Consider the following 46,471-nt stretch of genomic DNA (forward strand, 5'->3'; position numbering starts at 1 on the left):
TCGCCAAGAGAGCCGCATGAGTGCTAGCTTGAAAGGGCTCGCCTTACGGCCCACGGCTCACCATTTCGATTTGCGTTTGGATTAAAGCAACAAGCCGTCAACGGCTTTCGTCGTATTTGCCGAATGATTCGAAACACTTGACGAGTTTCGCTACAGGATACTTTCGGCGACCAGACGTTTCATGTGGGGGCGGCATTGATCGACTCGCCATTGCCCCACGCCCTGAGCATCGATGTCGTATTTCATCAACATGTAGATCTTCTTGGGCTCTTGGTTGCTGTTCGGATTCAGAAACAGCAGTTCGGCTTGTTGCATCCCGTAGTACTGGAAAACACGCACTGGTTCGCCAAGTTCCCACGCGACGCCTGGGCCGACGTCGGTCAATTGTTGGTTGATTCCGTCCGACTCAAATTCCGTGAGCGTCTTCATGTTCTCTTCGCTTGACTGATAGTGGTCCATCAGCGGCATGTGCAGCGGCAGACGATTCACGGCCTCCTTTTTCAGTTCCATCGCGATGGCGAATTCCCCTTTCGCGACCACATCGAGGTATTGGCGGGCAAAATACTCGGCTTGATTGGCGAGCGTGCGGGATTTCATGCTGTGAACAAAGTATCCACATGACCCAAAGGCCACTGCGAGCACCAACCCGATGCGGGCCGGAGTCACGCCAACCGGTTTTTGTTTGTCCCAAGGCCGTAGCGCGACCAAACCGAGGGCAATCGCAATCACTGCGGTCACCAGCATCGGATAGCCAATGATGCCCAATGCACTCAACAGGCCGAAAAACAGGCATAGGAAACCCGAGATTCGCAACGGGGGAACCGACTCGTCCTCCTCAAAGCCTCCTTCGGCGCCCATCATGGGAACGATCGGTTTTATCTCAGCATCAGTCGGCATCTTGCAAAAGAGCTCATACAGGGGGGGAAGTGGGATCGATTCAGACGAGAACTGCGTTCGCTGTGGAAACACGACGTTTTCGCGTTTGGCGAAACTTTCGTCGTGACAAAGCGGTAGTGTGTCTACGCCCTTGGTGGGTGGACGGTTTTGCAAGCTTACGCAAAAAGTCCAATTTTTTTAGCTTGCCCGTCGGCGGGGCCCGAATCCCGCGCCGCGTCAAACACGCAGCGAGAATGGGCGGGAAATTGCGTCGCTTTTGCATGAGGGCGACGGCCGGCGAGAGCGGCGGATCGATGATGTCGGGTCTGTGCTAGCAATGAATTCGTCTAGCCCAGGCGACCGCATCTGGTTTACAAGACAGGCTTCAACTTGCTGATTTTCGCAGACAATAGACGGATCTACTCGTCAGGGACGACGAACAACGATGAAAAATTTTGGTCGCGCACTTCGCATCGCACTGCGTCGTAAATGGTCGATCACCGGGATCGTGATGACATCGATGTTGATTGCCGTCCTATGGGGGGCCAATATCGGCACGCTGTACCCGTTGGTCGAAGTCGTTTTTAAGGGCGACAGTTTGCCGGGGTACGCTGAAAAGCAAATCAACCAGACCGATGCTCGGATCGACGAACTTGATGCTGAAATCAACCAATTGTCGGCAAAATTAGCGGAGGCCGACGAAAAGACGGCCAAAAACCTGCGGCTTCAGATCGAAACTGCCACCGCGACCCAGACGGCGATCGCGGAATCAAGCAGCTATCTGCGGTGGATGAAACCGACGATCGATGCCTACGCTCCTCGCGGTTCCTATGCGACGTTGATGTTGATCGTGGCCCTGTTGGTCGGCGGAACGGCGGTCAAGTTAGTTGCTCTATTAATTAATCTAATGCTGGTCCAGTATGTCGCTGAATCAGCGGCGGTGGACCTTCGCGCTCTGTTCTTTCGCAAAGCGTTGCGGTTGGACCTCGATTCATTTGGTGAGAACGGTTCGGCGGATTTGACGTCGCGGCTGACCAACGATATCGCTCACGTCTCGGCGGGGATCACCGCGTTATTGGGGCGGCTTGTTCGTGAGCCGCTGAAGATGGCGGTCTGTTTGGGCGGCGCGATGTTTGTGTGTTGGCGGTTGCTGTTGTTCGTGATGATTGTCACGCCGTTGGTCGGATTGGTGATGCATCATCTGAGCCGCGCGATTCGTCGAGCAAGTCGGCGGGCGATGGAAGAGATGAGCCAGTTGTACGGGATGCTGAACGATTCGTTCGCAGGGATCCGAGTCGTCAAGGCCTTTAACACGCAAGGGTTTGAACGTGCCAAGTTTGATCGTGGCATCCGTGCATACTATGGCAAATCGATGAAGATGGCGTTCTACAACACACTGGCCCGCAGCAGCAGCGAAATGCTGGGGATGACCGTGGTGGGACTGGCGATCTTGGCAGGTGGCTATTTGGTGGTCAATCAACAAACCAGCTTGTTTGGGATTCCGATGAGCACGGTGCCACTGGAGGTCGGCGAGATTTTGATGTTCTTTGGTTTCTTGATCGGTGCTTCGGATCCGGCCAAAAAGTTATCCGATGTATGGAGCGGTTTGCAGCGAGGTATTGCAGCGACGGAGCGTGTTTATGAGATCATTGATAAACCCATCCGTGTCGCAGAACCCAAGAATGATCGCACGACGGCGCGACCGCATCGCGAGATTCGGCTCGAAAATGTGGTCTACCAATACACCTCAGGCCCGACCGTGTTGCGTGGAGTGGACTTGACGATCCGTCATGGCGAGACGATTGCCGTGGTCGGCCCGAACGGCAGCGGCAAGAGCACGATTGTCAATCTGTTATGCCGGTTTGACGATCCGCAAAGCGGGCAAGTGTTGTTGGATGACACACCGATTCACGAGATGAAGACTCGCGATTTGCGACGCCGAATTGCCTTGGTGACTCAGCGAACGATCTTGTTTGACGACACGATTGAAAACAATATTCGCTACGGTTCGCCTGGCGCCGATTCGCATGCGGTGGTACGAGCGGCGAAGATGGCGTTTGCCGATGAGTTCATTTTGCGAAAAACGCCCGATGGTTATCAAACGCGGCTCGGCAGCAACGGGACGCAACTCTCCGGAGGCCAGATGCAACGGCTCGCCTTAGCGCGTGCCTTCTTGCGGAATCCCGATATCTTGATTCTTGACGAAGCGACGAGCCAGATCGATCTGGAAAGCGAGCAATTGATTCATCAAGCGCTAGCGAAGTTCTTGGTCGACCGCACCGGAGTGATGATCACGCATCGCCACAGCAGTTTGTCGATGGCTGACCGGATCGTGGTGATCGAAGCGGGACAGATCTCTGACTCAGGACGCCACGACGAATTGATCACTCGCAATCGGTTCTACCAAAGTCTGTGTGGCAGCGAGCAGCGAAAGGCTGCTTAAAGAGAGTTCCCCGAGAAGACGCTCGTGGAGCAAGCCGCGTTGCGGAAGCCGTCAACGACTTGTTGATTTATTGAGCCGCTCGCGCGTCAGCGGCCGGGTCCCACGCGGTACCCGGTGCCTTACGGCCCACGGCTCACCATTGCAATTCGCATTTGGACTAAATCAACAAGCCGTCAACGGATTTCGGTGGCGGCGGTCAAAGGGGAACGAAACTCTCGCATGAGTTCCGCTACCCCGTTTCTTTGCCTTTGGCTTCTCTGTCTTTTGACAAGGCACGTGAGGTGCTAGAAGTTGGGGCGTGCTAGAAGCCTGCACCGGAGAACGGATCTTCCATCGGTGCTCCTCCGCCAAACGGATCGCTGGCACCAGCGTCCCCTCCGGCATCAAAAATGTTGCCGCCGTCATCACCGGGGGCAGCCGCGTCCATGGCTGCAGGGGCGGCAGCGTCACCTTTGTCGGCGCCAGCGAAGGCGTCGTTGGATTCCAGTTTTGCTTCGCCGGTGGCAAATTCCACATCGTCGGCGAAAGGATTTTCGGCGGTGGGCGGAATGGGTGGCGGCGTGACTGCGTTTCGCGGAGCGGATGCTTTTGCCGCCGGAGCTGCTGCCGCTGCGGCGCTGTCAATTTCGCCATAACGCTGCTGTGAACGGCTTGCGGCAGTCGCCATCAATTCCAAACGTGCCGTCTGGCGAATCTGTTCTAGCTTCAGCCGTTCGGCGCCTTGAAAACGGGCCAACGAGCGACCGATCGAGGGATTGCTGCCGGCGCGGGCTTCGAGTTCCGCACCCTGACGCCAATCCTCTTCCGCTTCGTAGGGATTTCCCAACGAGTTAGCGACCAAGCCACGAAAGTAGTAGGCGCGAGGGTCTTTGATGCCATTGTCGATGGCCATCGAGAGAAATTTGTTGGCGTCGTCGTAACGGCCGGCATAGAAGGAGTGCACTCCTCGACCGTACATCTCGGACAAAATCGGGTTTTGGGCGTTGGCGGAAGGAGAATCCGTCAGCAGGCAAAAGGAGCCTGCGGCAACCAGAACCGCGCTGAGTAACGTCTTTTTCATCGGGCGTGCTCCCCGTATGGAGGGGTGGTGTTTTGTGCTAATCGTGAGGTGTTTACCGAACATTCTGCTCGCAAAGGATTTTGCGTTCTACAAACTCTAGTTATCGCATCACGCTCCGGCAAACGTTTTCTTTCGTGTCATGCGGCGTCACACGATTAACGTTTTAAGAAAAGGCCGACCTGTGACCCATGTATGGCCAAACAGCGGCATCACCGATTGTAACCAATTTGTCGCTCAGGTAAGCAAATTACTGAAAATTAGGCGGCTGCGGGGACTGTATCGATGCTCGCTTCGTCGTCGATCGCTCGATCTGCGTCGATTGCCTCGACCGCCCGACGTAATACCGGATCTAGACTCAAGCCGCCCTCCGGCATCCCTTCCGCTTCGACGCCTTCCTTTTCAGAGGTGGGGTCATCGCTCGTTTCGTCGCTGTGTAGTTGCAGTTCCGACGCGGCAGCCAAACTCGGGTAAGACGCCTCACGCCACCGTTTACTCAATTTTTCCAGCGTGCTTTCATCCAGACTGACTTCCATCTCGGGATTAGGAGTGACCCCCCACTCGTCTTCGGGTTTGGCATCGATGACGCGATGGATATTTTTGCCGCTGGGGCGATAGTACCTCGCGACCGTTAATCGCAGTGCACTGCGTCCGTATTGCAGCGGCAGGATATTTTGGACGGTTCCTTTGCCGTAGCTGCGTGTGCCCACCACGACTGCCCGCTGATGATCTTGCAAACATGCCGCAACAATCTCGCTGGCACTCGCCGAATTGCCATCGATCAGCACGGCGACAGGTTTGTCGCTTTTGACCAACGTGCCGGTCTGGGCGTCGAATTCGTCATAAACCTTGCCGCCTCGGATCCGCGTCGAGACAATACGTCCGCGATCGAGAAACATGTCACAGATGTCGACTGCGGCGTACAACAACCCGCCGCTGTTGCCACGTAAATCGAGCACCAAGCCACGGAAATCATTGTTCAACCGTTCCAGCACGGTGCGAAGTTCGCCGTCGGTCTTTTCGCCAAAACTGGTCAGCCGGACGTAGGCGATCGAGGGATCATCTTGTAATCGATAGACCCAATGGTTGTTTTCATCTCGATAGTCCCCGATCACCGATTCGAGTTCAATCGTCGATCGGTCAATCGACAACGACAGCTCTTGGGCGTCCCCATCTTGACCATCCTCGTCTGGACCATCCCCGTCTTGACCATCCCGGCGTACAACGACGTACACGATGGTGCCGATCGGGCCTTTTAATCTTGCACTGACCTCTTTTAGGTTCAGTTTGGAAACATCCTCGCCGTCGATTTTGACAATCTCATCCCCCGGCATCATCCCTGCCCTCAGTGCCGGCGAACCGACGAGGGGGGTGACAACACGGACGGGTTTGGTGATGTCGGGTTGCTCGACGTAAATACCGATACCCGCAAACTCCTGACTCATGCTGTCTTGAAACGACGCATAGGCATCCAGCGGGATGAATTCGCAATTTTGATCCAGGATCGATGTCATGCCGTTCATCGCGGCGATCAGCAAGCGGTCTTCATCAATCGGGTCGACATAGTGATGGTGGATCAAATCGAGTGCGTCGCCCACCAACATCGCAGGCTTCGCTCGGCGATGCGTCAAAAAACACAATAGCGAGAAACAAAGCGTTAGCAGAATGATATTCAGATTGCGTGATGGCATGCAAACGAAGCCCAATGAAGAGGCGAGCGAACGAGAATCGACAAGTTTGGCAGAGCGCTGCGAATCGAGGGCGTGCAAAATGACGCCGCCCCCCTACTACGCCCCTTCAATTGTACCCGACAGATTGTACCCGACAGTCGCGTGAGGCAGACAGCACTAGAATTGTAGGTCGCGTTCAGCTTAGAAAACTTCGTTCCTCCGCGGTTTGCTGGTTAAACGCCCCCCATGAACGGGATCGGCAACAAGATCGCATGTTGTTGGATCCACGTCATCAAGCCATCCCAGCTGGTGTACTGGGACAGCTGCAAAAACGCCAAATAGATTCCCACGACCGGTAACATCAGCAGCCGTACGCTCCAGCGAGAAACGGCGGCCCACGTGCCGCGGGGCTCTTCAGGTTTGCTTCGCGCCCGTCGCAGTGCCAAGCCCTCGGCGATACGAGCGGGCAAGATAAACGCGACGAACACCAGACACGGTAACCAGACCACTTCACGCGGGGTGGCTTCGATCTTTAGCAGGTACAGCGGAATCGGCATCAGCACCAAGCCGATCACCATCGCAAGCAGCCACGCCCAGGGAGCACGGCGAAAATCGCGACGAATCGTGCGAACGGCAAATAGCCCCCGCAGTCGGTTGACCGAAGCAAAGTGAGCCTGCAGCATCGGCAGATAGAGCAGCGAGATGCCCATAAACAAAATACACACGGCACCGATCACTCCCGCAGCCCCTGGTTTTCCATTTCGGTTCGCGGCGATCAGCAGCATCGCCGGAGCGAGCCAGATCAATGTGCCGACAAAACCACGCAGCCCCAACCAAAAAAGACGCGGCAATTCAAACGCTGTCGTGAAATCCCACAACGAGTCGACTGCCGCATGATAGGTGCGCGGACGCCATGACTCGCGCAAAAAACGTTTAGGCTGCGGCCACAAATAATGCTTCAGGGATCCGCCGCGAACCCAGGCCCAAAGCAGATAACCGATCGCAAGGAAGCAAACCATGATCGCCATCGTTCGCATCGAAGCGGCTTGGGCCGAACCCGGATCAATCAACTGGGCAACCGATTCCCAGTGAATCAATAATTGAGTTGGCAGCGAGGCCAGGAAGATTGCGAGCGCGGCCAGCCCCACTTTGCCAGCACGACGCAAATTAGGCAGCGAGTCTGAAAATTTGGCTCCATTGGTTAACCGCCCCGCGACGTCCAACAAGTATCCAAACGCAATCAGTTGCAGCAAAGGGATCGCGGTCAACACCGCCAGGATCACGATCAGCGAAGCCAGCGAAAACGTGCCCGAGATCGACCACGTCAAAAAGCCCAACCCTCGTCGCAGCCGACTTTGCGGCGGCTTCGATTCAGGGGCCGCGATCGAAGTGGTGGCTGCGAAATCGTCGCCTTCGACTTTGGAATCCAGATCGCTGCTTTCACGGGCAAGCGTTGCCAGCAGCGGCATTTCGGACACGCCCCGCTGGACAAGCGACGCCACAACCACTTCGGGCTGCGTCTCGTTTGAAGTGTCGTTCAAATCGGTGTGGGGTGGGGACGGTCGAGCCACGATGGACGATCTCGAAGAGCGTTTGAGCAAGAAACGTTTGAGTCAGATACGGAGGTCGGGATTCCGTTCCGACTTCTATCCTATTCGCATCGGCTGCGGGGATCTTGGTAGCGTCAGTCTGATTTGATGCCAATTTTTGCGAAAACCATGGATTCGACGCTTTTCGTCCCAGGCCCATCGCGGTGGCCCGAGAACGCATCGCGGTGGCCCGAGAACGCATCGCGGTGGCCCGAGAACGCATCGCGGCAGATAGAGTGCGACTTAAGCGTTGCGTGTGATATGAATGTTGGAAGAGTGTGACGGTTCTAGCGGTCGTGCCCGAGTCGCTTAGGCTCGGACAAGTCATTGGGGTGGTGTGGCCGATAGTTTCTAGCAAGGCGGTATGGATTCCGTCTCGAGCAGGTCGATGTGAATGTCGACCCTGAGCTTTGGATGCCCATCGCGCATGCTGCTCTTGATTTGTGAACGCACCCGGCGGAAGGAACTGCCTGATATGAAACATTTAGTTCGACGCGGCCGCATTGCCATCGCAGCTTTGATGCTCAGCGTTTCAGTGGGAACCGTATCCGCTGATTGGCACCAATTTTGGCATCAAGCGAGCATTGATTACCAACGCAACAATGCATGGCCTGAACCATTCGAAGAAATGGACGCACGCCAAGTTACCGCCCCATTCGAGGTGATGAAAAGCAACGGATGGCGTCTCCATAACACGATTGGGCACGAATTGTTCCGATCCGGCGACGGTGCTTTGCTGGCGTCCGGGCACAATCGTGTTCACTGGATCGCGACCCAGTCACCTGAGTCGCGTCGCAATATCTACGTCTTGCGTGGCAAGAGCGACGAAGAGACCGATGCCCGCGTAGCTTCGGTACGGCAAACCCTCGCAGGTTTCCAAACCGCAGGTGTCGCCACCAATGTCTTTGTGACCGATCGCGAGCCCTCTACCGCACCCGGTGCTTGGGCGACCAAGATCAATCGCAATTGGATGGAAGTATTGCCTGAGCCCAAGCTTCCCTCGGTTACCGCATCCGGTGGTGCCACTGCAACCCAGTAAAGCTTGCAAGCAAACTGGCTAACCAAGCAGGCAAAGCGAAGAGGCCCAGCCGCCATTCGCTCGAATATTGCTAGCGTTTAAACAAAGACGGACTTTCTTCACAGGAAGTCCGTCTTTTTTATTGTCTTTTCAACAAATTGGTAAACGCAGTCAAGTTACCGGGGCAATCGGGTCGATCCCTAAAAACGGAACCATTCGATTTAACCGCAAATCTGCTTGCCCAGACTATTTTGAAGTCTCCACTCCTATTCGAGGACTTCATCGGCATGCCTTCGGGAGAATTTCTCGTGAAACGATCAGCAAAAATTCAACGCGCACTGCTCTTCTCGCTTATTGCTGGTTCAGCCGTGAGCTTCTCGACGGGGTGCTCGAACCAACGTCCGACATTCGCGTCGATGAACCCGTTTTCGCGATCGACGATCGATGCGCCTAAAGCGGACAAACCCTCGATGACCGAATCGATCGCTTCGACGGCGACCGGTGCCAAAGATCAAGTCAGTGCCGTCGGTGTCTCTGCCAAAAATGCGATCGGTAAAACCACCAACGCCATTGCGGGCGTCTTCCGCCGTGACTCGGACTCGGATTCCGCAGAGACTTCCGAAACCGATCCGCTGCGATTGACCGAAGAACCTGCGACCGTGGGGCCTGAGGTGCTTGTCGCCAACGGGCAACTTTGGGAATCGACTGGCAACTTCCAAAAAGCGATGGAAAGCTACAACAAGGCGTTGGAAAAAACGCCCAGTGATAGCGCCGCGCTGACCAGTATCGCGAGACTCCATTTCCGCCAGGGCAATCATGTCAAGGCAACGGAGTTCTTCCAGCTTGCGATCAAGCAGAGTCCTAGTGATGCCGCCCTGTACAACGATTTGGGGCTAACCCTCAGCAAGACAGGGAATCACGACGAAGCAGCAAAAATGATTGCCAAGTCGCTCGAATTAGCACCCGGGACCTCGCGTTATGCCAACAATCTGGCGAGCGTGTTGTTCGAGTCAGGCAAGAATCAAGACGCACTGCAGGTGCTGATGCAGAACAACAAGCCTGCGGTTGCCAACTTCAACATGGCCTACTTGCACTACAGCAAGGGGCAAATGAACGAAGCCCGCGGCTTCTTGTCGGAAACCCTCAAATTTGACGCTCAAGGTGCGAGCGACGCGGCGGTCAAGAAAGCGGTTGAACGTTCACGCGAAATGCTGGCACAGATCGATGCGTCACGCGGCGTGAGCCCAGCTCAATCGGCAGTTGAAAAAATTGCAGCCCAGCCGCCAAAAACACAAACTCCAACCGCACAAACGGCGGCCACTCCGGCAACCGGGGCTGCTGAGGCTGCTGCCAGCGTCGCGGCTCGTGCGAATACGGATGTGTCCGCAGCCCCAGTGAGCTATCGACCTGCTGCGACCACTTGGGGACCGGCCACATCGGCAATCGCTGCACCTTCGGCCACCGGCACGGCTGCGGCCGCGGCGCCAGCGATGCCAAGTTACTCGACACCAAGTTTTCAGCCGGCAACGTTGAGCGTCAATCCCAAGGCGACGCCAGAGACAACACCCGGCACGTGGCCAACCACTCCGGGGGCAGCAACCAAGCCTGCTGCGAAACCGGTTCAACCCGCCGCAGCTAAGCCTGCTGAAAGTGAAGCCAGCTCGTCACAAGGCTCGGGTTTCCAACTGCCACACGGATTCGAGTTCCCCGAATCGCACTGATCCTCAGCGAGCGAACCTCGCCAACAGGTTCGTCGATCCCCAGCCATCCCAAGTTGTGATGACACGTCAATCGTGCATTTCTTCTTGCGGATAGGGAACGGAAAGGTCGTGTAGCTCTGCCAGTGCATTGGATGCCGCTCGTTGTTCGGCATCCTTTTTGTTATTGCCCCAAGCGGCTGGAAAGCTGCGGTCTTCGATCACGGCCGAGATCAAGAACGCTTTGCGGTGATCTGGGCCCGTTTCGCGGATCATGCGGTAAACGGGAGTGCTGGAAAGTTCTCGCTGTGCATATTGTTGCAGCGTGCTCTTGAAATTGCTTGCGCCCTGGCTTTCGACTGCGACGCGGACTTCGTCGGCAAGCCATCTCTTCAAGCGTTCGCGAATCACCTCGGGGCCGCCGTCCAGATAGACCGCCGCCACGATGGCTTCAAAAACGTCGCTGACAAGTGACTTGGGAAAGCTGCGATTGCGAGTCACGCCGCGTCCGACGATCAAACAGCGATCCAGTCCAAGGGCGCAGGCGATCTTTCCGCATGACCGACGGCTGACGACATACGATTTGATCTTCGTCAAATCGCCTTCGTTGTATTCCGGGTATTCCTCGTACAACCAGTGGCAGACGGTCAATCCGAGCACCGAATCGCCAAGGAATTCGAGTCGCTCGTTGCTCTCGAGCCGATGAGAGGCGCCCGAGGCGTGTGTCAAAGCGGATAACAATAACGATTCGTCTTGAAAACGATAATCGATGATTTCCTGACAAAGCCGTAGTTTCGATGCCTGATCCCCCCCGTCGACACCCTCAAGGTCGTCGACAAGGTTGATTTCCGCGGCATCCGAAACGGAATCAAATTCCGATGAATTCACGAGTACACCCCGTTTGCTGTGTGACGTTGGTTCCAATCACCGCAGCAGGCAACGACCGAGTGGGATCTCCATCCTAAAAAAGGACATCCCGAGCCCGGTTTCTGCACGAGATAGGATCAATCCGATTAGGTTGGTCGGGCCAATGCTACTTGGCCTTCGCTCGGTCGATCACCTTGGACTTGCAGGAACCCAACGGGTTGGGAACCTGGACCAAAGGTCTCGTTCTACGCTGATTGGAAGAAGGACAACTTTCTGTCACACGCCGGTGATTGAATTCGAGCATTTTCGATTTCGGTCGCGTTGCGACACCGTCGATCATGGACTCAAGCACCGGTGTGTGACGAACTGGCCCAGTCTACCGAGTGGCATTCGGCTTGACCAGCGGAAAAAGTCCAGCGGCTCGATGGGGCGTCGCGAAACTCGCCAAACGTCCCCGGTTTTTTGGGGGGGACGGCCGGCGCTTTGGCGACGTGGGTGCGGAGAGGTTCTCTCGAAAAATTACGGTGCCGAGACGGTTTGGCGATCCGCGCGTCCCGCATTCGCAATCACTTCAGCATCGTCGATCACCAAAAAATGACCATGGTCCGAGGTCACGATCAACGCGGTATCGTCCCAGGCATCGTTGCGGTCGACCCAATTGACGATCGTGTCAAAGGCCGCATCGCCGCTGAGTACGGCGCCAATGCTGCTGTCCAAATTGTTGGCATGGTTGGCCCAATCGACGTCTCCCGCTTCGACCATCAACCAGAATCCTTTTTCGGATGTTTCCAGGATTCCTAAGGCGGCTTCGGTCATGTCCGCAAGCGTCGGATTCTCGTCGATATCGGCTTGCGAGTACGTTTCGGTTCCCTTGGCATCAAACGTGGGATTGAAGTTTCCATCCGCGGTTTGGAATGGTAAATGCCCGCCGGTGGCTCCGTAGAACCCGAGGAAACGAGTCCCTTCACGAATCGCTTGCTCGGCGCCTTTCATCAATCCCTCGCGTCCCGAAACGCCCTCGGTCCGCTGTGCGACGTGATACTTGCCTCCGTTTTTACGATCCACGGCGCTAAGATCGGCTTGGTGAAAGTAGGGGTTGCCTTGGGCGAAATTTTCGCCTTGCGCGCCGTCTTTGTCCTTGCCTTCACCCCATCCACCGCTGATCACCACATCGACACCTTCGAGTGGTTTGTCGCGATGGGATGACGACCGCAATCCGACCATGTCACGCGCGATGTCTTGATAGTCATAGCGAGCAACGTTGTTGGCATAGGCCGCCCCCGGAGTCGCGTGGCTGAGCGGAACACTCGTCACGACACCGATCTTAAAGCCTTGCGGTTGCAATTCGCGAGCGATGGGCACGATGTGTTCACCATCGACGGTGTAGTTGATTGATCCGTTATAGGTTTTGACGCCCGCAGTCATGCTGACGGCGGATGCAGCCGAGTCGGTAACGCTATGCGGCTGAGTCCGATCCAAGCCGATCAAGTAGTCGCTGTTGCTTTGTTCGAGCCACGGGTACGCCCCACCTCGCTTGACATCGAAGCCACCGGACGCGTCCTTGCCGCCGCCGAGCACTACTTGCGAATTGACATCGAACTTAGTGCCGCCCAGTCGTGGACTGGTGCAAAAAAATCCGAAGTCGGTTTTTGTGCCGCGGTAATTTTGAAACGACAAGACATCGCCTCGGCCGGTGTCGTAGCCGACTTTTCCCGACTTGTAGATGGCTGCCGCTCGCGTGGTCTGCCAATCCATTCCATCAAACACGAACAAGATGATGTTCTTGCGACCTTGTTCAACTGCTTTCTTTTGCAACCGATAGACGTCGGTTTGGTCAAAGTAGGATGCCGTGGGATTTACCGTGTCGCTGGGGACGTTTCCATACAGTTTCTCTAGACGTTTAGGGTCGCTGTAAACACTGCCTTCTTCGCGAAGTGAATCAAGAGTGATGCCAAAGGTATAGATCGGAATCAAGCGATTGCTATGGTTCAGCCACGTGCTGTAGCGGTTTGGGATATGCCCCCAATGACCCCAGGGGGCCGATTGTTTTTTGATGGCGTCCGATTGCAGTTCACGCATCGAGTCTACGGGCGGCGATGTCGGAGCGGTCGCGTTAGGTCGGGAGGACGATTTTGGCGAAGCTTCCGCAGTAACGGCGACCGTCACCGCTGCGTCCTCGCCATGACACGCGTCGATCCAACCCATGCTGGATGTTGCAATCAAGGTAAAGCAAAGTGGCAATGAGAAAAATCGCATGATTCAGGTGGGGTCAGAGGAACGTCGTGACGACAGCAAACGGATTCAACAGACTCGCTTGCTGGCCGTTTTGCCCACAATACCTGCTCGCCGATCGTTTGTCAGATCCCTAACTTCGATTCTCGATCCTTGATTAACCGAATCGTCATTTTTTCAACATGCAAACGCCACAAAAGTAAGGCCGAGAAGCCCACGCCGATCCCCAAACTGCTCCACTGATAGAAGGTCAACCCGCCCGCCAGTGGTGGTTCCGGTCGCCATGATTCGCTGACGAAGCGGAACGTGGCGTAAGCGATCAGGTACAGCAGCATCCAGTGCGGAGTCCCTTTGCCATTGCGGATCCCATAGCCTGCCACACATGCAAACAAGACATGGAACGCGAACTCGTACAATTGGGCTGGATGCCGCAGTAGCAGTCCGCCATCCTCAGCCGCCGAAAAACGCAGCCCCCAACTTTGGTTCGTCGCCACGCCGTAGCAACAACCATACAGCAAACATCCGATACGGCCGATCGCGATTGCAATGGCAACAGGAATGACGAAAGTATCCCCCGTGGAAACACGCACATAGAATGTCCACTTGGCAAACTCGACTCCCAAGTATCCGCCCGCTAATCCCCATAACACCGTCTTACCGTCGCTGAACCACAGGTCCAACGGGTTGCCACCGGCATAGGTGCCCGCCAGCAGGAATGGCAGCTTCGCTGCGACGGTGGCGCCCACCAAACCGCCGACCAGGATCCCGAGACGCTGCGCGGTATCGAGTTCCATGGACCGCTGCCGACGACGGATCCAGTAAGCTGCGATCGCCGCAGCGAATCCCATGCAAACGGCGTAAGCGATTCGAGACTGGAACATCAATGCTTACGACTTCAGCGGTGGAAGCGACAAATGGCCGGGGCGGTACAACGTGTTGTACGCACAAAACGGCACCATGTGACCACTTGGCAATACGTGATGCGTACAACACTTCATCAGTTGACGAATGTCAAAATTATAGGCATCAAGAAAGCTCGTGATCGTGACCCGCATCAAGTCTTTGGCGGTGGCTTGTTGAGCCAACACGCGGGCGAAGAAGCGATCGAGCACCGGATCCATGCTTTCGAATGAATTGACAAAATTTGTTTGGGTCGGCAATTTCGTAGGATCAAGCGAGACAACGTCCGCGCAACCGCAATCGCTTCCACAGTGCGACATGCGTTCCAGAAACAGACGGACGAGTTGCTGAGATCGCTCGGGAGTAAAGCTGATGCCACCGGCGATCAAGTCAAGATTTTCAGCAACAGGAGCGATTTGATTCAGTGCTGCTAAGCGGTTTCCATTCCGCGCCGCCAACATGATTTGATGACAGTTCGGATGAGCGCAGGGCAGCGGCGTGAAATCGTGCTCGCGAATCATCCCTCCACTGGCCTTGGCCAAGCCTTGGATGACGTCAGGAAACGTCACACGGTCCTCTAAGTCAGCGGGCAACCAATGCCGACCGCTAAACGTCGCCGGTTGCAGGCTAAGCCCCGTTACATTGGTTCGCCCCAACGCCTCGGACCATAAATCGCGGTAGAAATTTTCGTCCAGTGGCGCTGTAAGCGTCGACACCAACGTCACATTCAAATCGGCTTCGCCCAAGCGATCCAGGGCACGGCGTTTGACATCGATTACGTCTTCGCCACGCACCCGGCGAACCAACTCGCGGTCCATCCCGTCCCATTGGAAATAGATTTCGATGCGATCTCGATTCTTTGCCAAACGCTCGACGAGCGCCGCGTCTTTAGCTAGTCGCAGTCCATTGGTATTGATCATGACATAATCAATCGGCCGAGCGAGTGCCTCGTCCACGATACGTTCAAATTGCGGATGCAGCGTCGGTTCGCCGCCCGACAATTGACACACCTCGGCGCGCCCTTCACACTCGATTAACCGATCAAGTGAGGCGATGATGTCGTCCAGCGAATGGTCTTTCCCCGACGGTCCGCTCGATGCGAAACACATCGGACAACTCAGGTTACAACGGTCGGTCAGTTCAACCAATCCGATACATGTGTGTTGTTCATGTTCTTCGCACAGCCCACAGTCGTGTGGGCATCCTTTGTCGGACTCCGTTGATCGCACCAAGGGAAAAACTGATGCGGTGTGCCCTTCGCCGCGATCCCACCATCGAGCATCGCTGCAAACAAAATCCTCGCGGACACCATGCTGTGGGCATTTTTTGCGGAAGTAAACGCGTTGCCCGCGCGTAATGATTTTCGCGGGTACCACGGTCATGCATTCAGGACACAGCGAATCGGTGGTGCCGATCATGACGTGATCGGCTCGCGGACGAGGGTCGATCGCTGCGATCGCGGATTTGGCAAGCGGGACCTGAGGACGATTGATCATTCGCTTGCACTTTCATGTCGAGCCATCGCGGCGTCTTGACGAGCACTCGCGGCATAGCGAGAACGTATCACGGTTGCGATACAAGCGATCGCCAATGTGAAGCTGCCGATCACCGCAATGCTAAGCCCAACGATCGAAGGGGCATAACCAGCATTGCCGATGGTCATCATCGCGACAAAACCACTAGCGGCGCAGACCGGGACAAACAAGACGAAGACGATCGGCGTTAACAGCAGCGGCAATACCCATTTCCAAGGCATCGTCACGGTCACGCCTCGCAGCAACGAAACAACGATCCACAGCGATGCGAACCCCAGCACGCTCAACAGCAGGATCATCATGCCTAAGGAATTGCCGACCGCAACGCCGCCGAAAGCGATGACCATCAACAGAATTCCCCCAATCACCCCCACCGCCACTACCGAGCTCATGCCGCCGACAAACCGCACCGGGCCCTCCGCCGGCAACGTCAACGGTTCGGCCGCTTCGTCGGTTTCGCCAGGCGGTTGATAAGGGTTTTCCATGATGGAATCGCTTTGCCGTTTTATTTTTTTCCGATCGCGATCAGATACTCTTTGCGGTCTTCGCCAACCCCGATCCCGGTTCGTATTAACAAGCGGTCATCGATCGCGACGGGGGTGGCAAAGATCGAATCGCCCGACGGGTTCTCCGATAGCAAGTCGAATCGGTTGGGCGTTGCCGCGACGACATAGATCATTCCCGCTTCGCTGGCGATATAGATCCGATCCCCTACCAACATCGGCGAGGCGCTAATTCCGCCACCGAACAATCGCTTTTTCCACATCTCCGTTCCGTCTTGCGTCCGCCAACAATACAGCACGCCATTGTCAGCGGCGCCAACGACATGGCCTGGGATCGTTAGTAGGGATTGTTCATAACATTGTACCGGATTCTCCCACAGCACGTTGTGTTTCCCTTCGCCGCTAACGCACCACGTTCCCGATTTGGGATTGCCGCCGCTGACCATGATCCGCTGTTGGTCATCCCAAACGATGGTGCCGCAAATGGCCTCGGTCGCGGTGTCGACGCTCCATAGTTCTTTGCCATTGCGCGGGTCGTAGGCACAAATCTTGTCCGCCCCGGCAAGCAGAATCTGGCGTCGACCGGAAAGAGTGGTCACGATCGGCGAGGCAAAGTTCAGGTTTTTAGGACGCGTGGTCTTCCAGACTTGTTTGCCGGTTTGCGAGTCCAGCGCATACAACCCGCTGTCTTCGCCATCGTATTCGGCCGCGACGATCACAAGATCGTCTTCGATAATCGGGCTTGCCCCATATCCGAACTGAAACGCCTCGGGTGCAAAGTTGCTGACTTTCCTCTGCCACACTTTGCGACCTTCGGGGGTCAAGGCGGTGACCCAAATCGCATCGTCGGTGTGAAAGGCAACGTAAACACGGGTGCCGTCAAATGCCGGGCTCGGTGACGCGTTGGAATTGTGCGGATGAATGCGTGCTGGCAACGTGCCGCGGTGGATCACCCATTGGTCCAGCAATCGTCCATCGGATCGATTGAGCTTCAGGACACTTTGCGTTTGTTTGTCGGATTCCGCAGTGGTTAGAAAAATCGAATCTTGAACCACAATCGGAGTCGAGTGCCCTCGTCCTGGGATTTTGGTTCGCCAAGCAACATCGCTTGCGGTGGAAACGTCCCAGCGAAGCGGCAGTTTGATTTCCGCTGTGGCATGGTTGTTGGCATCGGGGCCTCGCCATTGTGGCCAGTCCTGGGCCGCCCCATTCTGGGCGATCAGTGAAACGAGTCCCAGCATCGAGAGCAGAAGCAGAATGGGTTTCATTTTTTTCCTCAGAAAAGGCACCGCGATTCGAAAAGCCGCGAATCGATCATGAAGGAGCGGACGGGCGGGGTGATCAGAGTCGATCAGTTTAATGCATCGACACCGTCAACTGAACGTGGGACCTGCGGAAGCGAGTTTTGCGTTACAATCACGCCACAAATGAATTGAATCAGAATCATTCTTTGTCGTCATTCATCAAGATTTCTCGGAGAATTCAATGCGAGCTGGAATTGTGGGAGTCGGATTCATGGGCTGGATCCATTACTTGGCCTATCAACGATCAACCCGAGCCGAGTTGGTCGCGTTTGCCAGTCGCGACCCCAAGAAACGCAGTGGTGATTGGCGAGAAATCAAAGGGAACTTCGGGCCTCCGGGAGAACAGATCGACGTCAGTTCGATCAACGTGGTCGAGTCGTTGGATGCGATGTTAGAGGACGATTCGATTGATCTGATCGATATCTGCCTGCCGCCTCATCTGCACGCGGACGCCATCCGTCGCTGTTTTCAAAGTGGTAAGCGAGTGCTCTGTGAAAAACCGCTCGCGCTCGATGCGGCGACTGCCCAAGCACTGGCGGCCGAAGCGAAACCGGGCCAATTGATGGTCGCTCACATTTTGCCGTTCATGCCCGAGTTCAAAATCTTGGTCGATGCCGCGGGCGATGGCCGCTGGGGCAAACCGATCGCCGGACGCTTTAAACGCACGATCAGCCCGCCGGATTGGATCCCCGATTTTTATGATCGCAGCAAAGTCGGGGGGCCGCTTGTGGATCTGCAAGTCCACGACGCGCATCTAATCCGCTTGCTGTTTGGAATGCCCAGTGCCGCGTCGTGTGCCAAGCAAAGCAAAGATGGCACGCCCAAGTTCTACGAAACCGTGTTCCAGTTCGATGATCCGTCGTTGGTCGTATCGGCAGGTGGAGGTGTGATCGATTCACCCGCGCGCGGATTCACTCACGGCTACGAAGTCAGCTTCGAAAAGGCAACGCTGCAGTTCGAGTTCGCGGCCTATGCCGACGGCAGCACCGCGTCGATTCCGCTGACGATCATGAATGCGGACGGTTCGGTCGAGCGGCCCACACTCGGCGATGGTGACCCGATTGCCGGATTCATCGAAGAGATCGATGCGGCAGCCGATGCGGTCGCTGGCTCGGAAGTTTCGCCGATCCTTGACGCGAAAACCGCAGCCGATGCCCTCTCGATTGTCGAAATGCAGCTCTAAGTGGCCGTCCCCATCGGACGTGATGGCTCATTTGCTAGCACCGCAAATTGACTGCTAAATTCAAATCGCCCGCCCATTTTGCTGCTTGGGCGATTGCAGTGATTGCGGCATAATGATTTCGCGACTCGCGATTTTTCTGGCAATCCATTTTCCATCCCAAGGACGGCAGACAGCATGGAGGCAATTTGGCCCGACCAGCCAGCGTTTGGTTTTGGCATCGATTCACTCAATCCGCACGCGCCGCGTGGGATCGAAGCGGTCGGAGGCCAGAGCAAGCCAGAGATTCGAGACCAAATCGTGCAGACCTGTCCGCAGGTTCCCGGTGTGTATGGAATGCTCAGCCGCAAAGGGGATTTGATCTATGTCGGCAAAAGCAAGTCGCTCCGCTCGCGATTGCTCAGCTACTTTGCCGACTCGAACAAGGACGAAAAAGGCGGCCGCATCATCGAGAACACGCGAGCGATTCAGTGGGAAACCCAGCCAAGTGATTTTGCCGCGCTGGTTCGTGAACAGCAATTGATTCGCCGATTTTCGCCTCGCTGGAATGTGCAAGGAGTGCCAAAGCGTCAACGCCCCGTCTATCTGTGTCTGGGCCGCGTACCAGCCCCCTATTTCTTTTTAGCGGCCAAGCCACCGCAAGATTGTGTGGGCGTCGAAGGGCCTTTTTACGGTGCCAAGCGGATGCAACGAGCGATCGATGCACTCAACAAAGTGTTCCGATTGCGAGATTGCAGCCAACAACAGGTGTTCCATTTTGCCGAGCAATTGCAGCTGTTTGATCTCGATCATCGACCCGGCTGCTTGCGACTCGAACTAAACACCTGCTTGGGCCCCTGTGCTGCGGCCTGTACCGGCGACGCCTATCAGTTGCAAGTCAACGCAGCACAGAGTTTTTTAGAGGGGTTCAATGATGAGCCGATTGTCGCACTACAAGACCAAATGGAAAACGCGGCGGCGAATCAGCAATATGAATTGGCGGGGCGAGCTTACGAGACGCTGGCATCGGTCAAGTACGTGCACCGCAAATTAGCGATGCTTGCCAAGGCACGCCGTGACTATACCTTTATCTATCCGGTGCCCGGTTACGATGGCTGCCACACGTGGTATTTGATTCACGGGGGCGAATTGGCGGCGGTAGCTGCGGCACCTAAAAATGCAGAGCAGTACGCGCGGATGAAACCGACGCTGGAGCATTGGAAAGCGATCACCGCAAACTCAATCGATCGCGGTCACGGCGCGTATCCTCACACGCTAAACCTTGTTGCAACCTGGTTCCGCAAGAACCGCGCCGAGCGGCAACGGACGTTCCTACCCGAACAAGCCGGTCGAAAGTACCGAGCCGTCCTCAAAAAAGTAGGGTAGGCTTCCAGCCTGTCAATCGGTCCACGCTCCCTTTTCTTGCGATTTCGTCTCGTCTACAGAATCGCCAGCGGATTGCGTTTCGACTCGAGAGTGCCTCGCGTCACGCCTAGCCGATTGGTTGCTTGCAGTCGCTTCCAAACCTCGCTGCCCGAGATCTCGCCGCGCAGTAACGCTTGATAGGTCTGGATTGTTTCTCGCGTCTCTTTTTCGTTTTCGTCCAACAATTCGATCCGGAACCACTGAACGCCGCGACCGATCAAATCGGCCACAATCTCGGATCCGCTTTGGGCCGTGGCATTGTAAAGCGTATTGCGACATGCGACGTCGGCTTGCAGCGGATGCTCGGCTCCGACACGGTCTCGCAATTTAACAACGTGGCGGTCACAGGGGCGGCCACAATTTGTCTTGTTGGTTCCCGGGGACATCACGCTGCAGAACACACAATGCTCCATGTGGAACATCGGCATGTGCTGATGCACGACGATCTCGAGCTGATTGGGGACCACTGATTGGACCAAGTCCATCAACTGATCACGATTCAAATCATAGGAACTGGTCACTCGTTTGACGCCCAGTCCGAGCAACCATTCGGCCGAACGATGGTTGGCAACATTCAGCGAGAAATCGGCAACGACGGGTTTGCCGGTGTCTGTCAAAAAGCGAACCGCAGCAAGATTTCGAGCCAAGTAAAAATCGGGTTCATGGCGTCCCAATACACGCAAAAGGCTCATTTCGCCCGGTTTTTGCATGCGTACGCACGCCAATCCGATCGTCGCGTTGTTTTGATGTGCTGTCGCAATCGCGTCCTTGTACTCGCGGACGTCATGAAAATCAGCGTAGATCGTACAGTCGGCGAAATGGCTGGCGACGGCAACCTGTTTCAAGTTGCGGCACAGCACGGCGAGTCGAGGCGAATCGTTGGTTTGCGGGGTTGCGTCACGATTCAGCGGCGCCAGCATGCTGCGTCCCGCGGCGACGTTGACGGTTCGCTCAGGACGCGATTCAAGCCGCTCGATCAACGCGTCGACTAATTCGCGGCGAAGCTGATTGATCAGCCCAACGGGGACCATCGGTCCGTCACTGATGTGTGCTGTAAAGTTTCTCAGGTGAAACGGAGTGCCGCCGAGTCGGGCGATTTTTTCTTGCAGCATGCTCTGGTCGGCGGGATGCTTGTTGGCTTTTTCAAGCACTTGCTGCCCCACCACATCGACGGTCAAACCACCGGCGGTCTTTGCTGACATCTTTAATACCGCGCCCACCGCTGCGTGCACCTCGATGTCAATCTCTTGGCGAACAGCGGCATCGGCGCGAGCGAAACTCTGTCGCAATCGACGGTTCAATTTAGGGTCGTCGTTTTTGAACACGATGTCGTCGATATCGACATCACGCCAATCGATCTCGCCACGACCAAATCCGATCCACACTTCGCTGCCCGCTTTGGCCGATTCCATGCGATCGTACTGCAAGCTTTCGATCGAATAGATGCGGCCGCCCTGCATCGTTTCTCCGGCAACGGCGATCGCCAAACCGTCACCGAGTGCGACCGGCGACGCTAACCGGACACGGATGCGGTTCTGGTCAAAATCCAAGACCTTACCGATCTCGATGCCGCGTTTGGATGACTGTTTACCCGGGACCAGTCGTTTGTGGTCGTTGCCTTCGAGCCATCCCGGCGAGAAACCACGTGAAAACGACAGCTCCATTTCTTGACGATCGGTGTCGTTGACGTGCACTTTGCCGGTGCGGATTGCATCATCAATCGCGCGTCGATAATGCCCCGTGATGTTGGCGACATATTCCGGCGTTTTTAGTCGGCCTTCGATCTTTAGCGACGCCACGCCGGCGTCGATCATATCCGGGATGGCGGCGTAGCCGGCTAAGTCTTGCGGGCTCAGCAAATAGCGGACTTCGCCAAGATCGCGGTCTTCGCCGTCGCAAATCAGCTCGTACGGCAACCGACATGCTTGCGCACATTGGCCTCGATTCGCACTTCGTCCGCCCAATGATTCGCTGGTCAAACATTGGCCGGAATAGGCGACGCACAACGCGCCATGGATAAAGACTTCGATCGGCATGTCGGTGGCCGAGGTGATTTTGCGAATTTCGGCAACCGACAACTCCCGCGCCAACACGACGCGAGACAGCCCCAAGTCGGCAGCGACCGCGATCGTTTCAGCGCTGGTCAAACTCATCTGCGTCGACGCGTGGATTTCCAACTGCTGGCAGATGGACCGCACCATTCGGGCGACGCCGAAATCTTGGACCAAAACGGCGTCCACCCCCGCTTCGGCAACACGCTCGATGACCTTGATCAGATCGGGCAATTCCGATGGGAACGCCAGCGTGTTCATCGTCACATAGCCACGGACGCCGCGGGTTCGCAGCCAGCTCATCAATCCCGGCAGATCGTCCAGCCCAAAGTTGTGGGCACGAAAGCGGGCGTTGAAACCACAGTCCAACCCAAAATAGATCGCATTGGCCCCATTTTCGACCGCCGCGCGAGCGCATTCCCAATCGCCGGCGGGCGAGAGAAGTTCGATTTCCGAGCTGACTTTACTTGACTTTGTGTTCATGCAGCCAAGTATGACCACCAATCGCGATTTTGGGAAATGGATCGATCGGGAAATCGATTTTGGATCCCGGCGCTGCCTTGGAAGCCAACGCCGCCGGGAGCGATCCGCGGACCCTACTGGGGATGATCCGAGCAGCGAACCTGGCCATTTCGGCCTAGCTGAAACGCTCGGTCGGTCACCGGACATGTTGGCAGCGTTCGGCCCGCGTAAACATCCGTCGCAATTTCTCGCATATTTGACGAGGGGGCGCTGCCCGTGTCATCGATATAGGTTTCGACATGATGTTGCAGCAATTCCCGCGAAAGTTGGCAGCTGCGATCGTGTACCAAATCGCCAGGCTGTTGCAGATGCCGGATCCCGATGATGGCCACTGTCGCCGAGATAATCAAAACCGCCATCACCTCGATCAAGGTGAAGCCTTTGGCAGTCGAGCGGAAACCGTTGCCAGCCAACGCGGAGCCTTTTTGGGGGGACGCCATCACTCGAGTACCTCAAACATGTGGAACATCGGGGTATAGATCGAAAGCACAATGCCGCCAATCGCGACCGCCAACAGGATGGTGAGAGTCGGTTCAAGTAGTCCGACCGAAGCATCGATCCGTGTCTCGAGTCGTTCACGTAGATGCTCGCAAGCCCCACGCAGTGCTTTGGGGAAATCGCCCGACTGTTCGCCCACCGCGACTAACTGACAAAGTGTGGCCGAGAAGAAATGGTCATGGTTACCGAGTTGTTTACTGAGTCGTTCGCCTCGCAGCACGCTGCGCCGGACCTGGTCGACCGAGGCTCGCACCTCGCGATTGCGAACACACTCCACGGCCACTCCGACCGCATCGGCAGGCGTGTAGCCACATTCGACCATTGACGACATGCCTTCGACAAACTGCAGCACCGCAACATCGCGAAGCCAAGGACCGACCAGCGGTAATTTTAGTAAAAACGCGTCGGCCATCCGTGATAGTTTGGGACGCGAACGAATGATCGAAATCATGGCGACCAGCGTGATGCAAAACGGAACGACAAGCCATCCGTTGTGGATCACTTGCCGGCTCATTCCCGTGACCACTTGCGTGACCACGGGCAAATCGACACCGCTACTCGAATAAACCGTTTCAAATTCGGGCACCACGACGACGCACATGAAGATCATCAAACCGGCACCCGCCACGGTGATCAGCACCGGATAGCTGACTTTCTTGATAATCCGTTTCTTCAGAGCCACGCTTCGCTCGAGTTGTTCGCAGACACGACGCATCGCTTTTTCGAGCGAACCACTTTTTTCGCCGATGCGAATTTGCTGGACTTGCATCGGAGTAAAGGTGCGTGGGTAACGCTGCATCGCATCACTGAGAAGTCCGCCCGCTTCGATTGTCATGCGAAGCCGGACCAGCACGCTACGGTATCGAGCCGACGATCGGTCCGCAGCCAGCGAGGCAAGGGCTTTGGGGAGCGATAATCCGTTTTCAAGCAGCATCAGAAGCAAACGCAACAGATCGGCAAGTGGAACCGGAGGAATTCGAGTTGAATCCCCTCCCCTCTTTTTTCCACCAACCTCGATCGAGTGCAGCTTGCGCAAGAAGCCCATCACACCACCGCCCGCAGAGGCGGCGGAATGGGATCGAGGGTTCTGCTGGGCATAAGAGGTTGCCATGATTCAGTGATCTCAGGGAATTGTTTTTAATCGCGGTTGGGCGTCAGGGCCCACTCGGGTGTGTTAGGTTCAAACGACAATGACGTCGACTTCTCGTGATCCGCCAACGACCGGTTTGGATTCCGTTCTGCGGCGATCACCACTGGTTTTGAAGTAGACCTCTTCGAGCGACGTGCGTCCGGCGACGGCTTGTTCAAGTCCTGCGTTGGCAAGTCCCACCATTCCGGCTGCGATCGACATCTCGTACAGCTTTGAATGAGGCACGCCGGCTTCGATCGCCATCGTGATCTCGGGGGTGATCGGCATGATTTCGAAAATTGGCAAGCGGCCCGAAAATCCGGTTCCTAAACACTTCTTACAACCTTCGCCGCGGAAGAAATCGGCTGACCGCGAGATCGTTTCATCGGGATCCAACGCGTCCAGCAGATTACGATTCGGAGTGACCGGCATTTTGCAGTTTTCACAGACGCGGCGCAGCAGTCGCTGGGCCACACTGCCAAGTAACGAGCCAGCGATTTTGAAGTTGTCGACCCCCAGATCGCTCAATCGCTGAACCGCGCCGACAGCATCGTTGGTATGCAGGGTGCTGATCATCAAGTGGCCGGTCAGAGCGGCTTGAACCGCCGTGGTCGCGGTTTCACTGTCACGAATTTCACCGACCATGATGACGTCGGGGTCCTGACGCATGATGTATTTCAAAGCGTTGGCGAATCCCATTCCGAACTCGCTATCGCTTTGCACTTGATTGATCCCCGGCAATCGATATTCGACCGGATCTTCGACCGTGACAATGTTGCGATCATCGCCGTTTAAATGTTGCAGCACCGCGTACAGCGTCGTACTTTTTCCGCTTCCGGTGGGTCCCGTGACCACAAACATGCCGTGCGGTTTGTCGATCATTTCGCGAAGCGATTCGAGGTTGCGGGGCATCATCCCCAATCCATCAAGCGAGAAGGTTTTGCCTCCTTCATCGAGCAGCCGCAGGACCAATTTTTGTCCATCGACCGTGGGAATTCCGCTCACGCGAAATCCAACGCGTTTGCCATTTTCGTAAACATTTAAATGGCCGTCTTGAGGACGACGATTCTCCGTCGTGTCCATGTCGGCCATGACTTTGATCCGGCTGATCACCGATTCTTCGATGTGATTGGGGATCGTCATGACTTGTTGCAGTTCGCCATCGACACGATAGCGAACCCGCATCTCGGGTTTGAACGGTTCCAAGTGAACATCGCTGGCCCCGGCGGTGGCTGCACCCGACAAAATGGCTTGTACCAAGCGGACGACCGGGGCATCCTCTTGATCGACTGAGACCACCGATGGGTTGACGTCGTCACCGGAGTCCTGCAATTCACGAAGCTCGGCAAATTTCATGTCGACGATCGTTTGACGAGCGACGCTGCGGTCATCGTAAACGCGACTGTTCAACGCTTCGATGTCTTCGGCTAACGCCACCGCCGGTTTGATCTGGTAGCCGGTCATCAGTTCGGCTTCGGCGATCGTTTCGATATCGTCCGGTGCGACCATGGCCAAGATCAATTGCCGGTCCTCGACCTTGATCGCGCCCGATTGACGAGTGCGGGCAAAATCCTCGGGTAACAGACGAGCGATTTGCGCATCGATCGCCGTGGCGTCAATGTCGATATAGGGAACCGCGAACTGTTCCGCCAGCGCACGGCCGAGCTGGAGGGTCGACAGCAACTTTTGGCTGACCAGCCAATCGCCCAACAACACACCACGGGGTTTTGATGCAAACGCCGCGTCAAGCGACTCGGCGCTCATCACGTGTTGTTCGATTAAGACATCGCCTAGTCGTCGCATTATATTTTCTCGGCCTGTGTTTGTCGTTTGCGTTTGATGCTTTACCGGCTACCGACGCCATTGGCAGCATGAGAGACGAGGGCAACGATTTTTTGTTCGAGCACAACGGGATCAAACGGCGTGATCAAGTAATCTTGAGCTCCCGCATAAAACGCTCGTTCGACGGTTTCCAGACTGGGGTCCAACGAGACCACCAAAACCGAAAACTGATCCGTTTTGAACTCGCCTCGCAGACGTGACAGCCACTCCAGCCCATCGCTGTCACGCAGTGCCGTATCGACGATCACCAAATGAGGCGGTTCGATTCGAATCCGATCAATCGCCTCACCCCCGGTGCCTACCGCTTCGATTTGATATCCAAGCAACTGCAGCCGAAACGACATCAATTCCGAAAGCACCGGTTCAGATTGAACCAGCAAAATTCGTACACCGGATGAATCAAACATCGTGATGCCTTGTCGGGATCAAAGGGAGGAAAGCTCAGCAATAACGGCGCGATTCAAGTAAGAACTCGCGTTGAAATGTAGGTTGCAAACTGCAACAGGTGAAAGAATATGGGGGTATTCACTCTCTCATTTGTGGGGAAGCGGACGATTTATCTGCACCGCTGCTTCTGGGGGCCGTTCAGTCCGCCCTTGCATCCTTGTAATCGGCGCCATCGCTACAATCCGAATCCTTTGACCATCGCGATGATTGCTTACGTTCATTTATGCGTTTACATGCCCACCCCCTCTGTAGCGTATCCCAGATTTAAGTGAGGTCAGTCGGCGTGGTGTTGGGGCTGTCATGTTTTGAAACAGAGCAGCGTATCCAACGCACACGGAAGACCTTGAACGCGCGGGGCATGGCGCTGGCACTTTCGTTGACGAGATTCACTTCGAAATTCACTTCGAGGAAATTCGTGGACGCACGGTCGATGCGTAGACGAATGGAAACTAGGGGGGCCTACAACTTGGGAACAAGAGCGTGTTGAGGATCTATTTTGCTTCGCTAAAAGTCGCGATTGCGATTGTTTGCGTCGGAATCAGCCTGATACTTGGCAGCAAGTTTCTCGGTTTGATTCCCGAATCGCTGCATGACAACGGTCGCGCGATCATGCGTTTGATCGCCTTTTTTATCGTCGGAGGCATTGCCGCCTACACGCTGCTGGTGGTCCGTTTGTTTGGATCCTTCGAGGTCACTCAAGTGGTGACAGACCGGGTTCGCAAATCGTTGGATGCGTTGGCCGAAGGTTTGGTGATCATGGATGACGCCAGCCGAATTGTGCTGGCCAATCGCTCGTTCTGTGACACCATCGGCTTGAGCAGCGAAGAGTTGGTGGGCCGGCGACTCGATTCACTTGGATGGGTGTGCAGTCGTTCAGCCACGTCCGAGGATTTTCCGTGGGCGCGAGCGATGAGCGAGAACAAACGCTATATCGACCAATTGATGCGGTATCAACATCCCGACGGCTCTTATCGTTTTTTGGCGATAAACGCTTCGCCCGTGGACAATAGTACGTCCGATACCGGAGGTGTCTTGGCGACGTTTCGTGACGTGACCGCCGTCGAAGAGCATCGTGCTGAAGTTGAGCGGTTGCTGCAGATGTTAAGAAATAGTCGCGAGGAAATCTCAAACAAAAATCGCGAGTTGCAAGTCCTCGCGACTCAAGATGCGTTGACTGGGTGTTTGAATCGCCGTGCCCTGTTTGAACAGTTTGATTCGATTTGGAAAACACTGAACCGAGCCCAGCCGATGCTGGCCTGTTTAATGGTCGACAATGATCATTTCAAACAGGTCAATGATACGTATGGACATCACGTCGGCGACGAAGTGTTAAAAGCGGTCGCCAAGATTCTGCGTGAATCGTTTCAGCGTCCTGCCGTGGTCTGTCGCTATGGCGGCGAAGAGTTTTGCATTCTGATGCCGGGGGCCAGCGTTCAAGAGGCGATTGAGGCAGCCGAGGTGGCTCGCCGAGCGGTTGCTGAACAATCATTTGACGACCAACCCGATCTGAAAATCAGCGCTAGCATCGGAGTGTCTCATCTGCAGTTTGACGCTGATGACCCGCAATCGCTGATCAATCAGGCCGATTGTGCGCTGTATGTTGCCAAACACCAAGGACGTAATCGCGTGGTGGTGTATGGCGAACCTGAAGCTAAATCGGCAGCGCGTGCCGATGAGAATTGTGTTTGCATCTGATCGGTGCGGATTTTTGGTGAAATCGGCCGCTCGCGTTTTTGCCGATTAAAACATCCCACCGCCTCCCATCCCACCGCCGCCCATGCCGCCGCCCATGCCGCCCATTCCCTGCATCGACATCGGCATCGGGACTTCGACCGATTCCAAAACCGGATCGGGACCAAAGTGCGATTCACGCAGTGTTTGCAGCAGCGTTTCGATTTGCTGATGCACGTCATAAGTGGTTGAAATCAGCAGCGCCGGACGAGTCGATTGAAACGGTGCCATCGTTGATGGCCCCCCCAACGCCTCCCACGTATCGGGATTGATCGTAGTTTGGATCAGAGTGGTGATGGCGCTGAAATTGCCTGGGACCACGCCGGTCCCTTCAAGCCAGTAGATGCGAGTGAGAAGTCGTCCCTCCGCAGCTTCGGCGGTCGTGATGGTCAACGTTTCGCCTTGGATTGTGTAGATCAGGTCGAGATCACGAAGGATGATGTCGAGGAGGCTCTGCAGTTGAACAGCAGCGGTTTTCACTGTGACCGGGACATCCTCCGTCAGCCCGATTTCTTCCAATGCCCGGCGGTCGATTCGCATGGATAGATCGGATTCTGTCGAGAGTGAATCGAGGACTTCATTGAGTGGAGTGTCAGTAAACTCGACCTGTTGCGAACGCGTCAGCGCTTCGGCGACTCTTTTTTCCGCGGCTTCGTCGACATTGATCCAGCGTGAGACCCCGATGCCTTTGTGAACCAGTGACGCGGTGTCGGCGGTGATGACCACGCCATCGTTTTCCACAGTCGCTCGCAGTCCATGCGGCCGCAACATCTTTCGCAGCGCGGTCCTGAGCGGAAGTTCGCTCGCGTTTAGCTTGATTTGAGTTTCGCTTTCTTTGAGTTCTGCAAACGCGACGCCGCGATCATCGAGGATGACCGGGACCCCCGTGATTGATTCGAGTTGTGAAGGAAGCTCATCAAGCGTGGTCGTAAGATCAAAATCAAAGGATTGGTCCATGGCCCCAATCGCATCTTCGGCGATCTCACCGACCGGATCGGGAACCACTGTTTGTTCGGCCCACATCGTGCGTGTTCCTGCCGAGAACCCCTTGCTGTCCTCTTTCTCGTCCGCCGCTTTTTTGCTTAGCGGTTTTCGTTTGGGTTGGTCTTGGGGTTCGGTAGTGACCGCCGCTCCGAAGCCCATGCCGCCGCCCATGCCACCCATTCCCCCTCCACCTCCACCTCCACCTCCACCGCCAAACTGAGCCACATGGCCGGGGATGGTGATCGTTTCGGGTTGGTCGCTGGGTTGGCCCGCCAAGCCCGAGACCATCATCAAACCGAGGATGGCAGAGCCGGCGATCAAGCCTACGAGCGTAGTAAACAGAGATGGCATCAGTCGGGTTCCTTGCGAGAGTAGGGAGTCGAGAAGATGAGGATCGACGGGGGAATCGGGAAGATCGCCGCGCTGCAGCGAATCGATCAGCGGTTCACTTGCCTGGGCCGCCGTCGCGGTGGAAACGGTCAACGCACTGGCTGAGGCAAAGGCCAATACGGGAACCACGCCGCGACGACGCAGCCGATCAGCAAGCAGTTTTTTTCCGCGTTGCAATCGGCCTCGCACCGAGCCGACGGTGGTCCCCAGCGATGCGGCGAGCGATTCAAGCGTGCTGCCCTCGTACAAGTGCATCACGATCGCGGCGCGATAATGTTCGGGCAGTTCGGACAATTCTTCGTCCAGCACGATCGCTTCGTGTCGTTGGGTTAAACGGTCCAGCGGATCGTCGGTGTTGGCAATCGGTTCAGCCATGGTTTCGGTTTCACGTTTGCACGATTGAGTGACCGCCACCGCGGCGCGTTGGGCGACACGGTGCAGCCATCCCGCAAGCCGTTCGGGGTGGCGGATTTTGTTGCTGTTACGTGCCAAATACAGAAACGTCGTTTGATAGGCGTCCTCCGCATCGGCGTGGGATCGGCAGCGTCGCCGACAAACGCTCAGCACCATCACGCTAAAGCGGTCCACCAGCGCCGCCATCGCTGCAGGCTCGTGGTCTTGCTGCCACGCATCAAGTAGATCGGCGTTGGAAACACCGCTCAGGTCGTGTGCGGCAAGGGGTGCGTCAGAGCCCAATTCGGTCGTTTCTTCAGTAATATTCATGGCATCTATTACTGTAGTGCGACCAGCCAGACGAGGTGCGCGCGGAAAATCAAAAAATTCTTCTCGTGGTCACGAAAACGTCTCTTCTGCCAGCCCATTGCGATCTTTTTGGCGGCAGACGGTTGGCGTTTATAGCGGTGCGGCGCGAGCCGCCCGATCTAAAATCGCATGTTTTTCTCGCGGCAAACGGACTGCCCCGCGCCGCGGCCGCTAACACAGGAAATGAAGCTCGTGTGTTACCGTGATTTTTCGCGGTCGACCACGGCGATACAGGCAGGCAATAGCGTCAAGTTGACTAGCGTTCCGAGTAATAGCGTGGCGGCGACCAGCGTGCCAAAGGTGGCGGTTGGAATGAATTCGCTGGTCGACAAGATGCTGAACCCGAATACCAGTGCACATGTCGCTAATAAAATCGGCACTCCGACGCTTCCGGCTGCGTGAGTGACTGCCACGGTGATCGGATGTCCATGTTTGCGATAACGCCGATAAATGGCCAACAAGTGGACCGATCCATCAATCGTCAATCCGATCGAGACGGCGGCAATCATCGCCGCGCCCATGTTGATTTTGCCGCCGATCCATCCCACCGTCGCCAACACCACAAACGCAGGCAGCAGGTTCGGCAACAGCGCAGCGGTCGCCAAACGAATCGATCGCGTCGCCATCCACAACAACAACCACACCAACACCCCGGCAAATCCTAGACATCGCCATTGGTCTCCGACTAACTGCGACACCAATCGCGACATCATCACGTAATAACCCGTGACGATTGGGCCCGAATCGGGAGCCGTCTCAAACGCACTGGTCCAGGCGTCGGCTTGCGTATGTTCATCGACGATTCGCTGGACCTCGGCAATCAGTCGCGTTTTTGCTTCCGCAGGCAACTGTTCTTCGCTGCGGAGCATGATTCGCAAGCGACGCGGTCGAGTGTCGGCGGAATTCAGTAATGCATCGACAAACTCAGGCATCGTGGCTCGCATTCCCGTCATCCGCAGCGACGGAGGAGCGTACTTTAAAATCGGGGTCTTGCCGACAACATATTCTGCGTCGGCCATGCTCAAGACCTTCGTCAATTTGGTGCCATCGAGATCGATGCCACGCAGGTCTCGCTCGATCATCAGGACTTGTCTCAGGTAGTCACGAGTCAATGATTGCGGCGCGGGCAACAGGATGTCCCACACTCCCGCACCCCCAAACTGCTGCTCGACTTGATCATACGCCAGCACGATCTCGCTGTCGCTGCGGAAATTGTTCAGGAAGCTGGTTTCGGGTTCGGCTTGCCATGTCCCAATCACCGAAACGCCCAATAAAACAATCGCCGCCGCGATTGCCGATTTTCGCCGTGACACAAACGCGGCCGCAACCAAGGTGCAGCGTCGGCTAATTGCCCGTGTCGTCCTACGCTGCATGCGGTGTAGTGATTTGCCGAAACTCAATTCCGGCAACATCATCGTCACCCCCGCGAACAAAATGATCGCAACAAACACTGCGATCGAGGCGATGGCGATCATCGCACCAAATTGACGCACTGGCAAAATTCGTGATGATCCCAGCGCCGCGAACCCCGCGGCATCTGTCAAACAAGTCCACAGGATCGGAACGATCAACAGCGAAAACGATCGCCACGTGGCGTCATATCGACTGAGTCCCTTGGCTCTGGCGTCTTGGAATTTGGTTCCCAAATGCAATACCGCTGCGACCGCAATCACCGTAATAATCGCGGGCATGATCGTCGAAACCAGCGATTGATTTAGCCCCAGCAGCACGAGCGACGCTTCAGTCACGACGATCGACCACACCACAACCAATCCCGTCAGAGCAACAAAACGCAGGTCCATCAATGTCACCAGCACGACGATGCTCAATAGGATCAACGTCACGGTGGTCAGTTTTCGTCCATCACGCTCAATCAAATTAAAACCATCATGGATCAGCACCGGTTCGCCCACGACGACGCCGGGTTCGGTAATTGCTTCGTATTGATCATGTAGCTTGCTGGCAATCGTTTGCAGCGATTCAATCGCCTCCGGAGGATGTTGCGGTGACAACATCACCACGACGGCAGCGAGGCGGTGGTCGTCGGAATGCGTATAACCCGCGAACAAATGCTCGATCCCGCGAGCGACGATGTCGTCGCGGCGAGCCAACCCAGGAACGTCCGTTTCGCTGCGAAAGAAGCTGCCGGGACGAATCTTTTCGACCGCTGCGTTCAGCGTCGATGGCGATAAGATGCCATCGACCCCTGCGATTTGACGGACTTCCGAAGCGATCGCGTCACTTCGTCGCAAGCCCTCGTTGGACATCAAATCGGCGTCGGGATAGACCATGATCGCGACCGCATTGCCGCCGAACGAATTCTGCAGCGTTTGATAATCGACCAGCGTGGAATCGGTGGGCGAGAACATCGCCGTGATGCTGCGGTCAAGCTTTAGCTGCTGCGAAAATGGCCACGCCGCAGCGAAGACGATCAAGCCGAGCAGCGATAAAACCACGCGGAATTGAATCAAACGCGAAGCCATGCTCGCTGATTTTCGGTTCGTGCGGGTCGGTTTGTTCATCGTGCTCGCTCGCAGTCCATGCTAGGCTTCGCTAATATTGCTCGTATCAAACTGGCTCTCTCGTTATCGATTTCTGCATTGCCCATGCCCCATTGGACTCTATCTGCCTCGTCGAATCGAATGAAGTTTGTTGGCATCATCGTGTTGGCGTTGGTCGTCCGAGGCGGAGTGGTGCTGAGCAACCTTGACCAATTTGATCAAGATCCCGACGCTTACCGGGTGATCGCCGAAACGCTTTCCGAAACCGGGGTGTTCGGGCTACCCGCCGGCAGTGACACCGCGGCGGGCACGGAACCATCCGCCAAACCAACCGCCTTTCGTCCGCCGCTGTATCCCTATCTGCTGTCGTGGTTGACGGTCGATCATCACGTCAGCGATTTGCTTGTAGGCTTGCTGCATCTGGGGTTAGGGGTGCTAACCGCAGCGTGCACTTTATCGATCGCGTCGCGATTGATCGACGGGGGACGCGTCGGGATCGCAAGTATTTTGGCTGCGGTGCTGGTGATTATCGATCCGATTTTGGTCCAGCAATCAACGTTGGTGATGACCGAAACCATCGCGGCGGCCCTAGCGACGCTAGTCGTTTGGTTTTGGGTGAGCCGCTGGATGCCGTCGCCGACGCTGGCAAATGCGTTGATGTTCGCGGTTTTGCTTGCGTTGGCTTATCTTTGTCGGCCCACCTTTTTGGTTTGGGCGGTGCTGATGTTGCCCGCCATTTTTTTCAGCACCCAATCCTGCTGGACTCGCCGAGTCGCGTGCACGTTTTCCGCTGCAATGATCGTGGTGTTGGCGGTCGGGTTATGGACGGTTCGAAATTGGAACGCGGTGGGGCATCCAGTGTGGGCGACCAGTCACGGAGGCTACACGCTGCTGCTGGCCAACAACCCCTCGTTCTACGACTACCTTCGCGACGGCAAGTTTGCCGAAGCTTGGGATGCCGAACCGTTTCTTGAAGCCTATGCACATCGTTTTCAGAGCGATCCAACGAGCGAGACGTTTTGGCAAACCGATTGGTCCAATCCTGACGAAGCGACGGCGGCACCTCGACCGCTCAATGAACACGAAGACGACCAGTGGTCGTACCAGGCCGCTAAGGCAACGATTGCTCGCGAGCCGTCCATGTTCGTTTGGTCCTGCGTCGTCCGGTTGGGGCGATTGTGGAGTCCGATGCCGCATCATGTCGCCGGTCGATCCTGGCCTCCGATTGTGATCGTGACGCTTTATTATTTAGCTTTCTGGATCGCCGCCCTCGTCGGACTCTATCGCATCGGCCGCGGCATCTTGACCCCCGCGTGGTGGGCGATGATCACGCTAGCCATCACGTTGTCGGCGGTGCACACCATTTACTGGAGCAATCTGCGAATGCGGTCGCCGATGATCCCGTCACTTGCCGTCTTCGCCGCTGCCGGTCTGGTTCGGCCCCGGTTCATCAAGCCGCTTCTCGTCGACCAAGATGCGGACTGAGGCAGAATCGAGGTCATCAAATTGGCCGTGGCGGATCGACCAAATGCAGGCCACTAGCGCCGAGCCACCCAACAGCAATGCGATCGGCAGCGCGATCGTCAAAACACTCATGCGACGGGTTCCTTAACGAGAGATCGGCGGTTGCGAGGCGATGGATTCGATGGCTTGGCATCGCCTGCAGATGCATCGACGACCGGCGTGGCAAGCGTCATCGTCAATACCGTCAACGAACTGATCGGCATCAAGATCGCCGCGATCAACGGGCTGATGATGCCAGTCATCGCCAACACCGCGGCAATCCCATTGTAGCCAATCGAAACCGCAAAATTTTGACGGATGGAACGAGCGGTCCGTTTGGCGGTCCTCGTCAGCGTGACGATGCCTTCGAGCCGGCTATTGCCAATTAAAATCGGTGCCGCCGCAAGACTCGCGTTCGCTCCGCCTCGAAGTGCCACCCCGACATCGGCTGCCGCCAGCGCCGCGGCGTCGTTGACTCCATCACCGACCATCGCGACCACGTGGCCGTCGCGTTTCGCTTGCTGGATCGCTGCTAGCTTTTGTTCGGGGGATTGGTCGCCTAGGGCGAACTCGGCATCGATTCCCAGCCGACTGGCTACCTCGCGGACAATCGAAGCATGATCGCCCGACAATATCGCGACCTTCCATCCGCTATCACGCAATTGACGGATGACTTGTTTGGCCTCATTGCGAAGCGGATCGCTAACACCAAAGACGGCCTCGATCCGTTCCTCGACAACGACCAAGATCGGAGTGGACCCGGATGCCAAGATCGTTTCGATTTGTTCTTGCTCGAGCGGGCAAACGGCGAGCTTCATCTGATCGACTAGCTTCAGGCTGCCGATTGCGAAGCGACGTCCTTGCACGGTCCCTTCGATGCCGACGCCGACACGGTTTTGAACGTCGGTCGCCGTGATTGAGTCGACGTCGTGTTTTCGTTGGTACTCGGTGATGGCACGGGCGATTGGATGCCCGATAGTTGACTCGATCGCTTGCACGCGTTGCAAGATCTCCGCTTCGCCGAACCAATGGGTGACTTGCATTCGACCTTGGGTGAGCGTTCCCGTTTTGTCAAAGAAGATCGTTCCCGGTTTGGAGAACTGTTCCAGCGATTCACCCGAGCGAACCAGGATTCGTCGTTCGGCGAGTCGGCCGACCGCCACGGCAATCGCCAGCGGAGTGGCAAGCGCCAGTGCACAAGGGCAAGCGACAATCAACAAAGCAACGCTATGGTTGATCGCAATCGCCGGATCGACATGCCACCATGCGACGACGGTAACAACTGCAAGCACCATCACCACGCTGACAAACCATCCGCCCACGCGATTGGCCAATTGGACAATCGGTGTCTTGCTCGCCGCCGCCTCGGCAACCGATTGCGAAAGCGCGCCGAGCCGGGTGGCGTCGCCAATTGCAGTCGTTTCGACGTGAATCACCGATGCGATGTTTTCTGTGCCCGCTTCGACATCCGATCCAATGCCAATCGCGACGGGGCGACTTTCCCCGGTCAATAACGAGCGATCGAGTTGCGATTGTCCCCGCACCACGCGTCCGTCCACGGGAACGCTTTCACCTGGATCGACTTTGACGATGTCTCCCGGCCTGATTTCGGATGCCGGCACACGCGTCAACACTTCATCCTTGTCCACTCGCGTGGCCGCATTAGGCGTCAAACTTAACAGCGCCGAGATCGCGCGTCCGGCGGAATGCTGTTGACGAAGTTGCACCCAGCGGCCGACCAGCAGAAAGAAAACCAGCGTCGCGATCGAATCAAAGTAAACTTCCGACGAGGTCTCGAATAATCCGTAAATGCTGGCGATCACGCCAGCGGATAACCCCAACGCGACTGGCAAATCCATATGCGGTACTCGCAAGCGAATCGACGCAACCGCGCCTCGCAAGAATACGCGGCCTGGAAAGATCACTGCGGCAACGCCCAGCCCCACGCCGGTGAACCGCAACAAATTGCGTTGAGATTCCTCGATTCCCGAAAATGCGCCAGCATACAGTGCAACTGCAATCCACATGGCATTCATCGCACAAAAGCCGGCAATCGCAACGTCGACAAGCAGTCGACGGCTCTCTTCGCTGCTGGCGTCTCGCTCGCCCGCCGTATCAAGCGGCACCACGTGATAACCGATCGTTTTTAGCAGTCGCCCCAGTTGGCTTAGCCGGACGACGGTCGGATCGTAAACCAATTCGACCGAGCGCGAATGCATTTGCACCGATGCGGAATGCCATCCAGCGACATGATTCGGGGCTTGTTCGATTAACCATGCACATGCGGCACAGTGCAGCCCGCGAATCGATAATCGGACGCGAGCCCATTCGATGCCATTGGGACCGGTCCCCTGTTTAACCACCGAAGGAAGCAACAATTTAGGATCGTCCAGATCGTCAAACGAATCGCGACCGCGATCGCCAAGCGTTTCGGAGGGGCCGCAATCACGCAGCGCGTAATAGTCCTCGAGCCCCCAGCCATGAATCAATTCCCAGGCCCCTTTACAGCCATTGCAGCAAAACGCGGGCTCTGACGCATCCGTCGGTCTAGGGGCGGGCAAGCCGCAATGGACACACTCGACGCTTTGTTGCGTTTGCGGTTGATCCGTTGCCGAGCTCATGGGGCGGCAGTTTGGGGTGAGATGGCATCGGTGCTGGCACAACAGGGGCACTCGCTCGGCTCGCCGTCAGAAACGGTGTCGGCACAGCACGGCAAGGGTTCCTCTTTCAAGTCGATCAGCGAGGTGGCGGTGATTTGATCGCCGAGCTCGGGCGCCACTAAACTGGAAACGTCCACCGCCGCTCGCCCAGTGACGGTATATAGTCCGGTCACAATTAGAAACACGCTGGCGGCGATCGGCAGCATGCCTCGCAGCTTTGGGGTTAACGAGTGGATACCGACCAACATCGTCGTCAGCGCTGGAAGCGTCCCGATCCAAAAGGCGAACATCACGACCACCGCGGGCAAAACACCGCCGGTTCCCGCGGCGACCAGCACAAACAAGTACAGCCAACCGCACGGTAACCACGTCGTGATCAAGCCGCCAAGGTAGGCGCGTGACACCGCCGTTTGCCGATCCAGCAGCGGTTTGAAACGCTTCAAAACCGCCGCGACCGTCGAAGGACCCGAGCTCGATGCCGAACTCAACAGCGGGCGGTTAAAACGCGGGTGCAATTTTGCCAAGCGAAACAGCCCGACGGCAATCAGCAAGCCGCCGGCGACCTTGGCCGCCGCCGATTGGAAACCAACCATATCGCCACCGATCGAAACCGCTGCTCCCAAAACCCCAGCCGCCGTGCCGGCGATCAAATACGTGCTCAGCCGGCCAATATGGTAGGCAAGAATCGTCGTCCGGCTTGATCCGCCGCCGGTCACCCACAGCGCCAGCGGTCCGCACATGCCAACGCAATGCAAACTGCCAAGCAAACTCGCCACCATCACTGCCATCGCCAGCGTCAACACGGTTAGCTTCCTTTCGTCAGCCGACGCTGCGTTTGAGTAACCAGGATGTCTTGCGAATGAACAAAGCGTTGGTCTTGGTCATTGGTGACGTCAATGTCGATTTGCCACAATCCATCTACGGGAAAGCAGTCTTCGGCAACAACAACACCGTTTGAGTTTGCCTGAATCGAAAACGTTTTCACATCCGCGGCGCGAGCGTAGTGATACATGTGAACGGTGCCCGATGCGATTCGGACCGGTTCGCCATCGGCATCGGTCAAAACGCCTTGCAGCGTCGCATTGTGTTGACCGGGAATTGGCACTAACGCAATTTTCCAACCGAGTTCATGCGAGGCGGTTTCGGAACTTCTTTGATTGTCCCAGTCGAGTGATTTTTGGTAGTAATCGGGAAGCACCGCGGCCGACGGATCGCCGGTCGCCAGCATGATCGCGATCACACCCACGGCGACTTGCAGCGTCAGCAGTCCGACCACCAATCCGCCCCAGCGAATGGCGGCGTTGCGATTAGCAATGCGGTTGAATTCCGGCGTCGGATTCGTTGTGGTTGAATTTTTTGTCATCGTCGTGGACCTAGTAATTGCATTTTAAGCGTGCGCTCGTTGCCCGCGTCATCGCGAACTCGCAGTTCTCCTTCGACGTTCCCCCCCGGGCCGAACACTTTCCCGGGAACTTCGACCACCAACGGGACCAGCTCCGTAGCGTTGCTTTGCAGCTTGGGACTCGCGTCGCCGATCTCGCGAATGATCGCCGTTTCCGGCTTCACCACTTCGACCGTGTATTCGCGTGGTTCGTTGGTGCGGTTGACTAGCCGCAGGCGGAATTGATTGCTGACGTTGCCGGTCACATGGCGGTGAAAGGGGTTGCCTTTGCCGCGAATCAAACGTGCATCAAAAGCGTATTTGGTCGACAACACCGCAAGGAATCCGATCCCTACGGCGACCAACAACGCAGGGTAAGCGACCGTGCGAAAGCGAAAGAATTTTAGCTTCTTTCCATCGAGTGCATCTTGGGAACTGTAGCGAATCAGTCCCTTGGGTTTACCCACCTTGGTCATCACATCGTCGCATGCATCGATACACTGAGTACAGTTGATGCATTCCAATTGCAATCCATCGCGAATGTCGATCCCGGTCGGGCAGACGCGAACGCATTGATGACAATCGACACAATCACCTGCGCCGTCACCGGCCACATGTTTGCCTCGCTTGCGAGGTTCGCCACGTTTCGTGTCATAAGCGACGATCATGCTTTGCCGATCGAGCATCACCGATTGAAAACGTCCGTAGGGACATGCGATCAAGCAGAGTTGTTCACGGAAGAACAAAAAATCAAACAGCATCAAGCCGGTCGTCACACCCATCACCATAAAGGCCGCCGGGTGTTCGATCGGTGAGCTGCGGATCCACTCGGCAAGCCGATCGGTGCCGACAAAGTAGGCTAAAAACGTGTGGGCGAGAAACATGCACAGCACCACGTAGACGGCCCAGCGGGCGATCCGGCGCCAACCTTCAATCGGCCGTTTCGCTTGGCCGCCTTTGCCCACGGTGCCTTCGAACCAGCGGTCGATGGGCCGGAACAGGTATTCCATGTAGACCGTTTGCGGACAGGCCCATCCGCACCAAATCCGTCCGGTCAACGCGGTGGCTAAGACGATGGTTAAAAACACGCCCAGCATCACCAATGCCAACAACAACGTGTCAGTTGGCAAGAAGACATGTCCCAAGAAAACGAATCGTCGGGCCGGCACGTCCAACAAAATCGGCGGCAGCCCTCCGATGCGAACGTGAGGCAACGCGACAAAGAAGGCGACCAGAGCGTAGGCGATCCAGCGTCGCCATTTCCACCAAAAACCGGTCGACAATGTAGGCCGTAGCCAGCGCCGCGAACCATCTTTTTCAAGCGTACTAAGCACATGATCGGGTGATTCGAGCATGCTGCTGTCATGGGGTGCGCCGTCGGAGATCACCGGCAACTGTTTTGCATCATTCATCGTTACGCCTCCTTAAATAGAAGCGGGAATCACTACATCGGTTCGTGTGAATTCCGGTGGGAATGTTTCTCGAACGCGCTGCGGTTGCGGATTGATCCGCGGTGGCGGCGATTCTTCCCAGGGTTGGGGAGCCTCGCCGCAGGGATTGCCCGGCAATGCGGGCAATTGGGTTCTTTTAGGTCGCTGCCTTCTCGGCCGTCGGCTCCGAGGCGTCTTCGCTTGCATCTTCTTTGGTTTCGTCGGCTGCTTCATCAGCCGCGGGGGCTTCCTCGGGTGGTGCTTCAGGCCATGGCGCGATCACACGTCCTTCGGCAGGTTTGCCGTCGGCCGCTTCGGTGCCACGCAGGCTGGCGACATAGCTTGCCGCTAACACCAATTCGTTAGGTGACAAGCGAGTCTTCCAAGCTGGCATCGCTCCGCCCGCTGCCCCGTTCTCTAGCACGTTCAAAATATCGCCGATGTCTTTCACGTTTTTGTATGCATCGTCGGTCAGGTTTGGACCGACCAAACCGCCGCCGTCCGCGCCGTGACAGGAAACACAATTGGTTTTGAAAACCGATTTACCCACCCGCAGCCAATTGGGCTCGTATAAAAATTTCACCACGGTGGCGCGATCCATTTTCAATTCGCCGATCTCTGCGAATTGCAATCGGATGTTTTCCGCCAGTGCTTTGTCATAACGTTCGGTGGCCGTTCGTCCTTCGGCGCCGCCATGGTAGAACGCGGCGTACGGAAACGCGAACAAGATCGATCCGATGAACATCCATTTCCACCAACCCGGCAACGGATTGTCAAACTCTTGGATGCCGTCATAGGCATGGCCTGTCAACGGATCATCGGGGATCTCGCCCACGATCGGCTCTTGCTCGATACCATCTTGGTTTTTCGGATTATTGCCCATCGCGAGGAGTCTCCACATTGTCGGATAGCGGGATAGCTGCAAATCGGTCGGTCGCGTTGCGTGACAATCGCATCGTGGCGAAGAACATTAAAGCGAAGGCAAAACAGAACAACGCCAGTGCAATTTCGGCACAGTCGCTGTAGTCGATTGCTCGTATCACATCAGTAAGCATGATTTAAATTTCACTAGGCGTGAGAAGTTCGTTTTTGTCTCGCGGTCCCGTAGCGGAAGTCGTCAAGACTTTCGTCGGTTTTCCCAAAGGATCCACCGGATAATCTCGTTACCGTGCCGCGACCTCTTCGGCGGCGGGTTCTTCGGCCGTGGCCGGATCTGCCGGCGTTTCTTCTTTATTTTCGGGTTCAGGCGTCGCGAAGATGTCCGTGCCCACTCGCTGCAGAAACGCAATCAATGCGATCGCTTTGGTGTCAAACGTCATCAACTCGCCACGCTGTACCGGGCCGCCTTGCGAGACCACGTCGGCCGCGATCACCTCGGCTTGCTTGCGAGCGATGTCGGCGGAATCGGCGATGTCAAAGTCGTAAGGTGCCCCCAACGCTTGGGCGGCCCAAACACGATCGGGGATCATTTCAAAGTTGATCTTTGTATCAAGCAAATGCAGGTAGCTGGGCATCACACTGCCAGGCGAAACCTGTTCCGGATTTTCGAGATGCAACCAGTGCCAAAGACTGCTCTGTTTGCCCCCTTCGCGAGCCAAGTCGGGACCGATGCGGCGACTGCCCCATTGGAACGGACGGTCGTAAATGAATTCGCCCGCCTTGCTGTATTCGCCGTAGCGTTTTGTTTCAGCAACAAACGGACGCACCATCTGTGAATGACAGTTGTAACAGCCTTCGGCAACAAAAATGTCACGACCAGCCAATTCCAGCGGCGTGTACGGTTTCACCGTCGCGATCGTGGGCACATTGCTGCGAATCAAGAACGTCGGAATGATCTCAAACAGACTCGCGATCACCACCGCCAATGTAGTCAAAACGGTAAACCGCACCGGCAATCGTTCCCAGCGGCGATGCCAATCCATCTTGCCAAACACGTCAAGCTTCTTGGCCGATTCCAGTACCGGGACGGTGTCCAGGGAACTGCGGGTGTCGATGACTTCCTCGGGGGCTTCCTTGGACAATCGTGGTGTGTGGTAAACCGGCACTTCATAGGTGCGAGGACGAGTGGTCCAGGTCATGAACCAGTTCACCGCCATGATCAAAATACCCGAGACGAACAGCAGTCCGCCCAGCACACGCAACCACCACAGCGGCACGATCGATTGGATGGTTTCGATGAAATCGGGATAAACCAAGTTCCCGGTCTCATCCATCGCTCGCCACATCAAACCTTGCATCAAGCCGGCGGCGTAGATCGGCACGATGTACAGCAAAATGCCAATCGTTCCGATCCAAAAGTGAGCCGAGGCCGCTTTGGTGCTCCACAACTTGGTTTGGAACAACCGAGGCAATAACCAATACAGCATCCCGAACGTCATCATGCCGTTCCATCCGAGTGCTCCGGCGTGAACGTGAGCGATCGTCCAATCGGTGTAGTGGCTCAGTGCGTTGACGCTTTTTACGCTCAACAGCGGGCCTTCGAAGGTCGCCATGCCGTAGAACGTCACCCCGACGACAAAGAATTTCAAAACCGGATCCACTGCGACTTTTTGCCAAGCACCGCGAAGCGTTAGCAGCCCGTTGATCATTCCGCCCCACGACGGCATCCACAGCATCACGCTAAACAGCATCCCCAGTGTCGAGGCCCATTCGGGAAGTGCGGTGTAATGCAAATGGTGCGGCCCAGCCCAAATGTAAATAAAGACTAGCGACCAAAAGTGGATGATCGAAAGCTTGTAACTAAATACCGGTCGGTTCGCCGCCTTGGGCAGGAAGTAATACATCAACCCAAGAAACGGAGTGGTCAAGAAAAACGCGACCGCATTGTGCCCGTACCACCACTGCATGAACGCGTCTTGGACACCCGCATAGATCGGATAGCTTTTGCCCAGACCAATCGGAACGACCAGGTTGTTGAAGACGTGCAGTACCGTCACGGTGACAATCGTGGCGATGTAAAACCACAACGCCACGTACATGTGCCGTTCACGGCGATGGATCAACGTCATCAAGAAATTGATGCCAAAGAATCCAGCCCAGACGACGGCGATCGCCAAGTCGATCGGCCACTCCAGCTCGGCGTACTCTTTGCTTTGTGTGATCCCCATCGGCAGTGTCACAGCCGCCGCGACGATGATCGCTTGCCAGCCCCAAAAATGCAGCCGGCTCAACGCGTCGCTCCACATCCTCGCTTTGCACAATCGCTGAGTGCTGTAATAGACGGCTGCGAAAATCGCATTGCCGGCGAAGGCAAATATCGCCGCGTTGGTGTGCAGCGGGCGAAGACGACCGAAACTGAGCCATTCCAGTTCACCAAACAATTTTGGCAAAACCAAAATGATCGCGACGATCAAACCGATCAGTGTGGCGACTAGACCCCAAAACAGAGTCGCTGTCGCAAACTTCCGAACGATATCGTCATCGTAGGAATAGGTATCGATTTGCGCGTCAAGATTCGCTTGACCTGATTGTTGCTCAGGAAATCCTGATTGAGTCTCGATCGACAAGTGTCTCTTCCTTTGATCACAAACGAGTGGTGCGAGCTGATGAGATCAGCCAATGGTGACGCTGATTGCATTGGGTTCGTCGCCACCCTCTGGAAATGTATCTAACAACCTGAACACCAAACGCAGATTTGCCAATGTGGCAGGCTGTCGCAAGGTTGTTCAAATCAATTTTGAAGCAGGAATCTCCGCTAAAAATTGATCGTCGTCAATACAAGTCCCATCGGTTCATGGCAAACCGTGTGGCCTCTAACGATGAGCCCATTCGCACGCTCGGCCAGGCAATCGAGCAAATGGGCGCGCTGGTCGTGTCGAACATGGTTCCACACTAGCTCCAGTGGGCTATCGGACATCGCTTTTGGACGCTGATTGTACCCACTTTGGATCCTTGTTGCTGCCTCCTTGACCGGCCAAAACAAGGCAAAAAACTTCGTTTCTGTAGGTGCACGCACTGCATCGGAGGCTCCCGCCTCCTACGCGTGAAATATCACGGTTCGGTTTTCGCAATTCTTCAAGGATGCTCATTGGATGAAGCGAAATTGACTCGGTTTCGCACCGTCGCTCCGCCCGACAAATTCACCACCTTGAAGCCGTGCTGTTTCAAAATACGTGCGGCAATATGCCCGCGAATTCCCACCGCACACGATACGACCGTGGGCAGCGACGGATCAAGTTCGCTGATTCGGTCTCGCAGTTCATCGACCGGAATGGCGATAATCCCTTTTTCGGATGTGCCAGCCAGCGGTGATCCGGACAACGGTGTCCGCTCGATCTCCGCAGCCGTGCGGACATCGACCACTTGTTTGCCTGCTAAATCGGCATCGCTATCGCAAAATGTTTCGATGCCATCGATCTGGTTGCAGGCGGCGAACGCGGCCATATGAACGGGATCTTTGGCCGATCCAAACGGCGGAGCGTAGCTGAGGTCGACGCCGCCGAGCTGCCGAACCGAGCCTTCGAATTGCATTGCCGTGGCGATCACGTCGATTCGTTTGTCAACGCCTGCACCGCCGACGGCTTGCGCGCCGAGGATTTTTCCCGTTTCCGCTTGGTACACTAATTTCAGTGTCATCACTTGGGCTCCGGGATAGTAGCCCGCGTGATTTTTAGCCACGATCGTGACACTGGCCGCATCGACCCCCATTCGTTTTGCCGTTGCACACGACAATCCCGTCATCGCCGCACTGACGCCAAACACCCGGACCACCGACGTCCCTTGCACCGTCGGCATTGGGTCGCTTTGGCCGGTCGCTGCGTGCTGGCCCGCTAGTCGTCCCGCCCGATTGGCTGGTCCTGCCAAGGAAACTCGCATCCGTTTTCCGGTCGGCCCGAACCGATATTCCGCCGCATCACCGACCGCGTAAATATCGGGGTCGCTGGTTTGCATGAAGTCGTTGGTCGCAATCCCGCCGGTGACTCCAATCTCAAGCCCCGCGTCGACAGCAAGTTTGATGTTGGGTTGCACGCCGATCCCCATCACGACCAAATCGGTCGCGATTGTGCTGCCGTCGCTCAAGGCGACCTCGGTGACTTGGTTGTTTCCGTTGGTAACCAAACCGCTGACGCTGCGGCCCAGCAAGAGCGAAACTTCTTTGGCTTCGATCTCGTCGGCGATCGGCCGAGCCATCTCGGGATCAAGCAGCGGTAACACCTGCGGCTGCAGTTCCACCAGCGTGGTGTTGAGTCCCCGCTGGACAAGCTGTTCAACCATTTCCAGCCCGATGTAGCCCGCGCCGACGACGACCGCGTTTTTCGTTTGCTTGTCGTCGACGATCGCCTTGATGCGATCGGTGTCATTCAAGTTTCGCAGGCTGAGAACATTTTCGGCATCTGCCCCGTCCAGATTGGGGCGAATCGGCGACGCACCGGGCGCCAGGATCAGTTTGTCGTAATCGATCCAAATGATTTCGGATGTTTCACCGCGGCGGACTTCCACCCGTTTGTTCTGGCGATCGATCGACAAAGCCTCATGCCGTGTCCGGACGTCCAAGCGAAATCGGCGACGTAAAAATTCAGGCGTGGCGACAAGCAGCGAGTCACGATTGGGGATTTCTTCGCCAATGTGATAAGGCAAGCCACAATTCGCGAACGACACGTCAGGATCTTTCTCCAACAGAATGATCTCGGCGTTTTCATTCATCCGGCGGGCTCGCGTTGCCGCCGACGCCCCTCCGGCGACCCCACCAACAATGACAATGGTAAGCGGCTTGGTGGCATTCATCGTGATCAGGTTCCTTCGTATCGCGGAGGCAGCAAATATCGTAAGTTAGAGAACTATCGACAAACGGGGCTCTTGGGAAGCCCCGTTTTCCGGCGGCCGCGTCGATCGATCGCACCCCGATGTCCCCCGTTTAGGATGGGCTGCGACGAGCTGTCGCAGTTTGTGGATCCCATGCATGTTAGCAATGCCTCGAATTTCACCTGACCGATTCGCTTTGGTCGCCAATGGCGGCTTGGTTTTCGGTTTTTCGCTCGCTACCTTTCTTTTCGATGCTGCGTTCGCCTGGGGCATCGTGTTGATGGGCTGCAGTCTGATCTACTCGGGATCGAGCGGTTTTTGCGGATTTGCCGTGATCGTTGCGAAATTGGAGTCGTTGCGGGGGGAATCGAAGACGCCGTAGGCCAGGTTCCGTCCTCCAGGGCAATGGCCGTTCACTTACGAAAAACACATTCACCGGTGCCGTGTTCGCCAACGCGGTGAAGCATCTTCGTAGCGGAACTCGTCAAGAGTTTCGGGGGCATACGCCGTGGAACGAAAGTCTTGACGGCTTGTTGTTTTATTCCAGATGCAAATTGCAATTGTGAGCCGTGGGCCGTAAGGCGAGCCCTTTCAAGCTAGCACTCATGCGGCTCTCTTGGCGA

34 protein-coding genes are annotated in these 46,471 nt (G+C 56.1%); 8 read left to right on the forward strand and 26 right to left on the reverse strand.

What is annotated here, in order from left to right; genetic code table 11:
* Nucleotides 1-150: 150 nt before the first annotated feature.
* Nucleotides 151-897, reverse strand: coding sequence for a hypothetical protein (locus ABD971_RS29270; protein WP_339939172.1), 747 nt, complete (start codon nt 895-897; stop codon nt 151-153).
* A gap of 424 nt (nt 898-1,321) precedes the next feature.
* On the opposite strand from ABD971_RS29270, the gene ABD971_RS29275 reads away from it, so the two are divergent.
* Nucleotides 1,322-3,319: an ABC transporter ATP-binding protein gene (locus tag ABD971_RS29275; protein ID WP_345327268.1), complete on the forward strand. Its 1,998-nt coding sequence runs from the start codon at nt 1,322-1,324 to the stop codon at nt 3,317-3,319.
* A gap of 301 nt (nt 3,320-3,620) precedes the next feature.
* On the opposite strand, the gene ABD971_RS29280 is transcribed toward ABD971_RS29275, so the two are convergent.
* The 3 genes from ABD971_RS29280 to ABD971_RS29290 form a co-directional block, all read right to left on the reverse strand.
* Nucleotides 3,621-4,379 (reverse strand): hypothetical protein, encoded by a 759-nt coding sequence (locus ABD971_RS29280; protein ID WP_339939168.1) that lies wholly within the window; start codon nt 4,377-4,379, stop codon nt 3,621-3,623.
* A 257-nt stretch (nt 4,380-4,636) separates the two neighbouring features.
* Complete coding sequence (locus ABD971_RS29285; protein WP_345327269.1) at nt 4,637-6,067, reverse strand: S41 family peptidase; 1,431 nt, start codon at nt 6,065-6,067, stop codon at nt 4,637-4,639.
* Between the two features lie 212 nt (nt 6,068-6,279).
* The gene (locus ABD971_RS29290; RefSeq protein WP_345327270.1) at nt 6,280-7,617 is read right to left on the reverse strand and encodes a DUF4013 domain-containing protein; all 1,338 of its coding nucleotides are present in this window, start codon (nt 7,615-7,617) and stop codon (nt 6,280-6,282) included.
* A gap of 493 nt (nt 7,618-8,110) precedes the next feature.
* Here ABD971_RS29290 and ABD971_RS29295 point away from each other — a divergent pair, with 493 nt between their 5' ends.
* Together ABD971_RS29295 and ABD971_RS29300 are read left to right on the forward strand one after the other, a co-directional pair.
* Nucleotides 8,111-8,674, forward strand: coding sequence for a hypothetical protein (locus tag ABD971_RS29295; protein WP_339939162.1), 564 nt, complete (start codon nt 8,111-8,113; stop codon nt 8,672-8,674).
* A gap of 395 nt (nt 8,675-9,069) precedes the next feature.
* The gene (locus ABD971_RS29300; RefSeq protein ID WP_345327271.1) at nt 9,070-10,374 is read left to right on the forward strand and encodes a tetratricopeptide repeat protein; all 1,305 of its coding nucleotides are present in this window, start codon (nt 9,070-9,072) and stop codon (nt 10,372-10,374) included.
* A 66-nt stretch (nt 10,375-10,440) separates the two neighbouring features.
* On the opposite strand, the gene rnc is transcribed toward ABD971_RS29300, so the two are convergent.
* The 6 genes from rnc to ABD971_RS29330 all read right to left on the reverse strand — a co-directional run bounded on the left by rnc (nt 10,441) and on the right by ABD971_RS29330 (nt 17,655).
* The gene (rnc, locus tag ABD971_RS29305; protein ID WP_425571391.1) at nt 10,441-11,238 is read right to left on the reverse strand and encodes a ribonuclease III; all 798 of its coding nucleotides are present in this window, start codon (nt 11,236-11,238) and stop codon (nt 10,441-10,443) included.
* A gap of 498 nt (nt 11,239-11,736) precedes the next feature.
* The gene (locus ABD971_RS29310; protein WP_345327272.1) at nt 11,737-13,473 is read right to left on the reverse strand and encodes an alkaline phosphatase; all 1,737 of its coding nucleotides are present in this window, start codon (nt 13,471-13,473) and stop codon (nt 11,737-11,739) included.
* A gap of 101 nt (nt 13,474-13,574) precedes the next feature.
* Nucleotides 13,575-14,330, reverse strand: a complete 756-nt coding sequence (locus ABD971_RS29315) for a prolipoprotein diacylglyceryl transferase (protein ID WP_345327273.1) — start codon at nt 14,328-14,330, stop codon at nt 13,575-13,577.
* 6 nt (nt 14,331-14,336) lie between these two features.
* On the reverse strand, nt 14,337-15,845 hold the full coding sequence (locus tag ABD971_RS29320) for a radical SAM protein (protein WP_345327274.1): 1,509 nt from the start codon (nt 15,843-15,845) through the stop codon (nt 14,337-14,339).
* A complete protein-coding gene (locus ABD971_RS29325) occupies nt 15,842-16,369 on the reverse strand; it encodes a hypothetical protein (RefSeq protein WP_345327275.1) in 528 nt (175 codons plus the stop codon). Before ABD971_RS29325 ends, ABD971_RS29320 begins: the two co-directional genes overlap by 4 nt.
* Before the next feature lie 20 nt (nt 16,370-16,389).
* Nucleotides 16,390-17,655: an outer membrane protein assembly factor BamB family protein gene (locus tag ABD971_RS29330; protein ID WP_345327276.1), complete on the reverse strand. Its 1,266-nt coding sequence runs from the start codon at nt 17,653-17,655 to the stop codon at nt 16,390-16,392.
* 217 nt (nt 17,656-17,872) lie between these two features.
* On the opposite strand from ABD971_RS29330, the gene ABD971_RS29335 reads away from it, so the two are divergent.
* Complete coding sequence (locus ABD971_RS29335; RefSeq protein ID WP_345327277.1) at nt 17,873-18,874, forward strand: Gfo/Idh/MocA family protein; 1,002 nt, start codon at nt 17,873-17,875, stop codon at nt 18,872-18,874.
* A gap of 174 nt (nt 18,875-19,048) precedes the next feature.
* A complete protein-coding gene (locus ABD971_RS29340) occupies nt 19,049-20,236 on the forward strand; it encodes a GIY-YIG nuclease family protein (protein WP_345327278.1) in 1,188 nt (395 codons plus the stop codon).
* A gap of 53 nt (nt 20,237-20,289) precedes the next feature.
* Here the strand turns inward: ABD971_RS29340 and ABD971_RS29345 are convergent, their stop codons facing one another.
* From ABD971_RS29345 to ABD971_RS29365, 5 genes are all read right to left on the reverse strand, one after another.
* Nucleotides 20,290-22,809, reverse strand: coding sequence for a U32 family peptidase (locus ABD971_RS29345; protein WP_345327279.1), 2,520 nt, complete (start codon nt 22,807-22,809; stop codon nt 20,290-20,292).
* A gap of 113 nt (nt 22,810-22,922) precedes the next feature.
* A complete protein-coding gene (locus ABD971_RS29350) occupies nt 22,923-23,288 on the reverse strand; it encodes a competence type IV pilus major pilin ComGC (protein ID WP_345327280.1) in 366 nt (121 codons plus the stop codon).
* Nucleotides 23,288-24,457: a type II secretion system F family protein gene (locus ABD971_RS29355; protein WP_345327281.1), complete on the reverse strand. Its 1,170-nt coding sequence runs from the start codon at nt 24,455-24,457 to the stop codon at nt 23,288-23,290. Before ABD971_RS29355 ends, ABD971_RS29350 begins: the two co-directional genes overlap by 1 nt.
* 69 nt (nt 24,458-24,526) lie before the next feature.
* Nucleotides 24,527-26,278, reverse strand: a complete 1,752-nt coding sequence (locus tag ABD971_RS29360; RefSeq protein WP_345327282.1) for a GspE/PulE family protein — start codon at nt 26,276-26,278, stop codon at nt 24,527-24,529.
* 41 nt (nt 26,279-26,319) lie between these two features.
* The gene (locus ABD971_RS29365) at nt 26,320-26,724 is read right to left on the reverse strand and encodes a response regulator (RefSeq protein WP_339939140.1); all 405 of its coding nucleotides are present in this window, start codon (nt 26,722-26,724) and stop codon (nt 26,320-26,322) included.
* A gap of 520 nt (nt 26,725-27,244) precedes the next feature.
* Here ABD971_RS29365 and ABD971_RS29370 point away from each other — a divergent pair.
* Nucleotides 27,245-28,459 carry a GGDEF domain-containing protein gene (locus ABD971_RS29370; RefSeq protein ID WP_339939138.1) on the forward strand — a complete coding sequence of 405 codons (1,215 nt, stop codon included), beginning with the start codon at nt 27,245-27,247 and terminating at the stop codon, nt 28,457-28,459.
* 45 nt (nt 28,460-28,504) lie between these two features.
* Here the strand turns inward: ABD971_RS29370 and ABD971_RS29375 are convergent, their stop codons facing one another.
* Both ABD971_RS29375 and ABD971_RS29380 read right to left on the reverse strand, forming a co-directional pair.
* The gene (locus tag ABD971_RS29375; RefSeq protein ID WP_345327283.1) at nt 28,505-30,592 is read right to left on the reverse strand and encodes an RNA polymerase sigma factor; all 2,088 of its coding nucleotides are present in this window, start codon (nt 30,590-30,592) and stop codon (nt 28,505-28,507) included.
* Nucleotides 30,593-30,828: 236 nt separating this feature from the next.
* Nucleotides 30,829-33,153: an efflux RND transporter permease subunit gene (locus ABD971_RS29380; RefSeq protein ID WP_345327284.1), complete on the reverse strand. Its 2,325-nt coding sequence runs from the start codon at nt 33,151-33,153 to the stop codon at nt 30,829-30,831.
* A gap of 120 nt (nt 33,154-33,273) precedes the next feature.
* On the opposite strand from ABD971_RS29380, the gene ABD971_RS29385 reads away from it, so the two are divergent.
* Nucleotides 33,274-34,617, forward strand: coding sequence for a hypothetical protein (locus ABD971_RS29385; RefSeq protein ID WP_345327285.1), 1,344 nt, complete (start codon nt 33,274-33,276; stop codon nt 34,615-34,617).
* Here ABD971_RS29385 and ccoS read toward each other — a convergent pair.
* From ccoS to ABD971_RS29430, 9 genes are all read right to left on the reverse strand, one after another.
* Nucleotides 34,537-34,728, reverse strand: a complete 192-nt coding sequence (gene ccoS / locus ABD971_RS29390; RefSeq protein ID WP_339939130.1) for a cbb3-type cytochrome oxidase assembly protein CcoS — start codon at nt 34,726-34,728, stop codon at nt 34,537-34,539. The genes ABD971_RS29385 and ccoS overlap by 81 nt on opposite strands.
* Nucleotides 34,725-37,256 carry a heavy metal translocating P-type ATPase gene (locus ABD971_RS29395; RefSeq protein WP_345327286.1) on the reverse strand — a complete coding sequence of 844 codons (2,532 nt, stop codon included), beginning with the start codon at nt 37,254-37,256 and terminating at the stop codon, nt 34,725-34,727. The genes ccoS and ABD971_RS29395 overlap by 4 nt, the downstream gene beginning before the upstream one ends.
* Nucleotides 37,253-38,098, reverse strand: a complete 846-nt coding sequence (locus tag ABD971_RS29400; RefSeq protein ID WP_345327287.1) for a sulfite exporter TauE/SafE family protein — start codon at nt 38,096-38,098, stop codon at nt 37,253-37,255. Before ABD971_RS29400 ends, ABD971_RS29395 begins: the two co-directional genes overlap by 4 nt.
* Before the next feature lie 2 nt (nt 38,099-38,100).
* On the reverse strand, nt 38,101-38,658 hold the full coding sequence (locus ABD971_RS29405; RefSeq protein WP_345327288.1) for a FixH family protein: 558 nt from the start codon (nt 38,656-38,658) through the stop codon (nt 38,101-38,103).
* Nucleotides 38,655-40,088, reverse strand: a complete 1,434-nt coding sequence (gene ccoG / locus ABD971_RS29410) for a cytochrome c oxidase accessory protein CcoG (RefSeq protein WP_345327289.1) — start codon at nt 40,086-40,088, stop codon at nt 38,655-38,657. The genes ABD971_RS29405 and ccoG overlap by 4 nt, the downstream gene beginning before the upstream one ends.
* Nucleotides 40,089-40,263: 175 nt before the next feature.
* Nucleotides 40,264-40,989: a cbb3-type cytochrome c oxidase N-terminal domain-containing protein gene (locus tag ABD971_RS29415; protein ID WP_345327290.1), complete on the reverse strand. Its 726-nt coding sequence runs from the start codon at nt 40,987-40,989 to the stop codon at nt 40,264-40,266.
* A complete protein-coding gene (locus tag ABD971_RS29420) occupies nt 40,979-41,161 on the reverse strand; it encodes a hypothetical protein (RefSeq protein WP_339939118.1) in 183 nt (60 codons plus the stop codon). Before ABD971_RS29420 ends, ABD971_RS29415 begins: the two co-directional genes overlap by 11 nt.
* A gap of 108 nt (nt 41,162-41,269) precedes the next feature.
* The gene (ccoN, locus tag ABD971_RS29425) at nt 41,270-43,612 is read right to left on the reverse strand and encodes a cytochrome-c oxidase, cbb3-type subunit I (protein WP_425571392.1); all 2,343 of its coding nucleotides are present in this window, start codon (nt 43,610-43,612) and stop codon (nt 41,270-41,272) included.
* A gap of 508 nt (nt 43,613-44,120) precedes the next feature.
* Nucleotides 44,121-45,830 carry an FAD-dependent oxidoreductase gene (locus ABD971_RS29430; protein WP_345327291.1) on the reverse strand — a complete coding sequence of 570 codons (1,710 nt, stop codon included), beginning with the start codon at nt 45,828-45,830 and terminating at the stop codon, nt 44,121-44,123.
* Between the two features lie 184 nt (nt 45,831-46,014).
* On the opposite strand from ABD971_RS29430, the gene ABD971_RS29435 reads away from it, so the two are divergent.
* On the forward strand, nt 46,015-46,230 hold the full coding sequence (locus tag ABD971_RS29435) for a hypothetical protein (protein ID WP_339939113.1): 216 nt from the start codon (nt 46,015-46,017) through the stop codon (nt 46,228-46,230).
* Nucleotides 46,231-46,471 lie beyond the last annotated feature (241 nt).

The sequence above is a fragment of the Novipirellula rosea genome (assembly GCF_039541335.1).
Classification (GTDB): Bacteria; Planctomycetota; Planctomycetia; order Pirellulales; family Pirellulaceae; genus Novipirellula; species Novipirellula rosea.

Excerpts from the sequence above, each read along its gene's own strand:
- ABD971_RS29270 (WP_339939172.1), bottom strand. The coding sequence starts at position 897 with ATGCCGACTGATGCTGAGATAAAACCGATCGTTCCCATGATGGGCGCC.
- ABD971_RS29275 (WP_345327268.1), top strand. The coding sequence starts at position 1,322 with ATGAAAAATTTTGGTCGCGCACTTCGCATCGCACTGCGTCGTAAATGG.
- ABD971_RS29280 (WP_339939168.1), bottom strand. The coding sequence starts at position 4,379 with ATGAAAAAGACGTTACTCAGCGCGGTTCTGGTTGCCGCAGGCTCCTTT.
- ABD971_RS29285 (WP_345327269.1), bottom strand. The coding sequence starts at position 6,067 with ATGCCATCACGCAATCTGAATATCATTCTGCTAACGCTTTGTTTCTCG.
- ABD971_RS29295 (WP_339939162.1), top strand. The coding sequence starts at position 8,111 with ATGAAACATTTAGTTCGACGCGGCCGCATTGCCATCGCAGCTTTGATG.
- ABD971_RS29300 (WP_345327271.1), top strand. The coding sequence starts at position 9,070 with ATGAACCCGTTTTCGCGATCGACGATCGATGCGCCTAAAGCGGACAAA.
- ABD971_RS29310 (WP_345327272.1), bottom strand. The coding sequence starts at position 13,473 with ATGCGATTTTTCTCATTGCCACTTTGCTTTACCTTGATTGCAACATCC.
- ABD971_RS29315 (WP_345327273.1), bottom strand. The coding sequence starts at position 14,330 with ATGTTCCAGTCTCGAATCGCTTACGCCGTTTGCATGGGATTCGCTGCG.
- ABD971_RS29320 (WP_345327274.1), bottom strand. The coding sequence starts at position 15,845 with ATGATCAATCGTCCTCAGGTCCCGCTTGCCAAATCCGCGATCGCAGCG.
- ABD971_RS29325 (WP_345327275.1), bottom strand. The coding sequence starts at position 16,369 with ATGGAAAACCCTTATCAACCGCCTGGCGAAACCGACGAAGCGGCCGAA.
- ABD971_RS29330 (WP_345327276.1), bottom strand. The coding sequence starts at position 17,655 with ATGAAACCCATTCTGCTTCTGCTCTCGATGCTGGGACTCGTTTCACTG.
- ABD971_RS29335 (WP_345327277.1), top strand. The coding sequence starts at position 17,873 with ATGCGAGCTGGAATTGTGGGAGTCGGATTCATGGGCTGGATCCATTAC.
- ABD971_RS29340 (WP_345327278.1), top strand. The coding sequence starts at position 19,049 with ATGGAGGCAATTTGGCCCGACCAGCCAGCGTTTGGTTTTGGCATCGAT.
- ABD971_RS29345 (WP_345327279.1), bottom strand. The coding sequence starts at position 22,809 with ATGAACACAAAGTCAAGTAAAGTCAGCTCGGAAATCGAACTTCTCTCG.
- ABD971_RS29350 (WP_345327280.1), bottom strand. The coding sequence starts at position 23,288 with ATGGCGTCCCCCCAAAAAGGCTCCGCGTTGGCTGGCAACGGTTTCCGC.
- ABD971_RS29355 (WP_345327281.1), bottom strand. The coding sequence starts at position 24,457 with ATGGCAACCTCTTATGCCCAGCAGAACCCTCGATCCCATTCCGCCGCC.
- ABD971_RS29360 (WP_345327282.1), bottom strand. The coding sequence starts at position 26,278 with ATGCGACGACTAGGCGATGTCTTAATCGAACAACACGTGATGAGCGCC.
- ABD971_RS29365 (WP_339939140.1), bottom strand. The coding sequence starts at position 26,724 with ATGTTTGATTCATCCGGTGTACGAATTTTGCTGGTTCAATCTGAACCG.
- ABD971_RS29375 (WP_345327283.1), bottom strand. The coding sequence starts at position 30,592 with ATGAATATTACTGAAGAAACGACCGAATTGGGCTCTGACGCACCCCTT.
- ABD971_RS29380 (WP_345327284.1), bottom strand. The coding sequence starts at position 33,153 with ATGAACAAACCGACCCGCACGAACCGAAAATCAGCGAGCATGGCTTCG.
- ABD971_RS29385 (WP_345327285.1), top strand. The coding sequence starts at position 33,274 with ATGAAGTTTGTTGGCATCATCGTGTTGGCGTTGGTCGTCCGAGGCGGA.
- ccoS (WP_339939130.1), bottom strand. The coding sequence starts at position 34,728 with ATGAGTGTTTTGACGATCGCGCTGCCGATCGCATTGCTGTTGGGTGGC.
- ABD971_RS29395 (WP_345327286.1), bottom strand. The coding sequence starts at position 37,256 with ATGAGCTCGGCAACGGATCAACCGCAAACGCAACAAAGCGTCGAGTGT.
- ABD971_RS29405 (WP_345327288.1), bottom strand. The coding sequence starts at position 38,658 with ATGACAAAAAATTCAACCACAACGAATCCGACGCCGGAATTCAACCGC.
- ccoG (WP_345327289.1), bottom strand. The coding sequence starts at position 40,088 with ATGAATGATGCAAAACAGTTGCCGGTGATCTCCGACGGCGCACCCCAT.
- ABD971_RS29415 (WP_345327290.1), bottom strand. The coding sequence starts at position 40,989 with ATGGGCAATAATCCGAAAAACCAAGATGGTATCGAGCAAGAGCCGATC.
- ABD971_RS29420 (WP_339939118.1), bottom strand. The coding sequence starts at position 41,161 with ATGCTTACTGATGTGATACGAGCAATCGACTACAGCGACTGTGCCGAA.
- ABD971_RS29430 (WP_345327291.1), bottom strand. The coding sequence starts at position 45,830 with ATGAATGCCACCAAGCCGCTTACCATTGTCATTGTTGGTGGGGTCGCC.
- ABD971_RS29435 (WP_339939113.1), top strand. The coding sequence starts at position 46,015 with ATGCCTCGAATTTCACCTGACCGATTCGCTTTGGTCGCCAATGGCGGC.